This is a genomic window from Streptomyces showdoensis, assembly GCF_039535475.1.
Taxonomy (GTDB): domain Bacteria; phylum Actinomycetota; class Actinomycetes; order Streptomycetales; family Streptomycetaceae; genus Streptomyces; species Streptomyces showdoensis.
In genome coordinates, this window is sequence record NZ_BAAAXG010000002.1 from 342,867 (window position 1) to 395,574 (window position 52,708).

The following is a 52,708-nucleotide window of genomic DNA, read 5'->3' on the forward strand; positions in this document are numbered from 1 at the left end:
TGGCGCTGGGGCAGCCTGCGCCTCGCCACCGGTGCGGAGGACGTGGAACCGCTCCTCGCCGCCACGCTCCGGGCGCACCTGGGCCCGGCCGGGGGCGCCCGATGAGCCGCACCGCCGTCGCCGTCCCGCCCGTCACCGCGACCCGGCACCGGGTCATCGCCCTGACCTGCAGCGTCGTCGGAGCCGCCGTCGTCGCCCTCGACGGGACCGTGCTGACCGTCGCCCAGCCCGTCCTCCAGCGCGACCTCGGCGCCGGCCTCGGAGAGGTGCAGTGGACCAGCACCGGCTACCTCGTGGCCGTCGCCAGTCTGCTGGTGTTCGCCGGCCGGCTCGGCGACCGGTACGGGCACCGCCGGGTCTTCGCGGTGGGCTGCCTCGGCTTCGCCGCGGCCTCCGCCGGGATAGCCGCCGCCCCCGGGATCGGCACGGTGATCGCCCTCCGGGTCGTCCAGGGGATCGCCGGCGCCCTGCTTCAGCCCGCCACGCTCGGCATGCTGCGGGCCGCCTATCCGCCCGACCGCCTGGGCATGCCGGTCGCCCTGCGCACCAGCGCCATCGGTCTCGCCGCCGCGACCGGGCCGCTCCTCGGCGGCGCGCTGGTCGGCGCGTACGGCTGGCGTGCCGTCTTCCTGATCGGCGTGGCCCCCACGGCGGCGCTCGCCCTCCTCTGCCTGGCCGTACCCGAACGGCGCGAGGCCCCGCCGGCCGCCGGTGCCCCCGGCCGCCCCGGACCAGGAGCCCTGGACCTCCCCGGCGCCGCCCTCCTCGGCCTCGCCCTCGCCTGCCTGGTCCACGGGCTCGTCACCGGCACCCCGGTCGCCCTCGCCGCCGCCGCGCTCGCCGCCCTCCTCCTCGTACGCCACGAACGGCGCGCCCCGCACCCCCTGCTGCCGCCGGCCCTGCTGCGGCCCGGGCCCGTCACCGCCGGGCTCGGGACGCTGCTCGCCTTGTCCGCCGCGTTCTCCGGCACCCTCTTCGCCGCCACCTACCTCTTCCAGGACACCCTCGGCCTCGACCCGCTGGACACCGCCCTGCGGATGGTCCCGCTCGCCGCGCTCCTGGTGCTGGGGGCCCCGGTCAGCGCCCTGCTCCACCGCCGCTTCGGGGCCAGGGCCACGGCCACCGGGGGAGCCCTGCTCACCGCGCTCGGCGTGCTGCTGCTCGGCCTGCCGGGCGCGGCGGAACGGGCCCTGTCCGCCGGGGGCTGCGCGGCCCTGATCGGGGCCGGATTCGGGGCCGTGATGGTGACCGCGACCTCCGTCGTCGTGCACCGGGCGCCGCCCGAGCACGCCGGGGTGGCCGGCGGGCTCCAGCAGACCGCGATGAACACGGGACCCGTCCTCGGCGTCGTCCTCGCCTCGCTGCTGCTCGCCTCCGGCACCGCCCTGCCCGCGCTCGCCGCCGTCGCCGTCCTCGCCGTACCCGCCGCGCTCGCGCTGCCCGGACCGCGCCGGGACGCTGACACGCCACCGGCGACGTAACGCCCGGGTCCGGCCCCGCCCCGTACGTACGATCAGTCAATGCCCACAGGTGGTCACCGTCTCACCACGCCCAAGGGGACGCGCACCCAGTTCACCATCGGTCTCGCGCTGCCCCTGCTGGCCCTCGCGCTCGTGGTGGTCGTCGACCTCGTCACCTCGCAGGGGCAGCACTTCGACCGGCTGCTCGTCATCGGCCCCGCGCTCGCCGCCGTCACCTGGAACGTGCGCGGGACCGTCGCCATCGGCCTGCTCGCGATGGTGCTGCGGCTGGCCCTCGCCCTGGCGCAGGGCGATCCCGCGCAGGACATCCTCGCGGCCGAGGCCGTGCTGGCCGCCGTCATCGCCGCCGCCGTCTGGGTCAGCCGGGTCCGCGCCCGCTACGAGCAGGACATGCGGGAGGTCACGGCCGTCGCCGAGGTCGTCCAGCGGGTGCTGCTGCGCCCGCTGGCCCCCCGGCTCGGCCGGGTCGAACTGCACCTGCTGTACCTCGCCGCCGCCGCGAAGGCCCGGATCGGCGGCGACTTCTACGAGGCGGTACGGGTCCCCGGCGCCGTCCGCGTCATGCTCGGCGACGTCCAGGGCAAGGGCCTCGGTGCCGTGGAGAGCGCCTCCGTGCTGCTCGGCTCCTACCGCGGCGCCGTCACCGACGCGCCCGACCTCCCGGCCCTCGCCGACCGGCTCGAAGAGGGCCTGGAGCGGTACGGCACCTGGGACCCCGAATCCGACGTCACCGAGCGCTTCGCCACCGTCCTGCTCCTCGAACTCCCCGACGACGAGGACGTCGTCCGCCTGCTGAGCCTCGGCCACCCGGCCCCGCTCCTCCAGCACGGGGGACGGGTGCGGCCCGTCGAGCTGACCGACCCGTCGTTGCCCGTCAACCTGGCCGGGCTGTGCACCTCCCGGCACCGCGTGGAGCAGGCGCCGTTCGGACCGGGGGACCGGCTGCTGCTGTTCACCGACGGGGTCAGCGAGACCCGGGACAAGGCGGGCGTGTTCTACCCGCTGGAGGACCGGCTCCGCGGCTGGGCGGACGTGCCGGCCGACCGGGTCCTGCCGCTGCTCCAGGACGACCTCGCCGCCTACGGCGCGGACGGCCTCGACGACGACGTGGCCGCGCTGCTCCTCGTCCGGCCGCCGGAACCGGCCGCCGGGCCCCCCGCGGCCGGCGCGGCGGCGCAGGGGTAGCGGGCGGGACCCGGACGCCGGGGAGGGGCCGGGTGCGGTGCGCCCGGCCCCTCCCCGGTCACCTCCTGGACCCCGGCCCCCGGTCAGGCGCGGCCGTGGAAGTCGTAGCCCGCGTCGTCGATGGTCGTGGAGATCAGCGCGTCATCCGGCTCGGCGCTGGTGTTGACGGTGACCAGGCCGGTGGAGATCTCCACGCTCACGGTGTCGACGCCGTCCAGTCCGCGCAGGGCCTCGGAGACGATCGCCTTGCAGTGACCGCTGTTGACACCGGAAACCTTGTACGTGGTGGAGAAAGCGGACATGGGAACCTCCTGAGCGTGTGCGCGTGATACCCCCAAGGGGTATTCCGTTGATCCATTTCTACCCCCAGGGGGTATCCCGCGCAAGGAGGGTTCCGGCCGTCGGGCTCAGGCCAGGGGCGGCAGCTCGAGGTGCTCCCGCAGCGTCGTCCCCGTGTACGCCGTGCGGTACGCCCCGCGCTCCTGGAGCTCCGGGACCAGCAGGTCCACGATGTCGTCCAGGCCGTCCGGGATCAGGTACGGCGAGATGTTGAAGCCGTCCAGGGCCCCGTGCCGCACCCAGCGGGCGAACTTCTCGGCGAGTCCGGCGGCCGTGCCGACGTGACCCCGCTGGGGACCGAGCTCGATCACCGTCTCCCGCAGCGACCAGCCGTTGGCCTCCGCCCTGGCCCGCCATTCGGCCACCACGCCCCGCGGGTCCGCGATCCGCGCCGAGCCGAACGCGCCCGTGTTCTCCTCGACGACCGGGTCCTCCGCGGGCAGCGGCCCGTCCGCGTCGCGCTCCGAGAGGTCCAGGTTCCACAGCCGGCTCGCGACGGCCAGGGCCGTCGCCGGGGTGACCTGCTCCAGGCGCACCCAGCGGGCCTTCTCCTCCGCCTCCTTCTCGGTCGCGCCGATGACGATCTCCGTGGCGGGCAGGATGCGCAGCGCGTCCTCCGGACGTCCCGCCGCGCGCAGCCGTCGCCGGATGTCCTCGGCGAAGCCGAGCGCGTCGTCGAAGTCCCGCCCGTGCGCGGAGAAGATGACGTCCGCGTTGCGCGCCGCGAAGTCCCGGCCGTCCGGCGAGTCGCCCGCCTGGAAGATCACTGGATGCCCCTGGGCGCTGCGCGGCAGCGCCGGCACCAGGTCGACGTCGAACTGCGCCCCCGCAGCCCGCACCCGGCCTATCGTGCCCGGCACCGACCAGCTGCGGGCCTCGACCGAGTCGGTGACGGCGCCCTCCGCCCAGCCGTCCCAGATCGCGCGGGCAACCTTGAGGAACTCCTCGGCGCGCGTGTACCGGTCGGCGTGGTCGAGGAAGCCGCCGCGCCGGAAGTTGGCGCCGGTCCAGGCGTTGTCCGTGGTCACGACGTTCCAGCCGGCGCGGCCCCCGGAGAGCAGGTCGAGGCTCGCGAGCCGGTGGGCCAGGTCGCCCGGCTCGTTGAAGGTCGTGTTGGAGGTGGAGACCAGGCCGATCCGGTGGGTGACGGCCGCGAGCGCGGCGAGCTGGGCGAGGGAGTCGGGCCGCCCGGCGACGTCCAGGTCGTGGATGTGCCCGTCGGTCTCGCGCAGCCGCAGCCCGTCGCCGAGGAAGAAGGCGTCGAACAGGCCGCGTTCGGCGGTCTGGGCGACCTTCCGGAAGGAGGCCGGGTCGATCTGGGAGCCGCTGGCGGGGTCGGACCAGATGGTCCAGTGGTTGACGCCCTGGAAGAAGACGCCGAAGTGCAGCCGGGCGTCGGGACGGGGGACGTCGTGCGGGTCGGTGCCGGTCATCGGTTCCCCTCCCGGGTGGTGGCGGGCGTGGTGGCGGAGGCGGCGGTCGCGGAGGCGGAGGCCGTGGTGGCGAAGCGGCTCTCGGGCCGGGGGAGTCCGAGGGTGGTGCGCAGGGTGGTGCCCGGCAGCGGCCGCGCGGCGATCCGGCGTACGAACAGCTCGGGGAGCACCAGCCGGGAGAGCACCGCCAGGTCCTCGTCGAGCACCAGCGGGTGCAGCCGCACCCCGTCGACCACGGCGCTCAGCTCCTCCAGCAGATCGGCCAGCCCCTGCGCGGAGCCGGTGTACCGCAGCCGGCCGGGCGGCCGGCCCGCGCCCTCGTCCCAGGCGGCGAAGCGGTCCAGGTCCGCGATCCGCTCGGCGGCCGTCTCGCCCGGGGTGTCCAGGGCGACCTCCAGCTCGGCGAACGCCAGCGGCGCCCCGGAGGCGGCCGCGGCCTCGCCGAGGACCGCGGGCGAGGAGCCCTCGACCAGGGCCACGTCCACGAGCCCGGGCGGGACGAGCCCGGCGGGCGCCAGGACCACCGGCCTGCCCTGCGGGGGACGCGGCACGATCGCCGGGCCCTTCACGCTGTACGTCTCGCCCTCGAAGTCGACGTAGTGCAGCCGCTCGCGGTCGAGGTAGCGGCTCGTGGCGACGGACCGGATGACGGCGTCGTCCTCCCACGAGTCCCACAGGTCACGCGCCACCTGGAGTCCGTCCAGCGCCTCGCGGCGCAGCGCCGGCTCGCCCTCCACCCGGGGCCGTCCCCAGGCGCGGGCGGCCTCGGCGCTCTCCTCCACCCCGAGCACCCAGCCGGCCCGGCCGACCGAGACGTGGTCGAGCGAGGCGATCCGGGTCGAGACGTGGAACGGTTCGGCGTAGGTCGTCGCGAGGACCGGCGCCACGCCGATCACGCTGGTGGACGCGGCGATGAACGCGGCCCGTTCCACCGCCCCGATCCGCCCCGCGGGTCCGCCGACGGCGGCCGAGGCGGGCGGCAGGACGGAGTCGTCGAGGGTGACCAGGGTGAAGCCGGCGTTCTCGGCGACGGCCGCCACCTGGGCGGTCCGGCGCGGCGTCAGCAGCTCTCCGGGGGCGTGGGCGGCGCGGCGCCACGCGGCGGGATGGGCACCGTCGCCGTCGATCTCGACGGCCAGGTGCAGGGCAGGGTGAGGCATGGGGGTCCTTCCGGAACGACACGGCGAAACGCGACGGCGCGCCGCCCGGAGCCGTGACGGCACGGCGGGCGCCGGCCCGGGACCGCGCGCGGGCGCGGTGCCGGGGTGGGATTCAGCGGTGTGCGGAAGGACAGATGGCGGAGGCGGTGCGGCAGAAGTCGACATGCCGCCGGCAGCTCAGCAGAGCCCCCGCCCACACGACACCACGACCGCGACGCGGCGCGGCGAGGGGTGCGGGCACGGGAGCCTCCAGGGTCCGGAAGGGAACGCCCCAGCTTAGGCAGGCACGGTTCCGGGATGTCAAGGCGGTTCTGACTGGCGGACGTTCGGGCGGATCCGCTGGTCGGCCCGCCTGCCGCCGCGACCGCCCGGGCAGCGCGGGAGCGGGCGTGGGGGCGGGGGTAGCGGCGGTGGGGGGCGGGGGGAGCGGCGGGCTACGCCCGGTACGCCGTGTTCGCCGCCGCCCAGTCCGCGAGCGCGCGGGCGCATTCGGCGACCGACTCGCGCCAGCTGCGGGCCGCGCCCTCGCCCGCCTCGTCGCTGACGTGCTTCACCAGCCGGACCGGGACCCCGGCGAGGCAGGCTGCGGTGGCCAGGGCGTACCCCTCCATGTCCACCAGGGCGGCCCGGGCCGCGAGCCGCTCCCGCGCGGCCTCGTCCGAGATGAACGCGTCACCGGTCGCGAGGACGACGTCGCCGCCGGCCGGCAGGCTGAGCGGCTCCCCGTAGGTCTCGCCGGTGAGGGTGGCGAGCAGCGCGCCGTCCAGGTCGTGCTGGATGACCGTGCCGACGACGTGGGTGCCGGTCATGCCGGGGCGCAGCGCGCCCGCCGTGCCCAGGTTGACGACCTCGGAGGGGCGCGGCCCGCGGGCGAGCACGGTGGAGAGCGCCGTCGCCGCGTTGACCTTGCCCATGCCCGTGAGCAGGATCGGCAGATCCGTGTCCAGGTACTGCGCCTCCTCCTTGACCGCGAGGACGAGCAGGGGACGGCCGGCCGTGATCTCACCCGAGAGTTCCATGCCGCTCACGCTACCCGCTGCGGCCGACCGGGTGGTGCTCAGACCGGGAGCAGCCGGCCGATGAGCTCCCCGAGCTGCCGCGCGTCACGGCAGGGCCGCATGTCGACGATCTCCGCGTAGGTGTGGGCGACCGAGTCGCCGGTCGACCACAGGGAGCGCTGCTCGGGGTTGAGCCAGTACACCCGGCGGGCCCGGGAGGCGATCAGTTCGAGCGCCGGGAGCCGGGGGTCGCTGTGGTTGGTCCGGGCGTCCCCGAGCACGAACACGACGGTACGCGGGCCCAGTGCGTCCGCGTAGCGCTCGGTGAACTCGTCGAGTGCCGTCCCGTAGTCGCTCTGCCCGTGCCAGCCGGTGACGGTCGCCTCCGCGAGGATCCGCGCGCCGAGCCCGGCCGGGTCCGCCCGGTCCCGGGCCACCAGGTCCGTCACCTCGTCGGTCCGGTTGACGAAGGCGAAGACCCGGACCCGGCTGAACTGGTCGTGCAGCGCCTGCACCAACAGCATCGTGAAGTGGGCGAAGCCCGCGACGGAACCCGAGACGTCGCACAGCAGCACCAGTTCGGGCCGTCCGGGCCGTCGCCGCCGCAGCACCGGGCGCATCGGCACGCCGCCGGTGGACAGCGAGCGGCGCAGGGTGCGGCGCAGGTCGATCTCGCCCCGCGCGGCCCGGCGGCGGCGCGCCGCGAGCCGGGTCGCGAGCAGCCGGGCCAGCGGCCGCACCGTACGCCGCAGCTCGTCGAGCTGGTCCCGCCCGGCGAGGAGGAAGTCGATCCGGTCGGGCGTGGTGCCGACCGCCCGGCGGGCCACCCGGTCCCGGCCCTGGCGCTCGGCCACCCGGCGGCGCGCCTCGGTCCGCACCCGGTCGCGGAAGTCCTCGATGCGCTTGCGGATCTCGTCGTCGGTCAGCCGGTCGGCGAACTCCGGCTCCCCCGCGTCGCCCTCGCGGAGCATCGCCCGGATCCGGGCGAGCAGCGTCTCGGGCCGCAGCCGGGAGAGCGTCTGGTACGAGGACCAGCCGTCCGACCCGGGGGAGGAGCCGTATCCGCCGAGCCCGCCCACCGCCTCGCCGGCCAGCCGGTTCAGCGCCGCGTCGTCGCCCGTGGCGAGCGCGGCGGCGAGCCGTTCGCGCAGCTGCTCGCGCAGGCGGGCGGGATCGGCGGCCTCGGCGGCCTCGGCCGGAGGGCGGGCCGCGCCGCCGTCGGCCGGGTCGCCGTCCGCACGTTCGCCGTCCCGCCGCCCGCCGTCCTCCGCCCCGGCCTCTCCGGGCAGGGCCTCGACGAGCGGGAAGTACAGGTCGAAGACCCGGTCGAACACGGGCCGCCGGTCCTCGCCGTGCAGCAGCGTCGCCGCGAGCGCGGCCCGCATCCGCTCCCGGTCCTCGAAGCCGACCGCCTCGAGCGCGAGGCCCGCGTCGACGGTCTCGCCGGTGCCGATCCCGAAGCCGTGCGCCCGCAGCGCCCGCACCAGGCCGGTGACCCGGTCGGCGGCGGTCACAGCGTGTCCAGGTCCAGCTTGGCCGCCGCCTTCAGGATGTCCTCCTGGTGCTTGAGGATCACGCCGAGGCTGCTGCGCACGACCTCGTCGGACACGGCGTCCGCGCCGAGCGCGAGCAGGGTGCGGGCCCAGTCGACGGTCTCGGCCACGGAGGGCGCCTTGCGCAGGTCCATCGCGCGCAGCGCGCCCACCACGCGGACCACCGAGGAGGTGAGGGCCTCGTCGATGCCGGGCACCTTGCTCCGCACGATCCGCCGCTCCAACTCCTCCTCGGGGAAGCCGATGTGGAGGAAGAGGCAGCGGCGCCGCAGGGCCTCGGAGAGCTCGCGGCTCGCGTTGGAGGTGAGCACGACGAAGGGGCGGCGGGTGGCGGAGACGGTGCCGAGCTCGGGGACGGTGATCTGGAAGTCGCTCAGCACCTCCAGGAGCAGCCCCTCGACCTCGACGTCGGCCTTGTCGGTCTCGTCGATCAGCAGCACGGTCGGCTCCTCGGAGCGGATCGCGGTGAGCAGCGGGCGGGGCAGCAGGAACTCCTCGCCGAAGATGTCGGTGCGGGTCTCGTCCCAGCTCTCGCCGCGGCCGGCGGTGATCCGCAGCAGCTGCTTGGCGTGGTTCCACTCGTAGAGGGCGCGGGACTCGTCGACGCCCTCGTAGCACTGGAGCCGCACCAGATTCGCTCCGGCGACCTCGGCGACCGCCTTGGCGAGCTCGGTCTTGCCGACTCCGGCGGGCCCCTCGACGAGCAGCGGCTTGCCGAGCCGGTCGGCGAGGAAGACGGTGGTGGCGACGGCGGGCGAGGCCAGGTAGCCGGTGGCGGCGAGCCGCTCGGCGACCTCGTCGACGGAGTGGAAGTACCCGGTCGTCATAGCTGTTCCCCCGAGATGCACAGGTGAGTTACCGGCCAGTAGTGGCAGCGTACCCGCCCGGGGCCGCCGACCGCCCGGAGTCGGACGCCCCGCTCCACGGAGGGTGACCCGGCGCTGGTCCGGGGGGTGCCGCGCGCGCGGCGGGCGGGCCGCTGGTGGAATGGGGGTGAGGGGAACGGCGGTGGAGGTGCGGTGGCGGAGCGAGCTGGGGAGCGGGCCTGGCCGGAGGGGGAGTACGAGGCCGTCCTCGCCCGGCTCGACGCCATGGAGCACGCGGCGGCCGAGATCGGCACCGCGCTCGACGAGCGGACCGTCTGCGCCGAGCTGGCCGGTTTCCTGGTCCGCCGGGTAGCCGACGCGGTGGCCGTCGACCTCGGGTCGCCGGACGGCGCCCCGCCCCTGCGGGCGGCGACGGCCGGTGACACCGCCCTCCTGGACGGATCGCCCGCGCCCGCGGTGCTCCTGCTGCCGATGCTCGCGCGCGACGGGGAGGACCTGGGGCGGGTCCGGGTGGCCAGGACCGGTCGTGCCTTCACCGCGCACGAGAGCGCGGTCGTCGCCCACGCCGTACGGCTCGCTGCCCTCCACCTCGGCCACGCCCGCCGGCTGGCCGCCACCGAGGCCACCGCGCTGCATCTGCAGCGCGCCCTGGTCGCCGAGCCGGGCCGGCCCCACCCCAACCTGGAGATCGCCGGGCGCTACCTCCCGGCCGGGCCGCGCACCCTCGTCGGCGGCGACTGGTTCGAGACGGTCCGGCTCCACTTCGGGCGCAGCCTGCTCGTGGTCGGCGACGTCATGGGGCACGGCCTGGACGCCGCCGTCGACATGAACGCCTACCGGACCGCGCTGCGCGAGGTGGCCGCCACCGACCTGCCCCCGCACCGGGTGCTGCGCCAACTGGACGCCGTCGTCGCCGAGGACGAGGGCCGCCGTCCCGCCACCTGCCTGCTGATCCAGGTCGATCCGGCCCGCTCCACCGCGACCTTCGCCAGCGCGGGCCACCTCCCGCCGGTCGTCTTCGCCGCCGACGGCTCGGCCGAACTGGTGGACCTCCCGGTGGGCCCGCCGCTCGGCACCGGCCTCGGCGGCTACGAACCCGCCGTCCGCACCCTCGCCCCGGCCGACACCCTGCTGCTGTTCACCGACGGGCTGGTCGAGCGGCGCGGGGAGGACATCGACCACTCCCTGGCCCGCCTCGCCGCGCTGAGGCTACCGGCGGGTTCCGGCCCCGAGGCGGTCGTCGACGACGTGCTGCGCCGACTCGACGCGCACACCGCGGAGGACGACGTCGCGGTGCTCGCGGCCCGGGTCCGCGAACGCCCCGCGCCCTGACCCGAGTCGGCGGTTTCAAGCCTCGGCGGGATTCTTTCCGCAAGGCGCTTGTGCACGCCCCCGGGGAGGGGCACGCTCCTCGTATGAACACAGCCAGGCACGCCAGTGAACGCCTGATGAGCTGGCCCTCGCTGATCGCCGACCGCGCGCCGTGCGGTGCCGAGCTCGGACTGCGCACCGCGACGCAGGAGATCGTGCACTTCCACGGCGAACACGAGGCCGATGTCCACCTCACCCGCGCCATGATCGCCCGGCTGCGCCCGGCCCTCCTCGGGTCGAGCGCGCTGAGACTGCGGGCCGGCTCGGGCTGGGTGACGGTCCGTCTGGACATGGGCTCGGACATCGACCTGCTGGCCACCCTGGTGAGCGCCGCTCTCCAGGCGACCGGCGCGCCCTATCCCGCCCACGACCCGGCCCCGGACCACTGCACGCGCACCCGCATCCGCTGCTGACGGACGGTCCGGGTTTCCTAGCCCATCGGGAAGATCATGCAGGTGCTGGTCGCATGGCCGAGCAGCCGGTCCTGGGAGTCGTACAGGCCCGCCTCCGCGAGCGCCGTGCGCCGGCCCTGGCTCAGCACCGTGCCGATCGCGCGCACCTTGCCCGTGCCCAGGGTGATCGGCCGCAGGAAACGGGTCGACAGGTCCAGCGAGGTGTACGCCATGCCCTGGGGGAGCGTGGAGTGCACCGCGCAGCCGGCCGCGGAGTCGAGCAGCGTCGCGTAGACCCCGCCGTGCACGCTGCCGATGGGGTTGTAGTGCTCCTCGCCCGGCTCGAAGCTGAACACCGCCCGCCCGTGCTCGACCTCCTCCAGGCCGAAGCCCAGCAGCGCGCCGATCGGCGCTCCGGGGAGACGGCCCGCGGCGATCTCGCGCAGGAACTCCAGCCCCGCCATCGTGCCCGCGGCACCCGCGGTGGCCGCCGCGTCCTGCCAGTGCACCGTCCGTGACCGCTCCATCGCGCTTCCCTCCGCCGGGGCCCGGCCGTGCTCCGGCGTGCCCGTGATCCGAGAACTGACTTCGAAGATCGAAGCTAGAGGGGGTGTCGGCTGACTGTCAACATCGCAGCCAGCTGTCTACAGTGGGGCGATGCAGTACCTGGAGATGGACACCGAGAACTGCCCGGTCCGGCGCGCCCTCGACCTGGTGGGCGAGAAGTGGTCCCTGCTCATCCTGCGGGACGCCTTCAACGGAGTGCGCCGCTACGACGACTTCCGCCGCCACCTCGGACTCTCCGAGGCCGTCCTCGCCGACCGGCTCCGCAAGCTGGTCGCCGCCGGCATCCTGCGCGCCGAGCCCTACCGCGAACCCGGGGCCCGCACCCGCTCCCAGTACCGCCTCACCTCCAAGGGACGGGACCTCTGGCCCGTCCTGCTCGCCCTCAAGCAGTGGGGCGACAGCCACGCCGGCGACCCCGCGGGCACCCCGCTCGACATCCGCCACGCCGACTGCGGCGCCCCCGTGCGCGTCGAGGTCGTCTGCGCCGACGAGGACCACACGACCCTCACCCCGTACCAGGTGACCGTCCGCCCCGGCCCCGCCGCCCGCCCCCGGCGCGACTGACCCGCCCCGGAACCCGCCCGCCCCCCGCCCTCCACCCGATCGGCGGCATGCCGGGCGGGTTCCACCGGTCGACGGGGTACTCGACGAGACATGCCCCCGAATTCCGGTGCGCCGCACGACGGTGCCCCCGCCGAGCACGGCCACTGGTTCCACCGGCTGCACGAACGCCTCCTCACCTCTCCGGTCGGACTCGCCTGGAACCGCGGGCGGGCGATGGAACTCATGCACCGCGCCATGGGGTTCGCGGCACTCAGCCTGCTCACCCTCGTCCCGCTCCTCATCGTCGTGGCCGCCGCCGACCTCGCCAGCGGCCAGGGCTTCGCCCGCTGGCTCATCCAGGGCCTGGGCGTCTCCCAGGTCTCCCAGGAGGAGGTCGAGCTGCTCTTCGGCCAGCCGGGGCAGGCCCTCCAGCGCACCACCGCCTTCGGCCTCGCCGCCCTCGCCGCCTTCGGGGTGACCTTCGGCTCCGCCGTCCAGACCGGCTACGAACGCGTCTGGGACCTGCCCACCGCCCGCTGGCACACCATGTGGCGCCACGTCGTCTGGCTCGCCGTCCTCGTCGCCGCCCTGCTCCTCTTCGTCGCCAACCCGGCTCCCGAGGAGTCCCCCGCCGGCGTCACCGTCCTCGTCGCCCTCGGCGACCTCGTGGGCACCTTCCTCTTCTTCTGGTGGTCCCAGCGCCTTCTCCTCTGCGGCCGGATCCGCTGGCGCGCCCTGCTGCCCGGCGCCGTCCTGACCGCCCTTGGCCTCCTCGGCCTGCGGATCTTCTCCCAGTTCGTCTTCTCCCCGCTCATCGCCTCCAACGCCGTCACCTACGGCCAGTTCGGCACCGTCCTCGTCCTGCAGTCCTGGCTCGTCGGCGTCGGCTTCGTCGTGTACGGAGGCGCCCTCGTCGGCCGCCTCGTCCACGAACACCTCGTCCTGCGCCGCCTGCGCCGCGCGGCGCGAGCCCGGATCCGCCCCGGGCCCCGGCGCAGCCGGTGATCACACGATCCGGTGATGCCTTCGCGCGGCGCCCGGCGGGGCCTCCCGGACCGCTTGGATGGGAGCCGATCCCATCCCCCTGCTCCGTCGAGAGAGAGCCGCCCATGGCGAACACCTGGCTGCCGCCCGCCGAGTACATCGCGACGCTGCCGAGAGCGACCGCGTACGCATGCCTCTACTTCACCGACACCCAGGGCCGCCCCTTCCAGCTGCGCGCCACCTACGAGACCGGGCTGTGGCAGTGGCCCGGCGGGAACATGGACCCCGGGGAGACCCCCTGGGAGACGGCCGTGCGGGAGTGCCGGGAGGAGACCGGGCTGGTCCACGAGGGGGAACCGCGGCTTCTGGGCACCCACTTCACCTCCGACCGGGGCGACCACTGGCCGGCCAACCACATCGGCTTCATCTTCGACGGCGGCGAGCTGACCGACGCGCAGATCGCCGCCGTCGTCCTCGACCCCGAGGAGCACAGCGAGTACCGGCTGCGCACGCTCGCCGAGTGGGAGCGGGAGATGCCCCCGGGGAACTTCCGGCGGCTCGCCGAGATCGACCGGGCCCGCCGGACGGGCACGACCGTGTACGTGGAGGCGGCCGAGGAGCTCTGACGGGCCGGGCCCCGACGACGGGGGCGGGGCCGTCGCACGCGACGGTCCCGCCCCGGGGCGGAGGGAGGGGGCTCACCTCGGGCAGTGAGCGGGAGGGTGGGCGACGTCGAGCACGAAGCGCTCCGGCGAGTGCAGGGTGAAGGACGTGTACGCGGGCTTGGTGTCGAAGGCCGCTCCGATGGTCACCACGCCCTCGAAGTCGCCGGTGAGGGCGACGCCCTTGAGGGCGGGGAGCCGGATCGTGGTGAGCCGGGGTCCCTTGTACACGGACCGTCCGGACTGGTCGTGGGCGGTGGCGGGCGAGAGGGCGATCTCCAGGAAGAACCTTCCCGGGAGCGGGACCCGGTGGCCCGAGCCGTCGTAGCGCAGCACCTTCACCGGCCGGACGCTCACCGGAGGCAGGCTGCCCCGGACGTCGACGACCAGCCGGTCGAAGGTGGGGTGGCCGCCCCAGCGGACGTCGACGACCCGGGCCGTGGCCGGAGGGCGCGTCGAGGGGGCGGGGGCGGCCCCGGCGTCCGCCGGGACCGTGGCGCCGGTCCCGGCGGCGAGGAGGATGCCCGCGGCCGTGGCCGCGAGGGTCTGGCGGTGGTGGAACATGGCGTCCCCCGGACTTCTTCTGTGACTGCATGGGGACAGTGGTGTCACTGGGAAGGACATTCACCCCAGCCGTATGGTTCCGTCCGATTTGCGAATTTCCGGACTTGATTCACTATGCGCACGAGAATCCACGCGGCGGCCGTAACCTCGGCGCCCTTCCGCAGTTGCACAGCCCATGAAGAAGCGCAGCATGCTCGCCATCGCCTCCCTCGCCGCCGGTGTCGTCACCGCCCTCGTCTCGCCGGCCCCGCACGCCGACGCCGCGGAGCACGGCCCCGGCGACGCCGTCACCGGTCTCCTGCAGGAGGACCAGATCCTCCAGGGCGACCAGGAGATCGACTCGCTCCTGGACGACACCGTCCAGGCCGGCGACGGCGTGGCGCAGGCCCCGGAGGCCGGCGGCCTCCTCTGACGGGCCCGGCCCCGCCACTCGGGCGGGGGTGGCCCGTGCGCGAGGAGTGCCGGGGGAATGACAGGATGTCCTCATGAGCGAGAACGTTTACTTCGACATCACCATCAACGACGAGCCGGCCGGCCGGATCGTCTTCAAGCTGTTCGACGACGTCGTCCCCAAGACGGCGCGCAACTTCCGCGAGCTGGCCACCGGCGAGCACGGCTTCGGCTACGCGGGCTCCCCGTTCCACCGCGTCATCCCCGCCTTCATGCTCCAGGGCGGTGACTTCACCAACGGCAACGGCACCGGTGGCAAGAGCATCTACGGCGAGAAGTTCGCCGACGAGAACTTCACCCTCAAGCACGACCGCCCGTTCCTGCTCTCGATGGCGAACGCCGGCCGCAACACCAACGGCTCGCAGTTCTTCATCACCACCATCGTGACCGACTGGCTGGACGGCAAGCACGTCGTCTTCGGCGAGGTCGTCGAGGGCACCGAGCTCGTCAAGAAGATCGAGTCCCTCGGCTCCCAGACCGGCGCCACCCGCGGCACCATCAAGGTCGCCGAGTCCGGCATCGTCAAGGCCTGACCCGACCGCACGGCCCACGCCGAGCGGTCCACCGACCCGCCCCCGCGCCACTCCGGCCGGGGGCGGTCGCGCGTGGCACGTGACCTGCGCGTCCTTTTCGGGATGCGCCGGGCCGCCGCGACAGGTAGGTTCGAGCCCAGCACGGTCCGCGGCACACGCCGCGTCGACCCCACGCCGTACCGGGAGGTGAGCCCCAGATGCGCGAGCAGTACCCCGCACGGGCCCTCCCCGCCGCCGCGTCACGCTGACCCGCGCCGGGAGCGCCCGCACCGTCGAGCACCCCCAGCGAAGGAACCATGACTGTCACCCCCTTCCGGATCTCCGTGTCCGAGGACGTCCTGCGCGATCTGCGCGCCCGACTCACCCGCACGCTCTTCACCGAGCCGTCCGACTCCGCCTACTGGGCCGCCGGTACCGACCCCGGCTGGCTGCGCGAGCTCGTCGCCCACTGGGCCGACGGCTTCGACTGGGCCAAGGCCGAGGACCAGCTCAACGCCTTCCCGCAGTTCCGCGCCGACATCGCCGGCCGGGCCGTGCACTTCGTGCACCTGCGGGCCAGGCGCGGCACCGCCCCCGACGGGCCCGCCCCGCTGCCGCTGATCCTGAGCCACGGCTGGCCGAGCAGCTTCGTCGAGCTGCTGCCGCTCGCCGAACGGCTCGCCGACCCGGGCGCGCACGGCGGCGACCCCGCCGACGCCGTGGACGTCGTGATCCCGTCCCTGCCGGGCTTCCTCTACTCGGACCTGCCCGACGGCCCGTTCACCCGCAGGGGCGTCGCCGAGACCTGGCACACCCTGATGACCGAGGTCCTCGGCTACGAGCGCTACGGCGCCTTCGGCGGCGACATCGGGGGCGGTGTCACCCAGTGGCTCGGCGCCCTGCACCCCGAGGCGGTGGTGGGCGTGCACATCACCTCCGCCGTCGTCTCCGCGGACTTCGACGCCCAGCCGCCGACCGCCCGTGAAAGCGCCTACCTGGAGGCCCTCGACGCCTACGACCGGGAGGACGGGGGCTACAGCGAGATCATGTGCACCCGCCCCGACACCCTCGCGGCCGCCCTGCGTGACTCGCCGGCGGGGCTGCTCGCCTGGATCTCCGACAAGTACCGCGACTGGAGCGACTGCGGCGGCGACCTGGAGACGCGCTGGGACCGCCACACCCTGCTGACCGTCGTCACCCTCTACTGGGCCACCGGCACGATCGGCTCCTCGTTCCGGCAGTACTACGACTACCACCGCCACAACCGGGCCGTGTCGCCCGTCCGGGTCCCGGCGGCCGTCACGCTCAGCCACGAACCCGCCTACGCGGACTACCCCCGTAGCCTCGCCGAGCGGGTCTTCCACGACCTGAGGCACTGGAGCACCCCGGGCCGGGGCGGCCACTTCATGGCGTACGAGGAACCCGACCAGGTCGCCGGCGAACTGCGCACGTTCTTCCGCCCCCTGCGCTGACGTCCCGCCACCGGCCGCCCTCGGCCGGGGTCTCTCAGCCGAGACCGTGACCGAGGGCGAGGGCCCGCGCCAGGGCCCGGGCGAAGCCGTCCGGGTTGTCGATCATCATGTTGTGACCCGCCGCCGGGACCTCGATCACGGGTATGCCCAGGCCCGCGACCCGCTCGGCGTCGGCGTCCGGCAGGCTGAGCTCGCCCACCAGGTAGGCCTTGGGGCGCGGGAGAGCGGCGAGCAGCTCGCCCGGCGCCGGGACCGAACTCTCCACCAGCGCCACCGCGCTTCGGTGCACGGCGCGCGGGTCCGCCAGCCGGAGCCGTGCCGCGTAGTCCGCCCGGTCCGTCGCCGCCACCATCGCGGCGAAGCCCTCGCGGACGAAGGACTCCTCGTCCTGCGCGGCGACGGGGGAGGAGAACGCGCCCCCGCCCGGGTACAGGTTGGGCTCGGCCACCACCAGACGGTCCACCAGGTCCGGGCGGGACGCGGCCAGATGGACGGCGACGGCTCCGCCCATCGAGTGCCCGACCAGCTCGACGCCGGTCAGCCCCTCGTGGTCGAGGATCCGGGCGACGGCCGCCGCCTGCGACTCCATGCGGTAGTCGAAGGCGTCCGGCCGGTCGCTCAGCCCGTACCCCAGCAGGTCCACCAGGAGGGAGCGGCGGCCGGCGAGCGCCGGATGGGCGGCGATGTGCGCGAAGTCGGAGCCGCCCGTGCACCCGAGGCCGTGGACGAAGACCCGCGCCGGACCGTCGCCGGGCAGGTCGATCCAGCGCACGTGCCCCCCGCGCCTCCGTCAGAAACAGCTCCCGCATGGCCCCTCGCCTCTCGTCCCGCCTCGCCGAACCGGCTCCCCACCGGCACCGATCACCCTACGAGGCACCACTGACAACGGCCCGATGCCGACGCTCCGATGCCGACGCCCCGAGACAGCGGCCCCATGGGTGCCGCCTCCCCGCGACGGCTCCCGGCTCCCCACCGGCGACGGCCTCACGCGAAGGCGAAGGCGTTCCGCTCCGCCCAGGCTGAGAACGGGCGCCCGGGGCGGCCGAGCACCCGCTCCACGTCCGGGCTCACCCGCCGCTCCTCGGCGTGCGGCTCGCCCATGACGGCCAGCATCCCGTCCACGGCCACCGCCGGCAGGAACCGCACCAGCTCCGCGCGCGCCTCCGCCCGCGACCGCTCCACGAACCGCACCGGCTCGCCCACCGCGCCCGCCAGCGCCGCCGCCTGTTCGCGCGGGGTGACGGCCGCCGGACCCGTCAGCACGTACGTACGCCCGTGGTGGGAGCCGGAGCGCAGCGCGGCCGCGGCCACGTCGGCGATGTCGGCAGGGTCGACGACCGGCAGGGCCACGTCGGCGAAGGGCGCGGCGACGGTGCGCGAGGTCCGCACCGGCTCGGCCCACAGGAAGGCGTTGGAGGCGAAGCCGGAGGGACGCAGGACGGTCCACTCCAGGCCGGACCCGCGCACCGCCGCCTCGAACTCCCGCAGCGGACCGTGCGACTCCGACTCCGGGCGGGTGCCGAGGAGCTGCGAGGACTGCAGGACGATCCTGCGCACGCCCGCGGCCACCGCCGCGGCCACGATCGCGTGCGGACGCAGCTCCTGGCCGACCCCGGCGATCAGCAGGTACACCGCCTCGGCGCCGTCGAACGCGGCCTCCAGCTCCTCCGGGCGCCCCAGGTCGGCCGTCCGGTGCCGCACCCCGGCCGGCAGCGGGCCCTCGGGAGTGCGCCGGCTCACCGCCGTGACGTCCTCTCCCGCGGCGGCCAGCGCCTCCACCAGCGCGCGGCCGACGTTCCCGGTGGCTCCGGTGACGACGATCATGATCTGTTCCTTCCGAAGGGTGACACGAGCCGACCGGGCGGAGCGGGGAGGCCCCGCCGCGGTCCTGAGACTCATCCTGGAAGGTGAAGTGGCCATCCTCCGGCCACTTCAGCCGGCCGGTTCTCCGACCGGTACTCCGACCGGTTCTCCGGCTGGAGTTCAGCTCTCGTCGCCGTAGCGGCGCTCGAACTTCGCGATCCGGCCCTCGCTGTCCACGGTCCGCGCCTTGCCCGTGTAGAACGGGTGGCTCTCGGAGGAGATCTCGACGTCCACCACGGGGTACGTGTTGCCGTCGTCCCACTCGATGGTCTGGTCGCTGCTCGCGGTGGAACGGGTCAGAAAGGCGAACCCGGCGGAACGGTCCCGGAAGACCACGGGCCCGTACTCCGGCTGCTTGTCCTGCTGCACATGTCCTCCTCGGACGGCCTGGCACGCTTCCCCCGGTGCGCCCAGCCTCCCCGCGCGGGGCCCGCACGACCAGCGCCGCACGCCCGACCGGGTGACGGCCGCCTTCGAGCCGTCAGCCGTCGTGCCCGTGCCCGTGGGTCCCCCAGCGGGCCGCCAGGAGCAGGGCGATGTCGTCCGGCCGGTCCGCGGACTGGCGGGCCTCGCGGATCAGGCGGTCGGCCGTGTCCGCGAGCGGGGCCGTGCCCGTCGAGGCGAAGGTGCGGCGCAGGCGCTCGATGCCCTCGTCGATGTCGGTGCCCGGGCGCTCCACCAGGCCGTCCGTGAACAGCGCCAGGACCTCGCCCGGGTCGAGGCGCAGCCGCGTCACGGGATAGGTGGCGGTGCTGTCCACTCCGAGCACCACACCGCCCGCGAGCTCCACCACCGAGGTGGTGCCGTCGGCCCGCCGCAGCAGCGGCTGCGGATGACCGGCCCGCACCGCCTGCATCGCGCCGGTCTCCGCGTCGAGCACCACGTAGCAGCAGCTCGCGAACTGGCCCGGGTCCAGGTCGATGAGGAGCCGGTTGGTGCCCCGCACCACGTCCTGCGGCCGGTGGCCGCCCAGGGCGAACGCCCGTACCGCGCTGCGCAGCTGCCCCATCGTGGCGGCGGCGGCCACCCCGTGGCCCTGCACGTCGCCGATGACCAGGGCCAGCAGCCCGTGGCCCGTCTCGATCACGTCGTACCAGTCGCCGCCCACGTCCATGCCCTCGGTGCCCGGGAGGTAGCGGCCGACGGTGTCCACGCCCTCGTGCACCGGCAGCCGGTGGGGGAGCAGGGCGTCCTGCAGCCCCCGGGCGAGCGCCGACTCCGAGTCGTAGCGCTGGGCCCGTTCGAGGGCCTGGGCGATCAGCCCCGCCAGGGCCGTGAGCACCGTCCGCTCCTCGGCGGTGAAACCCCGGGGCCGGTCGAAGCCGAGGATGCACGAACCCACCGGCCGTCCCGAGGCGATCAGCGGCAGGAAGGCCCGGGCACCCGAGTGCGCGTCCAGCGGCAGCCCCGGATAGGCGGCGCCCAGCTGCGACATCGACTCGAAGAACAGCGGGCGGCCCGTCGTCAGCGTCTCCACCCCGGGCATCCGCGCGTCCAGCCGCACGCCGTCGAAGGGCTCCAGGAACCCCGGTGGGAAGCCCGTCTCCCAGGCCAGGTAGAGGTGGCGCTCGCTCAGCAGGTAGATCGCCAGCTGCCGGCCGCCGAAGGCCGGCAGCAGCTCCTCTGTGACCACCGCCGACACCTGGCGGGCCGTCACCGCCTCCGACAGCGCGATGGCCAGCGCCACCGGACGGTAGAGGGCCTCCGCCCGCCCCTCGGGGGACGCGAGCCCGTCGGCGTCCTCGTCCACCTCGGCGCCCGCCGGGCGGTGCGCCGGATCGCTCTCCGGGACCAGGACCATCGTCACCCCGTCGTGCCCCGGGTAGAGCGAGACCGACAGCCATTCGCCGTGCCCCGGGTGGGCCAGGAAGTGCGTCGCCTGGTCCGAGAGCAGCGCCCCGCGCAGCTGCTCCTCGTGGTACGGGTGCGAGAACCAGGGCAGGGCCTCCCACAGCGGCCGCCCGGCCAGGGCGTGGCGCGGCATGCCGAGCAGGGCCTCCGTGCGGTCGTTCAGGTAGGTGATCCGGCCGAGGCGGTCGATGGCCAGGATCGCGCGGGGCAGCCGGTCGGTCGCGTCCGAACCGACGAGCCCGGTTCCCAGGTCGACCAGCGAGCCGGTCAGGATCTTCCCGCCGGTGCCGCCCTCCACCGGGCGGGCGGTCACCTCCAGCAGGTGCAGTCCGCCGTCCGGGCCCTTCAGCCGGATCCTGCGCGCCGCCGGGCCGCCCGAACCGGCCGCCTGCCGGGCCAGCGCCCAGAGCGCGTAGGAGTCCTCGGGCATGAGGCGGGAGGTCAGCCGGTCGACGGTCCAGGGGAACGGGGTGGTCTCGCCCAGGATGGCCCGCAGCCCCGTGTCGGCCGTGACCGTCCCGGTGTCCAGGTTCCAGTCGAAGTAGCCGATCCGCACCGGCGGCGAGGTCCGGGTCGGCAGCTGCACGCAGACCGGCTCCCCGCGCCACTCCACCTTCGTCCCCTCCGCGTCGAGGGCCGCCAGGTCCGCCCCCAGCCGCCGCGCCTCGTGGAGGATCCGGCCCCGGTCCCTGGCGGCCACCGGCACGCCCGGTGTCGGCGCCCGCAGCACCACCAGGACGCCGTACCGCTCCCGGCCGCCGACGACCGGCGCGTACATCGAGGCGAAGGGGAAGGGCAGGCTCGCCACCAGCTGCGGGAAGAGCCGCATGGCCTCCTCCACGTCCCCCAGGTGCACGGGCTGCCCGGAGCGGTGGGCCTCCGCCACCGGGAAGGGCCGGTTCACATGCATCCGCCACCACGGGCGGAACAGCGGCCCCGGCAGTCCCGCCAGCATCGCGAGCCGCAGCAGCCCCGGCGTCCCCGACTGCAGGTAGACCCCGCCGGCGTACCCCCCGACCGCCTCCACCGCCCGCAGCGCCGCCTCCGTGAGGACCAGCGCCAGGGCGTCGGGCACCGGCCCGTCGACGCCGGCACCCCGGGACGGGGGGCCGGACTCGGCCGACGGGGCGGGACCGGCCGCGCCGTACGACGTCACACAGCAAGGATGCTCCGGCCCGGACGGCCCACGCATCCGGAGGTACGAACGTGTGAACCGCCCGCCGGACCCATTGACCCCGTTCACCGGGGCTCGCCACACTCGGTCCTCGGCTGCCGCGGCGGGCGCGCAGCCCCACCACCTCGTGACCAGGGGGCCTGATGACCGGCCGGGTTCTTCCGTACGACGTACACGGCAGCGGTCCGCACCGCGCGCTCGTGCTGCACAACTGGTTCGGCGACCGCACCAGCTTCGCCCCGCTGCGGGCCGAGCTGGACGACGGCACCGGCTCCTACGCCTTCCTCGACTGCCGCGGTTACGGGGAGGCGATCGACGCCGACGGTACGTACACGATGGAGGAGGTCGCGGCGGACGCCCTCGCGGTCGCCGACGACCTCGGCTGGGACTCCTTCTCCGTCATCGGCCACTCCATGGGCGGCAAGGCGGCCCAGCTGATGCTGCTCGACGCGCCCGGACGGGTGCGCTCGATCATCGGGATCTCCCCGGTCTCCGCGGCCGGCTTCCCGCTCGACCCGGAGACCTGGGAGCTCTTCGCCGGGGCCGCCGAGAACCACGGCAACCGCCGGGCGATCATCGACAACACCACCGGCGGCCGCTACGGCGACGAGTGGCTCGGCGGCCTGGTCGACCGTTCCGTGCGGCGCTCCTCGGCGACCGCCTTCCGCGCCTACCTCGACTCCTGGTCCCGCACCGACTTCCACGAGCGGGTCCGCGACAACCCGGCGCCCGTCCTGCTCGTCGTCGGCGCCCACGACCCGGCGCTCGGCAAGGAGGCGATGGAGGCCACCTGGCTGCGCTGGTACCCCAACGCCCGGCTGGAGGTGCTGCCCGACGCCGGTCACTACGCCCCCGAGGAGGCCCCGAAGGCCCTCGCCGACGCCATCGAGGCCTTCCTGGCGGCCTGACGGGGCGCGGGCCGCCGCCTTCCGGGGGACCATGGGGTCGTACGACGGACGCGGCGCGGGCGGCTCGGAGGCGGACGTGACCCTGATGTTCCTGACGGCGGCGGTGGCCGCCGCGGCCCTGGTCTGCCGGCTGGCCGTGCTGGAGCTGCGCAACCCCGGCACCGCCCGCCGCGCCCTCGCCTTCACCCGGGACCGGCGCGCGCTGTCCGCGGGCCTCGTGGCGGCCCTGCTGCTCGCCGGGCCGGGCTGGCGGGCCGCCGGTCCCGGCGCCCTGGCCTGGGCGGTGCTCGTGGGCGTGCTGGTGGCGGCGCTCTCCGGGAACGGGAAGGGCCCCGCCCTCCGCGCTCGCACGCGGGGGACGGGGCCCGAGGGCTCCCGGGATCAGGAGTAGTAGCCGAAGAGGTCGGCGATGACGTGCACGTTTCCGGCGTTCGGACGGAAGTCGATCTTTCCGTTGACGACGGGAACGGTCACCAGGTTGGCCACCGTCTGACCGGCGGTCCAGTTGATGTTGGACGCGTTGGGCAGCGCGGTGCCGTCCGGCCAGACCGTCAGGAAGCCGCCCGAGGTGGGGGCCGTGACGGTGACGTTGAGCACGACCGCCTTGGCGTTCGCGAGGGTGTGGCCGTCGTTCAGGTTCAGGACCTGGGTGACGCCGCCCTTCATCGGGGTGGCCGAGGCCGCGCCCAGGGCGTACCGGGTGTCGAGGAGACGCGCCGGACCGGCCGAGTGGAAGGAGGCACCCTCCGCGCCGGCCGTGTAGTAGCCGAAGACGTCCGCGATGAAGTGCACGGAGCCGAGGCCGGCGTTGTACAGGTTCACCGTGCCGTCCGGGCCGATCGGCAGGACGACCATGTTCGGCCGGGTCTGGCCGGTCAGCCAGTTGATGTTGGACGCGGTCGGACGGGTCGCGCCGCCCGGGTACGCGATGAGGTGACCGGTCGACTTCGGCGCGGTCGCCGTCACGTTGAGCACCACCGCGGTGGCGCCGGTGGCGGGGACGCCGCCGCTGCCCGCGACCGTCAGGGAGACGGTGCCCTTGCCGTCGACCGGCGTGTTGCCGGTGCGGCCGATGCCGTAGCGGGTGTCGAGGATGCGGGCCGGGCCTGTCGGCAGGTAGGTGCCGCCGCCGGTCGCGGTGGAGAAGTAGCCCGAGACGTCCGCGATGAAGTGCGTCGTGCCGCTGCCGGAGTTGAACAGGGAGACCGTGCCGTCCTTGCCGACCGGGACGGTCACCAGGTTCGGGACGATCTGGCCCTTCAGCCAGTTCATGTTCGACGAGGACGGGCGGGTGGTGCCGCTCGGGTACGCGATGAGGAAGCCGGGCGCGGTGGGCGAGACGGCGGTGACGTTCATGACCACGGAGGTCACGCCGGTCGCCGGGACGCCGGCCACGCCGGCCACCTTCAGCTTGACCGTGCCGTTCGCGGCGACCGGCGTGGTGCCGGCGCGGCCGATCCCGTAGCGCGTGTCGAGGACACGGGCCGGGGTCAGCGCGTTGAACGTGGCGGCCGGGGAGGGCGCGACGGCCTTGCACAGGCCGGCCACGATCTCGCGCCCGTTCGGCGCGCCGAGGCCGGTGGCGAGGTCGTAGCCGGCGCCGGCCTTGTACAGGCCGCTGTAGTTACCCGACTGGGTCACGTTGTTGTGGCCGGTGGTGACGTCCTTGAAAGCGCTCGACGGCAGCTTGTAGAGCGCCGGGTGGACGTAGCCGACGGCACCGTTGGCCTGGCAGGCGAGGTCCTGGTTGGCCTGGCCGATGAGCGCGGCCCACACCGGGGCGGCGCCGCTGGTGCCGCCGATGATGTTCCAGTACTGGCCGGCGCCGTAGGCGACCGGGTAGCCCGTGTAGTAGTCGGCGAGACCGGCCACGTCGGGGACCTGACGGCAGGTGCCCGACGCCGTGTTGCAGGCGTTGGTGTAGCCCGCGCCGGTGACACCGGACTGGAAGCCGTCGGCGGGGACGGTGTAGCGGCGGGAGACGCCACCGCCCGAGCCGACCCAGGTGGTCTGCTTGGTGATCGAGTCCCGCATCGTGGTGCCGCCGACGCTCAGGACGTACGGCGAGGAGGACGGGAAGTCGACCGCGAGCTGGTTCTGGTTCGGCACGCCCGAGGTCGGGTTGCCGTTGTCGTCCGGGACGAAGCAACCGGTCGATCCGCTGTCGCCGGAGGCGACGACGATCGTCTGGCCCTGGGCGGCGGCCTGCTGGAAGATCAGGTTCTCGGCGTCCTGAGCCGAGGTCGGCGTGTTCAGCTCGCACAGGCCCCAGCTCACCGAGACGACCTTGGCGCGGTTCTCGTTGACGATCTGGCGGTAGACGGCCGTCCCGTCGTTCCAGGTGTTCTTGCCCTGGTAGACGAGGATCTTGGACTGGGGCGCCTGACCGATGATGGTCTGGACGTCCAGCGCCGTCTCCAGGCCGACACCGCCGGTGGCGGCGCCGCTCGGGCCGCCGTTGACCCGGACCGGCGTGACCGGCACCTTGGTGCGGAAGCAGCGCTGGAACTCGGCGTTGTCGCGCGGGTCGTAGTTCTCCAGCGAGTAGACGGCGATGGTGCTGCCGCTCTGCACGTTCGGCTGGTTCGCCATGTTGTACTGCGCGGCCAGCGAGCGCGGTGCCCAGTAGTCCTTGGTGTCGTACTGCGCCGGGATGTTGCCGACCGCCGTCGCGAAGAGCGTCGAGACGTCGCCGCACATGGCCGGGGTCGTCCCGGTCAGGCGCGGCTGGGGGCCCGTCTGGGCGGTGTCGGCGGTTTCGGCGGACTTCTTGCGGGGCTTGCCCTTCGCGCCGGTGTGCAGCGGCTTGTACGCGCCCAGCGTGCTCAGACCGACGACCGTGCGCACCTCGTCCGCGACCCGGCCGTCGAGGGCGGGCGCGGTGGTGTTGACCAGGCCGGTCGTGCCGTCCGTCAGGCGGTAGCCGTCGAACTCGGTGCTGAACGCCTTGCCCGCCCCGGCGACGGTCGTCGTCACCGGCAGCGTGAGGCCGTCGGCCTCCAGCGCGCCGACGGTCAGGCCCTTCGCCTCCAGCTCGGCGCGCACGCGCTCGACCGTCGCCGGCTCGGCTCCGAAGACCTTCGCGAACTCGCCCGTACCGAGGTACTGGCGGTAGCGCGGGGATCCGGGCGTCGAGACCTCGGCGACGAAGCGCTTGAGCGCGGCCGGGTCGCGGGGCTCCAGGACGACGCTCAGTTCGAGCGACTTGCCGGGGGCCGGGTCGGCCGTGCGGACGGCGCCCTGCGGGACCTTCGGCGCGCCGCCGACCCGCTGCGGGCCCGGGTCGTCCGCGACCGGCGCCGCGACGGCGGTGGCCGGGACGACGGCCGTGGCGACGGCCAGGGCGGCCACCGCGGCCGCACCCCATCTGAATGCCTTCTCACGGGCGGTTCGGCCCATGCACACGCTCCCTTTCACGATCCGCGCCGCGCGGCCGCGCGGGCAGGGAGCAGCCCGGGAAGGAGAGATGGCAAGGCGGTTCTCCGGGCGCGGCGCGCTGACGCGGCGGCCCGATATGCGTGAAATCCCCCCGGTGCGGTCCCCGCGCCCGTACAGGCGGCAGAGCGTCGACCAGAAGTGAAGATGTATCAGCCCCGTACTCGCGTTCGGTGCGGCGGGGTGCGGTTCTTTACCGGACCGTGATCATGGAGGCGGTTTCCGGCCGTAAGTTACCCGGCGGTTTCTCGTGACTTCCCAAGAAAGCGCCAGTAGAACGTGTTCCCATTCGCTCCAGAGTGAGGAACATCACGTGAGTGATACAACCGTTCCGGCCTCCCCTTCCGGAGGCATCTCCCGGCGCCGGTTCGTCAGTGGAACCGGTTCCATTCTCGGTGGTCTCGCCCTCGCCGGGCAGGTCGCCGCCGCGAGTGCCGCCACACCGGCCAGCGCCGCCGAGGTCGCGTCCGCGACCACGTCCATCCCGTCCGGCGCCCGCGTTCCCGTCCTCGTCGTCGGCACCGGATACGGCGGTTCCGTCGCCGCGCTGAGACTCGCGCTCGCCGGGGTCGACGTCCACATGGTCGAAATGGGGATGGCCTGGGACACGGCCGGACCCGACGGAAACATCTTCGCCAACACCACCAAGCCGGACTACCGTTCCTTCTGGCTGCGCACCCGCACCAAGCAGCCCCTCAGCAACTTCCTGGGCTTCCCGCTCGACAAGGACGTGCCCTGTTACACCGGCATCCTGGACGCCGAGGACTTCGCCGGCATCACCGTCTACCAGGGCCGCGGCGTCGGCGGCGGCTCGCTCGTCAACGGCGGCATGGCCGTCACCCCGCGCCGGGAGCTCTTCCCGGGCATCCTCCCCACCGTCGACCCGGCCGAGATGTACGGCACCTACTACCCGCGCGCCAACGCCGGACTCGGCGTGACCGAGGTGGACCGGTCGTGGTGGGAGAGCGCCGACTGCTACCAGTACGCGCGTGTCGGCCGCAAGCACGCCGAACGCTCCGGCTTCCCCTTCGTGTTCGTGCCCAACGTCTACGACTGGGACTACATGAAGCAGGAGGCCATCGGCACCGTCCCCAAGTCGGCGCTGACCGGCGAGGTCATCTACGGCAACAACCACGGCAAGAAGAGCCTCCAGAAGTCCTATCTGGCCCGGGCCGCCGAGACCGGCCGGGTCTGCATCTCCCCGCTGCACAAGGTCACCACCGTGACCCCCGCGGCCGGCGGCGGCTACACCGTCGTCATGGACCGGCTCGACAACTCCGGCGCCACCGTCGAGACCAAGACCGTCACCGCCGACCGGGTGTTCTTCGCCGCCGGCAGCGTCGGCACCAGCAAGCTGCTCACCAAGCTCAAGGCGACCGGCGCCCTGCCCGCCCTGAACGACCGGATCGGCAAGAACTGGGGCGACAACGGCAACGTCATGTGCGGCCGCGCCAACCACATGTGGGACGCCACGGGGAAGCTCCAGTCCTCGATGCCCACGGCCGGCATCGACAACTGGGACGCCGGCGGCGCCTTCGCCGAGGTCGCGCCCCTGCCCACCGGGATCGAGACCTACGCCTCGTTCTACCTCTCCATCACCAAGACCCCGCACCGCGCCGAGTTCAGCTGGAACGCGGCCACCGGTCGCGTCGACCTCAACTGGGACCGGGCCTGGAAGCAGACCTCCATCGACGCGGCGAAGACCATCTTCGACAAGATCAACGCCAAGGAGGGGACGATCTACCGGACCGACCTCTTCGGCGCGTACAAGATCTGGGGCGACCACCTGACGTACCACCCGCTCGGCGGCGCCGTCCTCGGCGAGGCCACCGACAACCACGGCCGTCTCCGCGGCTACGACGGCCTGTACGTCATCGACGGCGCGCTCATCCCGGGGAGCACCACCGTCAACCCCTTCGTCACCATCACCGCGCTCGCCGAACGCAACATCGAGAAGATCATCGCCACCGACCTGTGACGGGGCCGGACGCGAGGGGGCCGGCCGGGCGCAGTGCCCGGCCGGCCCCCTCGGCGTTCAGTGGGTCGGCAGCACGCAGACCGTGTCGAGGCCCAGCACCCGGTTGAGCCGGCCGAAGGCCAGCCACGAGCCCAGGCTCATCGTCAGCTCGACGATCTCCACCTGGCTGTACGCCCCGGTCATCCGCTCCCAGAACTCCTCGTCCAGCTGGTGGTGGTCCAGCGCGTACCGCTCCGCGTACTCCGCGGCGAGCCGGGTGCGCTCGTCGAAGGCGTCCGTCGTCCGCCAGGCCAGCACCGCCTCGGGGAAGTCGTCCTCGACCTTCTCCCCGTCCCGGTCGGTCCGCCAGTCCAGACAGAACCGGCACCCGTTGATCTGCGCGATCCGCAGCCGCGCCGCCTCGAACTCGCGCAGCCCGAGCGTCGTATGGGCGTACACCGACAGCGAGAAGTTCGCCGCCGCCATCCCGATCCCGGGCACCATGTCGCCCCACACGTACCCGATCGGCTCCTGCCCCTCGGGGATGTCGATGATCACCGCACTCTCCTTCCCAGCTTCCCGACCGCCGGCCTCAGCGGCACGTCCAGTGCGTCGTACAGACCCGGCTCGGCCGCCACGAGCCAGTCGATCGCCCCCACCAGCCGGCCCACGGCGGTGGCGTTCCCGCCCGCGGACCGGTTCTCGCCCTCGTCCGTCGCCTCGACCGTGACCTCGATCCGCGGCCGGCCCTCGACGATCACCCGGTGCGCCCCCGAACCGTCCGGCGGCACCGGCCAGTCCGGCGCGCAGTCCGGGTGGATCCGGGTCACGTGCTCGATCACCAGCCGCGGTTCGCCGTCGACGATCCCCTGCACCTCGAAGCGCACCGCGCCCTGGGTGCCGGCCGCGAACTCGCCCATCGTCCGGGTGCGCACCGTCGCCTCCAGGGGGCGCCGTTGGAGCGTCTCGCGGATCTCGTCGAGCTCGACCCCGAGCGCGCGGGCCATCAGCCGCAGCTGGCCGCCCCACACCATCGTGGGCACCGAGGGCAACAGCATCGGCGGCTCGTAGTCCATGGGCTGTCCCATGCCGACGAGGTAGCGGACGGACTCCTCCTGCTCGTACGTCGAGTAGTCGAAGATCTCCTGGCAGCGGATCGCCTCCACCGTGCTGCCGAGCCCGCTGACCAGCAGCGGCAGCACGTCGTTGCCCCAGCCCGGGTCGACGCCGGAGGCGAACAGCGAGCCGCCGCCCTCCTTCACCGCCGCCAGGACCGGATCGCGGAACTCGTCGGGTGCCCCCCGCTGGTCGTACAGCGGGTACAGCGCGGGCGTCACGACCACCGCGCCCGCCCGCACCGCCCGTACGACATCGGCGAGCGCCTCGTCGGGGCGCATGTCACCGGAGGCCGCGTACACCACGGCGCCCGGTGCCTGCGCGAGGACCGCCTCGACGTCGTCCCGGGCCGTGACGCCCAGGTCGTGCCCGAGCCCGGCGAGCCGGCCGGCGTCACGGCCGACCTTGTCCGGGTTGGCGACGAGGACGGCCGAGAGTTCGAGCTCCGGATGGGCCACGACGGCACGGATGGCCGCCCGCCCGACATTTCCGGTTCCCCACACCACCGTCGGAATCATGCGCGGAGGGTAGCGCCGGGGATGCGAGGTTCCCAGAGCCGTGACACCGCTTTGCTGACGGTCTTTCAGATATGGGGGCCGGGGCGGGGGACGCCGCGGTTCAGTGACCGCCCCCTCGGCGCTCGGCGTACTCCCGGGGGTCCTGCTCGGCGAGCCGCCGCAGCGCCGCCGCGGCCCGTTCGCGCGGGTCGGTGCCGTCGTCCGGGAGCCGCCAGACGAAGGGGGGCGGCTCGTCCCGCCCGTCCGCCGCCCCGGCCGGGCTCCCGGGCGCGGAGCGGAACCACAGCGCCGTCGTGTACGGGTCGCGCGTGTCGAGCCCCACGCGGAGCAGCCGCGCGCCCCAGCGGGCCGGCAGCTCCGGGTCCCGGCGCAGCCCCGCGGCGAGCAGCCGTGCCGTCTCCCGGGCCGGCCACGACCAGCCGTCCTCGCGGACCGCGCGGGCGAGCTCGGCGTCGTACGCGGCGGCGTCGAAGCGGTACGCGGGCAGCGGCGGCGGGACCGCGCCGCCGGGCAGGCGGTCCGGGCGCCGCCAGTCGCGCCACACCACCTCGTCGCCCTCCCGGACCACGGTCACGTGGAGCGCCCCGCAGCAGCCCTCGGTGCACCAGGCCTCCGCGAGCCGCACCTCCCGGGGCTCTCCGGTCGCGACCAGGTCGCCCGAGTCGAGCAGGTGCTCGGGCGCGTGGCCCGGGCCCCGCCCGAACGCCTCGGGCACGAGCGGCCGTCCGTCGATCAGGAAGCGGGTCTCGACCGGCCTCCGTTCGACGGGATCGGCCGCGACCACCTCGATGCGCAGCCGGGGCGGCGCGGGCCGTGCGGCGAACAGGCGCCCCGTCGCGTCGCGCAGCCACGCCGCCCGGTGCCGGGCCCCGGGCGGCGCCGCGGCGTCGGCCCGGTCCGGGAGGGCGGCCCACCCGGGCGAGGTGAGCAGCGCCCCGAGCGCGTCCAGGAGTTGCTCGCGCTGTCCTTCCCGCCAGGGGAGGAGGTGGGAGGGGCCGCTGTCCAGGTCCAGGGCGAGCGAGAGCAGCACCGCCGCGCGCTCGACCGTCGGGGGCAGCCCGCAGCTCCGCCGCACGACGGCCTCGTACACCTCCGCGGCGTCCCGGTGGTGGAGGATCTCGGAGCGGTCGGCGCGTGGGTCGGCCATCCGGACGAGCAGCCGCCCCGCCTGGAGGAGCAGCCGGGGGTCGGTGCGGTCGCGGCGCAGGAGTCCGGCCAGGTCGGCGGCCTCGGCGATGAGGCGGGCCCGCCCCGGACCCGCGTCCGTGAGGCCCAGCGGCTCGGCGATCACCGCGGCCGCGGCTGCGCGGGCGTCGCCGGAGCCCAGCGCGGCCACGAGTTCCGCCGTCACGGGGCCCTGGGTCCGGCAGGCGAGCCGGAGCAGGGCGGCGGCCCGCGGGTCGAGCCGCTCCAGCGCGAGCACCGCGGGCCGGGTGAGCCCGCGCAGCAGGCCCAGGTCCCGCACGTACGGGACGTCCGCGGGCTCCCCGAGCCGCGCGAGCAGCGCGAGGCCGACGCGGACGGAGGTCAGGTCGTGGCCCGTGCGGACCAGATGGCGGCCGAGCGCGCGTGCGGCGGGCTCGTCGGGCAGGGGCAGTTCGGCGACGGCGGAGACCATCATCCGGCTGGTGACGGGCAGTCGGTCCAGTCGGCGCCGGATCGCTCGGGCGGCGGCGACGTGGCCGGTGCCGGGCGGGGCGAGGAGCGGTCCCACGGCTTCCTGGACGGCGGTGAAGGCCTCGTGGTACCGCAGGGTGGCGCCCTCGGGCGGGGGAGTGCGCGGGGGGACGGCGTCGTCCGGGGGCTCGTAGCCGCCTTCGGGGAGGCGCCCGTCCGGCTCGGCGTCGAGCCTGTCGCGGACGTAGGAGTGGAGGGAGCGCCGGGACGGCGGGGCGTGCCGGAAGGTGAGCGCTCGGCGCTCGGCCGGGGCGCTCACCGGGCGGAGGTGTACTCGATTCCGTCGATCATGCCCCGATGCTGCCCCGGCCGCGGCGATCCGTCCAGCGGATTACGGGGCGGGCGTCGGGTCCTCGGCCAGCCGCAGCGTCACGAACGGCACCGTGTCGCCCGGCAGGACGTACCGTTCCGTCTCCACGAAGCCCCGGGCCAGCGCGAAGCGGAGCCCCTCCGTGTTGCTCGCCAGCACCACCGTCTCCACGCCCTCGTCGCTCAGCGTCCGGGCGTGCGCGAGGCCGTGCTCGTACAGCGCCGTCCCGTACCCGCGGCCACGGAAACCGGGCAGCACGCGGGCGATGACCGTGGCGGCCGGGGTCTCCTCGTCGGGCGGCCGCACGGTGGAGCAGCCGACGGCGACGCCGTCCGCGTAGGCGACGTCGAGCCGGTTGCGGCCCGCGCGCTCGCGGACGTCCTCGGGGGAGAGCGGGGCGGTGGGGATGATCCTGTTGTGGATCAGCCGCCAGTCCTCCAGGAGGCCCGCGCCGGTCGTGGCGCCGGAGGGGGCCACCGCCCCGGCCGTCCCGATGCGGACCGTCTCGATACGAAGATCGTTCATGGCCGCAGGAAACCGTCCGGGATCCGTCCCGTCAACTCCTTTGCCCCGTCCCCCGGACGGGTGAGGAGGGCAGGGCGCGCGACAGGTCCGCGGCCGGCCGGGTACGGATCCCCGCATTGCCCCGACCCTCGGAGGTGGCCGGACCATGCCCGTCCGCAAGGGCACCGCAACGGTGCTGACCTGTGCCCTGTCCGCGGCCCTGGTGCTGACCGGCTGCACCGCCGGCCGCTCCCCGGCCCCGCCGCCGTCCGCCGCCCGGGACCGGCACGACGGCCGGGACGCGGGAGCGGTTCCCGACGGGGCGAACCGCGCGCCGCGGGAACGCCAGCGGCCGCCGCGCGCGCCCGAACGCATCGCTGGCATCGGCCCCGTGACGCAGGCCCGCATCCCCGACGGCACTACCCAGGTGCTCGTGGCGAGCGGCGACGCGGCCGACGGCAACGTGGTCACCGCCGTGCTCCACGAGCGGGACCCGGCCGGGCACTGGCACCCGGTCGCAGGGCCCTGGGCCGGCCACAACGCCCTGCGCGGCTGGACGGACGCCCATCAGGCGGGCGACCTGCGCTCGCCGACCGGGGTCTACCGGATCGGCGACGCGGGCGGCCGCCTCCCCGACCCGGGCGCGCGGGTCCCGTACGACCAGGACGAGGAGTTCGAGGTCTCGGGCACCGGCTTCCTCGGGGAGCCCCTGGAGGGTTCCTTCGACTACGTCGTGGCGATCGACTACAACCGCGTCGCGGGGACGACCCCGCTGAACAAGGAACGCCCGCTGGGGCCCGAGCGGGGCGGCGGCGTCTGGATCCACGTCGACCACGGCGGCCCCACCCAGGCCTGTGTCTCCCTGCCCCGCGAGAACATGGCGGAGCTGCTGCGCGCCCTCGACCCGGCACGCGAGCCCGTGGTCGTGATGGGCCCGCGGGACGAGATCGCCCGCTGAGCCCGTGCGGGGGCGGGCCCCGTACGACGTGGACGGGGGTCCGTGCGGGGGTGCCCTGGTGCGGCGGCGACGCGACCGCGCCGGGGCCGAACCCCGTACGACGGCCCCTCAGACCCCGGGCGCGGGCCTCACCCTGATGCCGTGGCGCTCCAGGAGCGCCGCCGTGACCCCGTCGCCCGGCACGAGCTCGCCGGTGAACGTCCCGTCGTACACCCGGCCGCGGCCGCAGGAGGGGCTGCGCGGCATCAGCAGCGCTTCGGTGCAGCCCGTCGCCCTGGCCCGGGCCAGGGCGCGTCGGGCCCCGGCGACGAACTCGGCGGTCACGTCCGTGCCTTCGTCGTCCACGACCTTCGCCGTGCCGTCCAGGACCGCGTGCCCGTCGCCGCCGACCGTCTCGGCGGGCCGCCGCGGGGTCGGCAGCCCGCCGGCGCCCTCCGGGCAGAACGGGACCGCCGCGCGGCCCGCGAGCGCCGCGTCGAGCGCGGCCGAGGGCTTGTCGCGCCCGTCGTAGCGGCACGGCACGCCCCGCAGGCAGGCGCTGACCAGTACGGATTCCATCCGGCCAGGCTACTGGGGCGGTTCGGCGGTCAGGACCCGCCGGCCCGCAGCGAGGCCGTGTGGGAGCGGACCTGCTCCGGAGTGAGGTAGACGTCCGTGTACTCGAAGTCCCGCAGCGTGCCCGACTTCGAGGCCAGGAAGCCGGTGCGGACGAAGTCGTCGCCGGCCACCGCGTTCAGCAGCCAGTTGGTCATCACCCTGGTCTTCGCCACGTTGGTGCGCAGCGCCGCCCAGTGGTAGGCGCGGGCCACCGCCTGGGCCGGCATGCCGTGCAGCTCGACGCCGAGCGGCTTGGACACGCCGTCGAGGCCGCCCAGGTCGACCACCAGCCCGAGGTCCTTGTGGACGTACGGGCGGGTCGGCTCGCCCCGCAGCGTCGCGACCAGGTTGTCCGCGACCGCCTTGCCCTGGCGCATCGCGTGCTGGGCCGTGGGCGGGCAGATCGCGCCGCCCTCGCCCTTGGCGAGGTCCGGCACCGCGGCCGCGTCGCCCAGCGCCCACACGCCGTCCAGGCCGGGCACCGCCATGTCCGAGCCGACCACCAGCCGGCCGCGCAGCGTCTCGGCGCCGAGCGTGCCGATGAGCGGGCTGGCGGCCACGCCGGCCGTCCAGATCAGGGTGCGGCAGGGCAGCACCCGGCCGTCGGTGAGGGTCACGTTCTCGTCGTCCACGGAGGCGACCGAGACGCCGAGGGAGACCTCGATGCCGCGCTTGCGCAGGATCTCGAGGGCGGCCCCGCCCAGCTTCGGGCCGAGTTCGGGCATGAGCGTGGGCGCGATGTCGACCAGGTGCCACTTGATGAGCCGGGGGTCCAGGCGCGGATAGCGCTTGACGGCGTTGCGGGTGAGCAGTTGGAGGCAGGCCGCCGTCTCCGTCCCCGCGTAGCCGCCGCCGACCACCACGAACTGCAGCCGCGCCGTCCGTTCGGCCTCGTCCTGGCTGGCGTCGGCGAGGTCGAGCTGGGCGATCACGTGGTCGCGGATGTACGCCGCCTCGGCGAGCGTCTTCATGCCCCGGGCGTGCTCGGCGAGACCGGGGATGTCGAAGGTGCGGGTGACGCTGCCCGGGGCGAGGACCAGGTGGTCGTACGGCTCGGTCTCCAGCTCGCCCGAGATGGTGCGCACCACGCAGACCTTGGCGGCGGTGTCCACGCCGACCGCGCCGCCCGGGATGATCCGGGTGCGGTGCCGCTCGCTGCGCCGCAGCGAGAGGGCCACCGACTGCGGGGTCAGCACGCCGGAGGCGACCTGCGGCAGCAGCGGCAGGTACAGCTGGTAGGAGAAGGGAGACAGGAGCGAGATCGCCGCCTCCCGTCCGGTCAGCCGCCGTTCCAGGCGCCGCACGCACCCGACCCCTGCGAAACCGGCGCCCACCACGAGGATTCTCGGTCGAGACACGGTGTCAGCCCGCCCTTCCACGTTCCTGGCCGTCGACGGCCCTTGAAGGCTGACTAACCGTGCACATCATCGGGAAATCATTCATATCCGCTGAATGGGGGAGGAATGCGGTGAGTACCGGGCGCGGCCGGGCACCGGGGTGCGGCCCGCCCGGGGCTGTGGCTGAGTGGGACCATGTGGCAGTTCTTCGCGGACAACCCCTGGTTCACCCTCTTCGTCGTCATCGCCGCCGGCTCGCTCTTCGGCATGGTCCGCTTCGGACCGGTGAAGCTCGGAGCGGCCGGGGTGCTGTTCGTCGGGCTGCTGCTGGGCGCCCTCGACCCGGACATCGGACCCGCCGTCCCCGCCGGGCTCGCCGTCTTCGGCCTCGCCCTGTACGTGTACACGGTCGGCCTGGAGGCCGGTCCCGCCTTCTTCCGCGAGCTGCGCCCCCAGCTCGGCGTGATGATCGGCGCGATCGCCGCCCTCGTCGTCACCGCCGTCGTGGTCGGCCTGCTCGGCAACAAGGTCTTCGGGATCCCCGGCACCTACCTGGCCGGCGGCTACGCCGGCATCGGCACCACCACCCCCGGCCTCGCCGCCGCCCAGGCCTCCTCCGACCAGCCCACCGAACCGGCCACCGGCTACGCCATCGGCTACCCGCTCGCCGTCGTCCTGACGATCCTCTTCGTCTCGGCCATCGCGGCCGTCCGCTCCTGGCCGGCCCGCCGCGACCCCGGCACCGGACTGCCCGACCGGCTCGTCACCCGCACCGTGACGGTCGACCGCGCCCGGACGTGGGGCGAGGTCCCCGGTGTGGCCGAAGGGCAGCTGCTGGCCAGCGTCCACCAGCCCGTCGGCGGGGCCCCGCGGGTGGCCGGCGGCCTCGACGTCCTGGCCCCCGGCGACCGGGTGGTCCTGGTCGGCGGTCCCGAGGCCGTCGCGGACGGCATCAAGGCGCTCGGCCGGGAGGACGCGGAACACCTGCTCGACCGGCGCGACACCGTCGACTACCGCCGCATCCTGCTCACCAACCCCGATCTCGCCGGGCGGACCGTCGGCGAGCTCGCGCTGTCCGACCGGTACGGAGCCATGGCCACCCGGGTCCGCCGCGGCGACCAGGACCTCCTCGCCCACGACGACCTGCTGCTCCAGCTCGACGACCGGGTCCGGGTCGTCATGCCCCGGGCCCGTACCGCCGAGGTCACCGGCTACCTCGGCGACACCGAGGCCAAGGTGAGCGAGGTCAGCGCCGTCAGCATGGGCCTGGGGCTCGCCGCCGGCTTCCTCATCGGCATCCCGAAGTTCACCGTCGGCTCCACGACCCTCTCCCTCGGCACCGCGGCCGGCCCCCTCGTCATGGCGATGGTCCTCGGCCGCCTGCGCCGCACGGGCCCGCTGGTCTGGGTGCTGCCCACCCGCGCCAACCTGACCCTGCGCCAGATCGGTCTCCTCGTCTTCCTGGCCTGCGTCGGCCTCACCTCCGGATACGCGTTCCGGCGCGAGGCCTTCTCCCTCTTCGGCTTGAAGCTGCTGCTCGTGCTCCTGGTGAGCGCCGTCCTGAGCTACGCCCTGATGGTCCTGGTGGCCCGGCTGCTGGGCCAGAGCCGCCCCCGCACGATGGGCCTGCTGGCCGGCTACGTGGGAAACCCCGCCATCACGGCGTACGCGAACAGCAGGGTCTCCGACAGCCGGGTGAACACCGGATACGCGACGCTCTTCGCCCTCGCCATCCTGGTGAAGATCGTCTGCATCCAGCTCATCGTCGGGCTCTGACCGCCGGGCCCCGGCCATGCGGCCGGAGCCCGCCGGGCCCGTCAGCCGCTGACGCTGGGCGCCCCCGTCTCGATGTGACCGGTGTACCGGCGCGACCAGGTGCCGTCGAGGTCGGCGAGGATCGTGAAGTCGTACCAGCCGTTGCTGTACGCCACGGCGTTGAAGTAGTCCTCGCGGGAGGAGTTCGCCGGGACCGTGTAGGTCCAGGGGCCGTCCGTCCGGTAGGCGTTGGGGCGGACGGTGAAGGTGACGGCGGAGGACGAGGAGTTGGTCATCCTGAACCAGATCGCCGTCTTGCCGGTGCCGGGCTCCGTCGCGAACCGGGCCGCCACCTCGATGTCCTTGCCCGCCTTGGACGCGTCGCCGATGAAGCGGCGCAGGAAGCGGTTGGGGCCCATCATCGAGATGTCGTACTTCCCCGAACCCGAACCGAGCCCGATGTTGAAGTAGTCGCTCGACGTGCCGCCCGGGTCGACCGTGTACTGCCAGGCGGCGGTGTCGCGGTACTGGTGCGGGTGGATCGAGAAGTGCGCGGGGCGGCGGGCCTCGGTGCCCTGGTTGCTCATGGAGAACCAGGCGAGGATCTTCCCGGCGGCGCCGAACTCGAAGCGGTCGAGGTTGCCGTTCACCTGGTACGGCACGGCGCGCGCGGGACGCGTGCCCGGCTCCTGCGGCGGCAGGGCGTTGTCCTGGGGGACCGGGTTGGGCAGCGGGCCGCAGGTGGACTGGCCGATGACCTTGGCGGTGGAGGGCAGGTTGGCCGGGAGGCCGTACACCGGGCGGGCGAAGTCGAAGACACCGGTCAGGTCGCCCACCACCTTCCGCCGCCAGGCGCTGATGTTGGGGCAGGTGGCGGGGGTGCCGAGCGCCGCCGTCCAGGTCTCCATGAAGCGCAGCACGGAGGTGTGGTCGAAGACCTCGGAGCTGACCCAGCCGCCACGGGTCCACGGGGACATGACAATCATCGGGACGCGGAAGCCGAGACCGACCGGTATCCCGTCGATGTACTCGCCGGGAGTCCCGGGCGGCGCGACCGGCGGCGGCACGTGGTCGAAGAAGCCGTCGTTCTCGTCGTAGTTGAGGAAGAGCACGGTCGAGTCGAAGACCTCGGGGTTCGCGGAGAGGGCGCGGTACACCAGGTCCACGAAGTGGGCGCCGTCGCCGGGCGGGGCGTAGGGGTGCTCGGAGAACGCCTCGTTGGCCACCACCCAGGAGACCTGCGGCAGGGTGCCCGCGACGACGTCCGCGCGGATCGCGGCGGCGATGTCGTCCGGGGTCGAGCCGGTGACCTTGGGGACCGAGCCCATGCCCCGGTCGTACAGCGGGTCGCCGGGCTTGGCGTCGGTGAACCTCTTGAAGTACGCGAGACCGTTGTCGCCGTAGTTGTCCTGCGCGTTCTGGTAGACCTTCCAGCTCATCCCGGCGCGCTGGAGGGCCTCCGCGTACGTCTCCCAGGTCAGCCCGGACTCGTCGCCGCCGTCCTTGCTGGAGGCGTCGACCTTGCCGCTCCACAGGAAGGTGCGGTTGGGGCCGGTGGCGCTCAGCGTCGAGCAGAAATAGGCGTCGCAGATGGTGTACGCGTCGGCGAGCGCGTAGTGGAAGGGGATGTCGCCGCGGTCCAGGTGGCCCAGGGTGCGGGTGTTGCCCACGCCCGTGACCCAGTTGTCCATCCGGCCCTTGTTCCAGGCGGCGTGCTGCGAGCTCCAGCTGTGCGGGAGGTCGCCGTTGCACTGGGCCAGGGTCTCGCCGTCGACGCCGCCGGCCGGGGGAGTGGAGCTGAGCTTCCACGGGTACTGCCGGCCGCCCCAGTTGGGCTGGTTGAACGTACCCCAGCCGCCGGGGATGTTCCCGGCGGCCTTGTCGCCGAAGCCCCGTACGCCGCGCAGCCGCCCGAAGTAGTGGTCGAAGCTGCGGTTCTCCTGCATGAGGATCACCACGTGCTTCACGTCGGTGATGGTGCCGGTGGCCCCGGCCGCGGCGGCCGACACGGCCTCCCCGGCGGCGGCCGCGGCCGGCCCGGCCGGCAACGCGGCCCCGGCGGCGAGCCCCGCCCCGATCCCGACGAATCCTCTGCGGCTGATGGGAAGCATGCCCCGCCCCTCACGTCACATGGCTGCCCCGGTGGCACGCCGAGGACAGGATGGGGGACCGAGGCCCAAAGGTATACGGCCGTGCAGTAATCGATTGGTTAACTTATGGAAGACGCTGAGGTGTTGGGGTGAACGGCACAGATGATTGGTCCGGATTCAAACCAATGCGTTGCGGTGGGAGAATGAGGGCACGGGACGCACCCGGATCCGGACCACCATGGAGGTGGATCATGGGCGAGGCACGCGAGGTCATGGACCGTTTCACCGAGGCGGTGACCCATGGGGACCTGGCGGCGATCTCCGGCCTCCTCGCCGAGGACGCCGTCGCCCTCACCCCCGACGGGGGCGAGATGACGGGGCGCGACACGATCGTCGAGTACTGGCGCTCGATGACCACGTCGATCCCCGATGCGACGTTCACCTACCGGAACCGCTTCGAGATCGGCGACACCGCGATCGACGAGGGCATCTACACCGGCAAGAACACGGGCCCCATCCCGCTCCCCGACGGCGAGACGCTGCCGGCGACGGGCCGGACCGTCAACATCCGAGGGATCGACCTGGCGCAGGTGAGGGACGGCCGGATCCGGAGCTACCGGCTCTACTTCGACCAGACGGAGTTCCTGGACCAGCTCGGACTGCTGCCGGAGGGCTGAGCCGGGCCGGGCCCGGGGCCGCCACCGGACCGCTCCGGGGCCCGGGCCCGGGGCGCGGCGGCACGGTGCCGGTCCCGTGGTCCACAATCGTCGGCATGACGGAGACGAGCGCGGACACCGGCGGCACCGACCCCTACCTGTGGCTGGAGGAGGTCGACGGCGAGCGGGCCCTGGACTGGGTGCGCGAGCGGAACGCCGAGACGCGCGCCGAGCTCGCGGGCGGCGACGGCTTCGACGCCCTCGTCGCCGAGCTGCGCGAGGTCCTCGACGCGCCCGACCGGATCCCCTACACCCGCCGCCGCGGCCCGTACCTCTACAACTTCTGGCAGGGTGCCGAACACCCCCGGGGCGTGTGGCGCCGCACCACCCTGGAGGAGTACCGCACCGACGCGCCCGACTGGGACGTCCTGCTCGACCTCGACGCGCTGGCCGCCGCCGAGGGCGAGGACTGGACCTGGGCCGGGGCGCAGGTGCTGCGCCCCGCCTTCCGGCGCGCCCTCGTGAGCCTCGCCCGCGGCGGCGGCGACGCCGTCGTCGTGCGGGAGTACGACCTGGCCGAGCGGGCATTCGTCGAGGACGGCTTCCGGCTGCCCGAGGCCAAGACCGACATCGGCTGGATCGACGAGGACCACGTCTTCGTCGGCACCGACCACGGCCCCGGCTCCATGACGGCCTCCGGCTACCCGCGCACCGTGCGCCGCTGGCGCCGCGGCACCCCGCTCGACGCGGCCGAGCCCGTCCACGAGGGAGCCGAGTCCGACCTCGCCGTCTCCGCCTGGCACGACCCCACCGAGGGCTTCGAGCGCGACTTCGTCGCCCGCTACCGGGACTTCTGGAACCAGGAGACCCACCTCCTCACCGAGGGGGGCGAGCTGCGCCGCATCGAGGTCCCCGACGACGCCGAGAGCTCCGTGCACCGCGAGTGGCTCCTGGTCACCCCCAAGGCGCCCTGGCTCGGACAGCCCGCCGGCTCCCTGCTCGCCTTCCGCTTCGACGCCTTCCTCGCCGGACGGCGCGAGCCCGAGGTCCTGTTCACCCCCGACGCGCGCACCGCCCTCGCCGGCCACTCCTGGACCCGCAACCACCTCGTCGTGGAGACCCTCCAGGACGTCGCCAGCCGGATGCACGTCCTCACCCCGCCCACCGGCCCGGGGGACTGGAAGCGCCGGGAACTCGCCGACATCCCGCCGCTGGCCTCCGCCGCCGTCACCGACACGGACCCCGACTCCGGCGACGAGTACTTCCTCTCCCTCACCGGCCACCTCGTCCCGCCCTCCCTGCACCGGGGCGAGATCGGCGGCCCGGACGAGCGGATCAAGCAGGTCCCCGCGCGCTTCGACGCGACCGGCCTCGACGCCCGGCAGTACTTCGCCACCTCCGCCGACGGCACCCGCGTCCCGTACACCGTCGTCGGCCGCCACGGGGCGCTCCCCGGCCCCACCCTGCTCACCGGCTACGGCGGCTTCGAGATCGCCCTGACCCCCTCGTACGACACCGTGCGCGGGCGCGCCTGGCTCGCCCGCGGCGGCACGTACGTGGTCGCCGGCATCCGCGGGGGCGGCGAGTACGGCCCGCGCTGGCACCGCAGCGCGCTCAAGGCCGACCGGCCCCGCGCCTACGAGGACTTCGAGGCCGTCGCCCGTGACCTCGTCGCGCGCGGCGTCACCAGCCCCGAGCGGCTCGGCATCACCGGCGGCAGCAACGGCGGCCTGCTCATGGGCGCGATGCTGGTCCGCAGCCCCGAACTGTTCGGCGCGATCGTCGGCCACGTCCCGCTGCTCGACATGCTGCGCTTCCACCGGCTCCTCGCCGGGGCCAGCTGGATCGCGGAGTACGGCGACCCCGACGACCCGGCCGACCGGCCGCACCTCGCGGAGCTCTCGCCCTACCACCGGCTCGAAGCCGGACGGCCCTACCCGCCGGTGCTGCTCACCACCTCGACCCGCGACGACCGGGTCCACCCGGGGCACGCCCGCAAGGCCGCCGCCCGGCTGCGCGAGCTCGGGCACCGGGTGCTGTTGCACGAGACGCTGGTCGGCGGCCACGCGGGCGCGACCGACCACGAGCAGACCGCCTACAACAGCGCCCTGGAGCACACCTTCCTGTGGCGGACGCTCGGCTCCTGAGAGTGGCGCGGGCCCGGAGCCGCGCACGGACCCGGACGGACGCCGTTCTGCAGGCCGCGTGGTTCCGCGCGGCGGCCCGGGAGGATCCGGGGGCGCGTGGGTCCGCGAGGCGCCCGGGGGAGGTACCGGGAGAGCGCCCAGGAGGTCTCCGGCGGCGTCAGCCCTCGCGGCGCGCCAGCAGACAGCACCGCCTGGTCTCCGCCTCGTGCGGGTACGGACCCCGCTCCAGCTCGGCCTCGATGCGGAAGCCGGCCCCGCGCAGCGCCTCGGCCACGTCGGCCGGCCGGAGGAAGTGGAAGTCGACGTCCACGTCGTGACCCCACCACTCGGTCAGGGTCCGCACCTCGGAGCCGATGTGGAAGGAGACCAGGAGCAGGCCGCCGGGCCGCAGCGTCCGGCGGATCTCGGCGAGGGCGGGGCCCAGCTCGCCGGGTGCGAGGTGGATCAGCGAGTAGAGCGCGACGGCCGCGTCGAACTCGCCGTCGCGGGCCGGCAGCCGCAGCAGGTCGCCCTCGCGGAACTCGACCCCGGGGTGCCGCTCGCGGCCGAGGGCGACCATGGCGGGGGACAGGTCCACGCCCACCACGCCGCCGGTACGGCCGTGCCCGGCGATCCAGGCGGCGACGTGACCGGGCCCGCAGCCCAGGTCGGCGATCACCGCGCCGTCGCCCGCCTGCTCGACGACCGCGCCCAGCAGCGCCCGGTCGAGCGGCTTGCCGTCGAGTTCGTCGCCGATCCGCGCGAGGTACTCGCCCGCCACGGTGTCGTAGCTGCGCCGCACCCGCTCGTGCCCCGGGCGCCCCGCCCCCGTCGCCCTGCCCGCATCCGTCATCGTCCGGCCCCCTCCGTCGTACGGTCCGCTGTGGGTCGCTACTGCATCGGGTGCTGCATGGGCTGCTGCTGCATCGGCTGCTGCACGGCCTGCGGGAGCTGCGGGAGCTGCTGCATGGGCTGCGGCTGCATCGGCTGCTGCATGGGTCCGCGCGCCGGGGCCATCCCGGCCGGCGGCATCTGGATCACCCGGCTGAGGTCGCGGAGCACCTCCTCGGCGGTCCGGCGCACGTCACCGGGCACGTCCCCCTGCTCGCGTATCAGCTCGGAGTAGATGGGGGCGGTGGTGTCCGCGTGATTCATCGGGTTCGCATCCTCGGTGTTCTGGGGCGTTCGGGCGTGCTGGGGTGTCGTACGGGGCGGTGCGCGTGTGGCCGGCCCGCCGGGGCCGGGGCTCCGACGGCGGTCACAGGACGGCGAGTCTACGGGGCCGCGTCCCCGCCCCGGGGTACGGGTTCACGCCTCGGGCGTGAACCCGGCCCTCTTGTACGTCCGCATGAGCAGCGCCGTCTCCGTGGACGTGACCCCGTCGACGCGGCCCAGGACCCGGGCCGCGAAGTCGTGGACGTCCCGGACGTCCCGGTGGCTGGAGTAGCCCAGCAGGTTCGTCGTGCCCGAGGTGACCACCAGGTGGCGGACGGCCGGTTCGCGGGCCAGCAGCCGGATCGCCGGGTCGAGCGCCCGGTAGGGCAGCCCGAGCCGGAACCGGGCCTCGACCGGGTACCCGAGCACGGCCGGATCCGCCCGCAGCCGCAGGTGCAGCACGTGCGAGTCCATCAGGCGGGCCAGCCGGCGCCGGGCCGTCGTCTCGCCCGCCCGCAGCTCCCGCGCGAGCCGCGTGGTCGACATCCGGGCGTCCCGGCGCAGCAGCTCCACCAGCCGCCGGTCCAGCTCGTCGAGGACCGGGGGCTCCGGCAGCGCCCGGCCCTCCATCGCGTGCCGCCGCACCTCGGTCGGCGCGTCGGCGTAGGGCGCCCAGTCGCTCGCCGTGAGCAGCAGCCGCAGCACCAGCGCCGAGTGGAGGTCCACCACGCCGTCCAGACGGCCCACGCCCGAGTCGAGCAGGGTGAGCAGCGCCCCGTGATCGGGGAGGTTCACCTCGGCGAAGACGTCCAGCGCCCCGGTGGCGACCTCCACGGACCGGACCTCGTCCAGCGCGGCGAGCGCGAGCGCGACCTCGTGCACCCGGCCCGGGGCGCACCGCACGGCCAGCTCGGCCGTGACGCCCTCGTGGAGGTACTCGGGGACCAGGGCCGCGACGAAGGCGACCCGCCCGCTCGCCGTCATGCGCTCCAGACGGCGCGCCACCGTCCGCTCGTGCACCCCCACGGCCGCCGCGACGTCCGCGAACGCGGCCCTCGGGGAGCGGTGCAGGACCCGCAGGACGGCGTGGTCCAGCCCGTCCAGGACCAGCGGGGGTCCCGCCGCCGTTCTGTCCGCCATCACGGTTCCCTCATCGCTTCCTCGTCGTCGGCGGGTGCGCGCCGCGCGCTTCCGGCGGAGCTCCGACCGTCCGCCCGAACCCGTACCGGGAAGGGCCTCCGTGCCCGATTCCGCCACCGGACCCCGCCCCGCTGCCGCAATCGTCCGTGTTGACCTTCAAGTCTTGCCGGAAGTGGGGCCCGCTCGCCACATTGTGGTGCGCGTTCCTCCGCGCTTTCCGCAGTCTCCAGAGTGGCCCCTTCCGCTTCCCCCCTGCCGATCCCCGCGGCTCTCCCGGACAGGTTGTACGTATGACCCTCTCCTCAGGCAGCACCCGCACCACCCCCGTCCACAGACGCCCCGGCCCCCGCCCGACGCCCACCGGGGTGGTCATCGCCTCGGTCGCCCTCGTCGAGCTCTCCAGCGGCGTCACCCAGGGGTTCCTCTCGCCGCTCCTCAAGGGACTGACCGAGACGCTCGGGGTCACCGCCGCCGACCTCAACTGGATCAGCATCGCCAACCTCCTGGCCAGCGTCGCCTTCACCCCCGTGCTCTCCCGCATGGGCGACCTCCACGGCCACCGCCGCATGCTGCGCTGGAACCTCGTCCTGGTGATCCTCGGCTCGGTCCTCGTCGGACTCAGCCGCTCCTTCCCGGTCCTGCTCGCCGGGCAGATCCTGCAGGGCGCCATCGCCGGGTTCTTCCCGCTCCTCGTCGGCATCCTGCGCAACCGCGCCGGAGCCGGCGGCGACGCCGAGAGCCGCCGGGGCATCAGCTACATGGTCGCCGCGCTCGTCGGCGGACTCACCCTCGGCCTCCTCGCCAGCGGCTTCGTCGCCGCCTCGGTCGACAGCCCCACCGCCGCCCTCTGGGTCCCCGCCGTCGGCGCCACCCTCGCCCTCGTCGCCACCTGGCCCTTCCTGCCCGAGTCCGCCGACCGGCCCGGCGGCTCCGTCGACTGGGCGGGCGGACTGCTGCTCTGCGCCGGGCTCGTCGCCCTGATGCTCGCGCTCGGCCTCGGCGGCACCCCCGGCTGGGAGTGGACCTCCGCACGCACCCTCGGCACCCTCGTGGCGGGCGTGCTCGTCACCGCCCTGTGGGTCCTGGTCGAACTGCGCACGGACGAGCCGATGATCGACGTGCGGATGTTCCGGCACCGCAACGTGGTCGTCGTCTCCGTCACCACCCTCACCTTCAGCTTCTGCATGCTCGGCCTGCAGATCGCCCACCCCGTCTTCCTCGGCACCTCCCGCGCCGAGACCGGCTACGGCTTCGGCCTCGGGCCGGTCGCCATCGGCCTCGCGATGCTCCCCAACCTGCTCTCCCTCGCCGCCGGAGCGCTCGCCGCCCCCGCCGTCGCCGCCCGCCTCTCCGACCGCCGCACCCTCGTCGGGGGCTCGCTCCTGATGGCCGCCGGCTACGGGCTCGACCTCCTCGCGCACGGCACCGCCGCGCCCTTCCTGCTCGGCACCGCCCTGGCCGGCTTCGGCACCGGGCTGCTCCAGCACTCCACCCGCACCCTCGCCGTCGAGTCCGTCCCGCACGAGCGCACCTCCGTCGGCTCCGGCATCAACGAGCTCCTCATCAACGTCGGCGGCTCGCTCGGCGCCGCCGCCGTCCTGACCGTCTTCGCCGCCCGCACCCCCGCCGGGCACACCCTGCCCGAACTCGGCGCCTACACCACCTCCTGGACCGTGTGCGCGGGCGTCTCCCTCGCGGGCGCCGCCGCCGCGCTCCTGCTCCGTGACCCCGCCCCCCGCCCCGCCGCCAAGGACCTCCGATGAGCACCGCCACCCCCGCCCCGACGACCGAACGGCTCCGCGAGCACGCCCGCCGCACCCTGGCCGGCCGCCAGGACGCCGTCCTCGGCCTCAGCCACGCGCTGCACGCCGACCCCGAACTCGCCTACGAGGAACACCGCGCGGCCCGCCGCATCGCCGACCTCGCCGAGGGCGCCGGCTTCGACGTGACCCGCGAGGCGTACGGGCTGCCCACCGCCTTCCGCGCCACCGCCGGCAGCGGCGACCTGGTCATCGGCATCTGCGCCGAGTACGACGCCCTCCCCGGCATCGGCCACGCCTGCGGCCACAACGTCAACGGGGCGGCCGCCGTCTCCGCGGCCCTCGCCCTCGCCCCGCTCGCCGACGAGCTCGGCATCACCGTCGCCCTGCTCGGCACCCCCGCCGAGGAGGCCGGCGGCGGCAAGGTCGACCTGCTGAACGCGGGAGCCTTCGACGACGTCGCCGCCGCGATGATGGTGCACGCCGCGCCGCAGGACGCCGTCGGCATGAGCTCGCTCGCCATCAGCAGCCTCGACGTCTCCTACACCGGCGTCACCGCGCACGCCGCCGCCATGCCGCACCGCGGCGTGAACGCCGCCGACGCCCTGATGATCGCCCAGGTCGCCATCGCGGCCCACCGCCAGCAGATGATCCCCGGCGCCGTCGTCTCGGGCGTCGTCACCTCCGCGGGCGAGGCCGCCAACGTCATCCCCGGCCGGGCCACCGCCTCCTACGACTGCCGTGCCGGCAGCAGCGAGGAACTCGCCGGGCTCAAGGCCAGGATCCGGGCCTGCTTCGAGGCCGGCGCGCTCGCCACCGGTGCCGAACTCGCCCTGGAGACCGTCGGCCACGACTACGCCGACCTGCGCCAGGACCTGGCCATGGGCGAGGCCTACCGCGCCGCGGCCCAGGCCCTCGGCCGCACCGTCCCGGCCTCCGACCCGGGCCTGCGCGGCGGCTCCACCGACATGGGCAACGTGTCCCACCTCGTACCGACCATCCACCCGATGATCGGCTACGACTGCGGCGACGCGATCATGCACAACCCGGAGTTCACCCGCTACGGCACCACCCCAGCGGCCGACCGCGCCGTCCTCGACGGCGGCCTCGCCATGGCCTGGACGGCGATCACGCTCGCGACCGACGCGGCCCAGCGCCGCCGGCTGCTCGCGGACGTGGCCGGCAGGCGCCGCTAAAACGGCTCGTCAGGGCCGTTGCCGACGGACGAGAATGGGCCTCCTTGAAACCGGGAGGGAACCCATGAGCCAGGCGTACCTGACTCTCGACGCGCTGCTGCCCGCGCAGGAGCTGGCGGCAGCCGTCGAAGCCGGGCATGTGACCCGCAAGTCGCACCCCGAGCTGCCGCTGTCGATCTACACGTACACGCGGGTCTGTCAGTACGAAGGCGTCTGGAACGAGGTCACCGTCCGCTGCCGGGGCCTCGTCGCCGACGACACCACCGGCCGGATCGTCGCCCTCCCCCTGCCCAAGTTCTTCAACGTCTCCGAACACGAGAGCGGCCGCCCCTACGCGCCCGCGCTGCCCGACGAGCCGTTCGAGGTGTACGAGAAGGTCGACGGCAGCCTCGGCGTCGTCTTCCACTACGAGGGCCGCTGGCGGGTCGCCTCCAAGGGCTCCTTCATCAGCACCCAGGCCACCTGGGCGCAGCGCCGCCTCGACGCCGCCGACACCACGGCGCTGGTGCCGGGCGTCACGTACCTCGCCGAGATCCTCTACCCGCAGAACCGCATCGTCGTCGACTACGGCGACCGCCGGGACCTCGTCCTGCTCGCCGCGTTCGGACCGGACGGCACCGAGCTCGCCCTCGCCGAGGCCGCGGCCGCGTGGAGCGGCGTCGGGTCCGTCGTCACGGTCCACCCGCCCATGCCGCTCGACGCCCTCGTCAAGCTGACGGAGTCGAGCACGCTGCCCGACGGCGCGCCCGCGACCGGCACCGACGCCGAGGGCTTCGTGCTGCGCTTCGCCTCCGGCATCCGCGCCAAGGCGAAGATCGCCGAGTACGTCCGCCTCCACAAGGTCCTCACCGGCGTCACCGAGCGCGACATCTGGCGCGGCCACGGCATCCAGCGCTTCGCCGGCACCTCCGCCAAGCGCCTCGCCCAGGGCCTCGGCCTGTCCATGGCCGAGCTCGGCGGCGTCCGCAGCGACGGCGGACGTCCGCTGGACGCCCTGCTGGAGCAGGTGCCCGACGAGTTCGACGCCTGGGTGCGGTCCGTGATCCGGCGCCTGGAGGACGCCTACACCGCGCGCGAGCGCGCCATCGACCAGGCGTACGCTGAGCTGGCCCCGCTCTCCGGGGACCGGGGCGCGTTCGCCCGGGCGGTCAAGGAGCTGCCCGACCCGAGCCTGCGCTCCGCCATGTTCCTGCGTCTCGACGGGCGTCCCACCGAGCTGTTCACCTGGCGGTCGCTGCGTCCCGAGAACGCCGACCCGTTCACCACCGACGAGGAGAACTGACCGTGCCCGTGGTCCACGTCATGACCGGACTGCCCGCCTCCGGCAAGACCACCGCCGCCCGCGCCCTGCAGGAGCGGTCCGAGGGCCGGATGCGCCGCGTCAACCTCGACGACCTGCGCACCATGCTCGACGTGCCGGGCGGCGACCGCCGCTCGCACGCCCACGAACAGACCGTCCTCGGCATCCAGGACATGGCCGTCCGCGCCGCCGTCGACGACGGCTTCGACGTGGTCGTCGACAACACCCACCTCACCCCGCACATCCCCAAGCGCCTCAAGGCCGCCGTCGCGGGCCGCGAAGCCACCTTCGTCGTGCACGACTTCACCGACGTGCCCGTCGACGAGTGCGTCCGCCGCGACGCCGCCCGCGAGCGGCCCGTCGGCGAGGAGATCATCCGCATCCTGGCCGACAAGCACACCAAGGCCAGGCGCGGCGGCTGGCGGCTCACCGACGACTGGCTCAACGACCGGCCCGCCGTCACCCCGTACGTCCCCGACCCCGCCCTGCCCTCGGCCGTCCTGTGCGACATCGACGGCACCCTGGCGCTGCGCGGCGACCGCGGACCGTACGACTTCAGCCGCTGTGACCTCGACCTGCTCAACGTCTCGGTCCGCGAGGCCCTGCGCGCCTTCCAGAGCTCCCACCAGGACCGGATCGTGCTGCTCTCCGGCCGCAGCGAGGACCACCGGGCGATGACGGAGGCCTGGCTGGAGCGCCACGAGGTGCCCTACGACGAGCTGTGGATGCGCGCCTCCGACGACGGCCGCTCCGACGACCTCGTCAAGGCCGAGCTCTTCGACGCGCACGTACGCCACCGCTACGCGGTCCGCGTCTCGCTGGACGACCGGGACCGGGTCGTCGCCGTCTGGCGCCGGATGGGCCTGCCCACCTGGCAGGTCAACTACGGCAACTTCTGACCCGCGCCCTCCGTGCGGCCGCCTCGGTCACGCTCCCGGTCCCGGTCTCGCGGCCCGGGCCGGATGCGACCCGGGCCGGATGCCGCACCGGCCCCCGCCGTCCTAGGGTGGCGGGGGCCCACCACGGCTCATGACCGTCCGACCGAGGAGATGTAACCGCGCATGATCCGCCGCACCGACGAGGTCGAAGACCTCATGCACCGCTTCCCGCACGTCCCCAGGGAGGCGGTGATCAAGGAGGACCTGCTGCGCGGCGGCATCGCCTTCGACGAGTCGGCCCTCACGGACAGCGCCAACGAGGCGTCCGGTGAGGTCAAGCCCAAGTCGTACTTCATCTTCTCCTTCGACCACCGCACCCTCCCGGAGCTCGGCGAGGCCGCCCTGCGCCGGCCGCCGGAGGAGATCGTCCTCACCGGCGGCCCGTACGAGCTGCGCCGCACCGTCGTGTCCGTCCGCGTCAACCCGTCCTCGCCGTACCGCGTCGCCGCGGGCGAGGACGGGATGCTCGGGCTCTACCTGGACGGGCGCCGGATCGCCGACGTCGGCCTGCCGCCCATGCCGGAGTACTACCGGCACACCCTCTCCAGCGGGAAGTCCGTGATGGAGGTGGCCCCCACGATCCAGTGGGGCTACCTGATCTACCTCACCGTCTTCCGCGTCTGCCAGTACTTCGGCGCCAAGGAGGAGTGCCAGTACTGCGACATCAACCACAACTGGCGCCAGCACAAGGCCGCCGGACGCCCCTACACCGGCGTCAAGGACGTGGAGGAGGTGCTGGAGGCGCTGGCCATCATCGACAAGTACGACACGACCGGCGCCTCCACCGCCTACACCCTGACCGGCGGCGCGGTCACCTCGCGGGTCGGTGGCAAGGACGAGGCGGACTTCTACGGCCAGTACGCGCAGGCCATCGAGGAGCGCTTCCCCGGCCGCTGGATCGGCAAGGTCGTCGCCCAGGCCCTGCCCAAGGCCGACGTCCAGCGCTTCAAGGACTACGGCATCCAGATCTACCACCCCAACTACGAGGTGTGGGACAAGCGCCTGTTCGAGCTGTACTGCCCCGGCAAGGAGCGCTACGTCGGCCGCGACGAGTGGCACCGCCGCATCCTGGACTCCGCGGAGGTCTTCGGGCCGCGCAACGTCATCCCCAACTTCGTGGCGGGCGTCGAGATGGCCGAGCCCTTCGGCTTCACCACCGTCGACGAGGCCATCGCCTCCACCACGGAGGGCCTGGAGTACTTCATGTCGCGCGGCATCACGCCCCGCTTCACCACCTGGTGCCCCGAGCCCACCACCCCGCTCGGCAAGGCCAATCCGGAGGGCGCCCCGCTGGAGTACCACATCCGGCTCCTGGAGGCCTACCGCGCGACCATGGAGGCCAACGGCCTCAGCTCGCCGCCCGGTTACGGCCCCGCGGGCCCCGGCCGCGCGGTCTTCTCGGTGAGCTCCTTCATGGACAGCCTCCCCGCCGAGGACTGAGCGCCACCGGAGCACGACGCCCGGACCCGGCCGCCGAGAGCGGCCGGTCCGGGTGTCCCCCGGCGCCTTGTGAAATTTCTTGCAGGATCTTGCAGGGCTTCCCCGGGCGCTGTTTGACTGCGCGCATGAGCAGCGACAGCCCCAGTGATGCCGAGACCGACATCGACGTCCTCGTCCTCGGCGGTGCCGGCGTCGACACCATCGTGTACGTCCCCGAACTGCCCCTGCCCTTCGCCGACAGCCACATGATCCGGCCCGGGATCGAGACCCGCGCCGGACAGACCGGCGACTTCGTCGCCCTCGGGCTGCACCGGCTGGGGTTGCGGACCCACCACCTCGACCTGGTCGGCGCCGACCCCGAGGGCGAGCTCGTCCGCCGCTTCCACCGGGACCAGGGCATCCCGCTCACCGAGGTGCCCCACCCCGCGGGGACCAAGCGGGCCGTCAACCTCGTCGGGCCCGACGGCCGCCGGCTCTCCCTGTACGACGCCACCCGGGGGCACGACGACGACCGGCTGCCCCCGGAGACCGTGAAGGCGCTCGCCGCCCGCAGCGGGCACGCCCACGTCTCGATCACCCAGCCCTGCGCCCACGCCCTGCCCGCGCTGCGCGACGCCGGGGTGACGCTCTCGACCGACCTGCACGACTGGGACGGCAGCTCCCCCTACCACGAGCCCTTCGCCCACGGGGCCGACGTGGTCTTCCTCTCCGCCGTCGCCCTGGACGACCCCGAACGCACCATGCGCGGCATCGCCGCCCACGGCCGCGCGTCCGTCGTCGTCGCCACCGCGGGTGCCGACGGCGCCTACCTCCTGGACGGCGCCGGGAGCCAGCTCGTCCATGTGCCCGCCGTCACCCCGCCCGCCCCCGTCGTCGACAGCAACGGCGCCGGCGACGCCTTCGCGGCGGGCTTCCTGGCCGCCTGGCTCTCGGGGGCGCCCGTGCGGGAGTGCGCGCTGCACGGCTCCGTGGCCGGGGCGTACGCCTGCACCGTGCCCGCGACCCGTACCGACGCCATCGGGCGGGACGCGCTCCGGGCGGAGGTGGCACGGCTGAGCGCCGCGGCCGGTGGTCACTGAGCCGTCGGGGGACATGTCAGGATCGGAGGATGACAGAGAAGATCATCGCGGCGTGTGACGGCGCCTCCAAGGGCAATCCCGGACCCGCCGCCTGGGCCTGGGTCATCGGTGCGGGGGACGGCGAGATCGCGCACTGGGAGGCCGGACCGCTCGGCACGGCGACCAACAACGTGGCCGAACTCACCGCCCTGCTCAGGCTCTTGGAGCACATGGACCCCGCCGTGCCCGCCGAGGTGCGGATGGACTCGCAGTACGCGATGAAGGCCGTCACCACCTGGCTGCCGGGCTGGCGCCGCAAGGGCTGGAAGACCTCGGCCGGCACCCCGGTCGCCAACAAGGACCTCGTGGTGCGCATCGACGAGCTGCTCGCCGACCGGCGCGTCGAGTTCGTGTACACCCCCGCCCACCAGGTCGACGGCGACCCCCTGAACGACGCCGCCGACCGCGCCGCCAGCCACACCGCCCGCACCCAGGAACCGGCCGGCTCCGCCGCCGGCTCGCCGCTTCCGCCGCCGGAGCCCGGTTCCAGCCGCCCGGCGGCCGCCAAGCGTGTCCCGAAGGCGGCCGGAGCGACGTCCCGAGGACCCCGGAAGGCGGGCTCCTCGGGCGCTCCCACGCTCAAGGCCCGGTTCCCCGGACGGTGCCGCTGCGGCAAGCCCTACGGCAAGGGGGAGACGATCACCAAGAACTCCGACGGCTGGGGGCATCCGACCTGCACGGACGCCGCTTCCTAGGGCCCCTCGGGAGGGGCCTTGGACCATGTGAGGGATCGGGGTGAACCGGACATTCACCCAGCCGTGCGCTCGGGTTCGTGTGGGGTTCTGTTCAGGAGGCGCTGGGGGCTGCATACTGTCCTCCTCGCACCGGTGACGAACCGTTTCATTGCCCGTTTTGCCCATCCGGCGAAGTGGTCGGCATCCGGCGCGAACCTCACCCCGTCATTCCCGCCGTGATCCGGCGTGGGATGTCCCCTGCCCGTGAAAGACCCGAGGTTCCGTGCCAGTACCTGTAGTCCTTGCCGGGCGCACCGTGCGCCTGGAGCCGCTGGCCATGCGCCACGCCGAGGGCATCGCCTGGGCGGGCGCACTGGATCGTGCGGCCTATGCCTACACCGCCGTGCCCCACGGCCTTGACGCCTCCTGCGACTACATCGCCCGCGCGCTCGCCGATCAGGCGGCGGGCCGGGCGTTGCCCTTCGCCCTGGTCAATCCCCGCAACGGCCGGGTCCTGGGATCCACCCGATTCCTGGAACTCGACTACTGGCGCGGACCCCTCGTGTGGCCGCCGACCACCGGCACGCCCCACGGCGACCCGCTGACGGCCGTGCCCGACGCGGTGGAGATCGGCAACACCTGGATCTCCACCGAGGCCCGCG

At 74.1% G+C, this 52,708-nt stretch carries 49 protein-coding genes (1 of these 49 running past the window's edge); 26 read left to right on the top strand and 23 right to left on the bottom strand.

What is annotated here, in order from left to right; all coding sequences use genetic code 11:
• The 3 genes in view from ABD981_RS01580 to ABD981_RS01590 are tightly spaced (at most 39 nt apart) and all read left to right on the top strand, a layout consistent with a single transcriptional unit that may run on beyond the window.
• Positions 1 to 105 carry the 3' portion of a TetR/AcrR family transcriptional regulator gene (locus tag ABD981_RS01580; RefSeq protein ID WP_123954861.1) on the top strand. It extends 627 nt beyond the left edge of the window, so 105 of the gene's 732 nt are visible here — the last part of the coding sequence; its start codon lies beyond the left edge, outside the window; the stop codon is at positions 103 to 105.
• Positions 102 to 1,481, top strand: a complete 1,380-nt coding sequence (locus tag ABD981_RS01585) for an MFS transporter (RefSeq protein WP_046910029.1) — start codon at positions 102 to 104, stop codon at positions 1,479 to 1,481. Before ABD981_RS01580 ends, ABD981_RS01585 begins: the two co-directional genes overlap by 4 nt.
• 39 nt (positions 1,482 to 1,520) lie before the next feature.
• Positions 1,521 to 2,666 (top strand): PP2C family protein-serine/threonine phosphatase, encoded by a 1,146-nt coding sequence (locus ABD981_RS01590; RefSeq protein WP_046910030.1) that lies wholly within the window; start codon positions 1,521 to 1,523, stop codon positions 2,664 to 2,666.
• A gap of 83 nt (positions 2,667 to 2,749) precedes the next feature.
• Here ABD981_RS01590 and ABD981_RS01595 read toward each other — a convergent pair whose 3' ends face one another.
• From ABD981_RS01595 to ABD981_RS01620, 6 genes are all read right to left on the bottom strand, one after another.
• Positions 2,750 to 2,968: a heavy-metal-associated domain-containing protein gene (locus tag ABD981_RS01595; RefSeq protein WP_046910031.1), complete on the bottom strand. Its 219-nt coding sequence runs from the start codon at positions 2,966 to 2,968 to the stop codon at positions 2,750 to 2,752.
• Positions 2,969 to 3,073: 105 nt separating this feature from the next.
• Positions 3,074 to 4,438, bottom strand: coding sequence for an NtaA/DmoA family FMN-dependent monooxygenase (locus ABD981_RS01600; RefSeq protein ID WP_046910032.1), 1,365 nt, complete (start codon positions 4,436 to 4,438; stop codon positions 3,074 to 3,076).
• Positions 4,435 to 5,598 (bottom strand): LLM class flavin-dependent oxidoreductase, encoded by a 1,164-nt coding sequence (locus ABD981_RS01605; protein ID WP_046910033.1) that lies wholly within the window; start codon positions 5,596 to 5,598, stop codon positions 4,435 to 4,437. The genes ABD981_RS01600 and ABD981_RS01605 overlap by 4 nt, the downstream gene beginning before the upstream one ends.
• A 434-nt stretch (positions 5,599 to 6,032) precedes the next feature.
• Positions 6,033 to 6,617, bottom strand: a complete 585-nt coding sequence (locus ABD981_RS01610; protein ID WP_240495365.1) for a nucleosidase — start codon at positions 6,615 to 6,617, stop codon at positions 6,033 to 6,035.
• A 38-nt stretch (positions 6,618 to 6,655) separates the two neighbouring features.
• A complete protein-coding gene (locus tag ABD981_RS01615; protein WP_046910035.1) occupies positions 6,656 to 8,110 on the bottom strand; it encodes a vWA domain-containing protein in 1,455 nt (484 codons plus the stop codon).
• A complete protein-coding gene (locus ABD981_RS01620; protein WP_046910036.1) occupies positions 8,107 to 8,976 on the bottom strand; it encodes an AAA family ATPase in 870 nt (289 codons plus the stop codon). The genes ABD981_RS01615 and ABD981_RS01620 overlap by 4 nt, the downstream gene beginning before the upstream one ends.
• Positions 8,977 to 9,168: 192 nt before the next feature.
• Between ABD981_RS01620 and ABD981_RS01625 the strand changes: the two genes are divergently transcribed.
• A complete protein-coding gene (locus ABD981_RS01625) occupies positions 9,169 to 10,308 on the top strand; it encodes a PP2C family protein-serine/threonine phosphatase (RefSeq protein ID WP_046910037.1) in 1,140 nt (379 codons plus the stop codon).
• An 83-nt stretch (positions 10,309 to 10,391) separates the two neighbouring features.
• Complete coding sequence (locus ABD981_RS01630) at positions 10,392 to 10,760, top strand: luciferase domain-containing protein (RefSeq protein ID WP_046910038.1); 369 nt, start codon at positions 10,392 to 10,394, stop codon at positions 10,758 to 10,760.
• 17 nt (positions 10,761 to 10,777) lie between these two features.
• Here ABD981_RS01630 and ABD981_RS01635 read toward each other — a convergent pair whose 3' ends face one another.
• Entirely contained in the window at positions 10,778 to 11,266 is a 489-nt protein-coding gene (locus tag ABD981_RS01635; protein WP_046910039.1) for a PaaI family thioesterase, read from the bottom strand.
• A 130-nt stretch (positions 11,267 to 11,396) separates the two neighbouring features.
• Here ABD981_RS01635 and ABD981_RS01640 point away from each other — a divergent pair, with 130 nt between their 5' ends.
• The 3 genes from ABD981_RS01640 to ABD981_RS01650 all read left to right on the top strand — a co-directional run bounded on the left by ABD981_RS01640 (position 11,397) and on the right by ABD981_RS01650 (position 13,459).
• On the top strand, positions 11,397 to 11,870 hold the full coding sequence (locus ABD981_RS01640; RefSeq protein ID WP_046910040.1) for a winged helix-turn-helix transcriptional regulator: 474 nt from the start codon (positions 11,397 to 11,399) through the stop codon (positions 11,868 to 11,870).
• 90 nt (positions 11,871 to 11,960) lie between these two features.
• Entirely contained in the window at positions 11,961 to 12,854 is an 894-nt protein-coding gene (locus tag ABD981_RS01645) for a YhjD/YihY/BrkB family envelope integrity protein (RefSeq protein WP_046910041.1), read from the top strand.
• Positions 12,855 to 12,958: 104 nt separating this feature from the next.
• A complete protein-coding gene (locus ABD981_RS01650) occupies positions 12,959 to 13,459 on the top strand; it encodes an NUDIX domain-containing protein (protein ID WP_046910042.1) in 501 nt (166 codons plus the stop codon).
• Positions 13,460 to 13,531: 72 nt separating this feature from the next.
• Here the strand turns inward: ABD981_RS01650 and ABD981_RS01655 are convergent, their stop codons facing one another.
• Entirely contained in the window at positions 13,532 to 14,059 is a 528-nt protein-coding gene (locus ABD981_RS01655; protein WP_046910043.1) for an AMIN-like domain-containing (lipo)protein, read from the bottom strand.
• A 175-nt stretch (positions 14,060 to 14,234) separates the two neighbouring features.
• Here ABD981_RS01655 and ABD981_RS01660 point away from each other — a divergent pair, with 175 nt between their 5' ends.
• The 3 genes from ABD981_RS01660 to ABD981_RS01670 all read left to right on the top strand — a co-directional run bounded on the left by ABD981_RS01660 (position 14,235) and on the right by ABD981_RS01670 (position 16,493).
• Positions 14,235 to 14,471, top strand: a complete 237-nt coding sequence (locus tag ABD981_RS01660) for a hypothetical protein (protein WP_240495366.1) — start codon at positions 14,235 to 14,237, stop codon at positions 14,469 to 14,471.
• A gap of 73 nt (positions 14,472 to 14,544) precedes the next feature.
• The gene (locus tag ABD981_RS01665) at positions 14,545 to 15,042 is read left to right on the top strand and encodes a peptidylprolyl isomerase (RefSeq protein ID WP_046910045.1); all 498 of its coding nucleotides are present in this window, start codon (positions 14,545 to 14,547) and stop codon (positions 15,040 to 15,042) included.
• 296 nt (positions 15,043 to 15,338) lie between these two features.
• Positions 15,339 to 16,493, top strand: a complete 1,155-nt coding sequence (locus ABD981_RS01670) for an epoxide hydrolase family protein (protein ID WP_046910046.1) — start codon at positions 15,339 to 15,341, stop codon at positions 16,491 to 16,493.
• A 34-nt stretch (positions 16,494 to 16,527) separates the two neighbouring features.
• On the opposite strand, the gene ABD981_RS01675 is transcribed toward ABD981_RS01670, so the two are convergent.
• From ABD981_RS01675 to ABD981_RS01690, 4 genes are all read right to left on the bottom strand, one after another.
• The gene (locus ABD981_RS01675) at positions 16,528 to 17,265 is read right to left on the bottom strand and encodes an alpha/beta fold hydrolase (RefSeq protein WP_345527509.1); all 738 of its coding nucleotides are present in this window, start codon (positions 17,263 to 17,265) and stop codon (positions 16,528 to 16,530) included.
• A 212-nt stretch (positions 17,266 to 17,477) separates the two neighbouring features.
• Positions 17,478 to 18,317: an NAD(P)H-binding protein gene (locus ABD981_RS01680; protein WP_046910048.1), complete on the bottom strand. Its 840-nt coding sequence runs from the start codon at positions 18,315 to 18,317 to the stop codon at positions 17,478 to 17,480.
• A gap of 159 nt (positions 18,318 to 18,476) precedes the next feature.
• Positions 18,477 to 18,725 carry a type B 50S ribosomal protein L31 gene (locus tag ABD981_RS01685; protein WP_046910049.1) on the bottom strand — a complete coding sequence of 83 codons (249 nt, stop codon included), beginning with the start codon at positions 18,723 to 18,725 and terminating at the stop codon, positions 18,477 to 18,479.
• Positions 18,726 to 18,837: 112 nt separating this feature from the next.
• Entirely contained in the window at positions 18,838 to 21,363 is a 2,526-nt protein-coding gene (locus ABD981_RS01690) for a SpoIIE family protein phosphatase (RefSeq protein ID WP_046910050.1), read from the bottom strand.
• Positions 21,364 to 21,524: 161 nt separating this feature from the next.
• Between ABD981_RS01690 and ABD981_RS01695 the strand changes: the two genes are divergently transcribed.
• Together ABD981_RS01695 and ABD981_RS01700 are read left to right on the top strand one after the other, a co-directional pair.
• Positions 21,525 to 22,289, top strand: coding sequence for an alpha/beta fold hydrolase (locus ABD981_RS01695; protein ID WP_046910051.1), 765 nt, complete (start codon positions 21,525 to 21,527; stop codon positions 22,287 to 22,289).
• Positions 22,290 to 22,320: 31 nt separating this feature from the next.
• A complete protein-coding gene (locus ABD981_RS01700) occupies positions 22,321 to 22,680 on the top strand; it encodes a hypothetical protein (protein ID WP_205628251.1) in 360 nt (119 codons plus the stop codon).
• On the opposite strand, the gene ABD981_RS01705 is transcribed toward ABD981_RS01700, so the two are convergent.
• Complete coding sequence (locus ABD981_RS01705) at positions 22,671 to 25,688, bottom strand: protease pro-enzyme activation domain-containing protein (protein ID WP_131723911.1); 3,018 nt, start codon at positions 25,686 to 25,688, stop codon at positions 22,671 to 22,673. The genes ABD981_RS01700 and ABD981_RS01705 overlap by 10 nt on opposite strands.
• 349 nt (positions 25,689 to 26,037) lie before the next feature.
• Here ABD981_RS01705 and ABD981_RS01710 point away from each other — a divergent pair, with 349 nt between their 5' ends.
• Positions 26,038 to 27,702, top strand: coding sequence for a GMC oxidoreductase (locus ABD981_RS01710; protein ID WP_046910052.1), 1,665 nt, complete (start codon positions 26,038 to 26,040; stop codon positions 27,700 to 27,702).
• A 57-nt stretch (positions 27,703 to 27,759) separates the two neighbouring features.
• Here the strand turns inward: ABD981_RS01710 and ABD981_RS01715 are convergent, their stop codons facing one another.
• From ABD981_RS01715 to ABD981_RS01730, 4 genes are all read right to left on the bottom strand, one after another.
• The gene (locus ABD981_RS01715) at positions 27,760 to 28,239 is read right to left on the bottom strand and encodes a carboxymuconolactone decarboxylase family protein (RefSeq protein ID WP_046910053.1); all 480 of its coding nucleotides are present in this window, start codon (positions 28,237 to 28,239) and stop codon (positions 27,760 to 27,762) included.
• Positions 28,236 to 29,315 (bottom strand): NAD(P)H-dependent amine dehydrogenase family protein, encoded by a 1,080-nt coding sequence (locus tag ABD981_RS01720; protein ID WP_046910054.1) that lies wholly within the window; start codon positions 29,313 to 29,315, stop codon positions 28,236 to 28,238. Before ABD981_RS01720 ends, ABD981_RS01715 begins: the two co-directional genes overlap by 4 nt.
• A 100-nt stretch (positions 29,316 to 29,415) precedes the next feature.
• Positions 29,416 to 31,251, bottom strand: a complete 1,836-nt coding sequence (locus ABD981_RS01725) for a hypothetical protein (RefSeq protein ID WP_240495367.1) — start codon at positions 31,249 to 31,251, stop codon at positions 29,416 to 29,418.
• A 72-nt stretch (positions 31,252 to 31,323) separates the two neighbouring features.
• On the bottom strand, positions 31,324 to 31,827 hold the full coding sequence (locus ABD981_RS01730) for a GNAT family N-acetyltransferase (RefSeq protein ID WP_123954865.1): 504 nt from the start codon (positions 31,825 to 31,827) through the stop codon (positions 31,324 to 31,326).
• 145 nt (positions 31,828 to 31,972) lie between these two features.
• On the opposite strand from ABD981_RS01730, the gene ABD981_RS01735 reads away from it, so the two are divergent.
• Complete coding sequence (locus tag ABD981_RS01735) at positions 31,973 to 32,764, top strand: L,D-transpeptidase family protein (protein WP_046910055.1); 792 nt, start codon at positions 31,973 to 31,975, stop codon at positions 32,762 to 32,764.
• A gap of 108 nt (positions 32,765 to 32,872) precedes the next feature.
• On the opposite strand, the gene ABD981_RS01740 is transcribed toward ABD981_RS01735, so the two are convergent.
• Both ABD981_RS01740 and ABD981_RS01745 read right to left on the bottom strand, forming a co-directional pair.
• On the bottom strand, positions 32,873 to 33,322 hold the full coding sequence (locus ABD981_RS01740) for a 2-thiouracil desulfurase family protein (RefSeq protein ID WP_046910056.1): 450 nt from the start codon (positions 33,320 to 33,322) through the stop codon (positions 32,873 to 32,875).
• Between the two features lie 29 nt (positions 33,323 to 33,351).
• The gene (locus ABD981_RS01745) at positions 33,352 to 34,719 is read right to left on the bottom strand and encodes an NAD(P)/FAD-dependent oxidoreductase (RefSeq protein ID WP_046910057.1); all 1,368 of its coding nucleotides are present in this window, start codon (positions 34,717 to 34,719) and stop codon (positions 33,352 to 33,354) included.
• Positions 34,720 to 34,893: 174 nt separating this feature from the next.
• Between ABD981_RS01745 and ABD981_RS01750 the strand changes: the two genes are divergently transcribed.
• Positions 34,894 to 36,474 carry an aspartate:alanine exchanger family transporter gene (locus ABD981_RS01750; protein WP_046910058.1) on the top strand — a complete coding sequence of 527 codons (1,581 nt, stop codon included), beginning with the start codon at positions 34,894 to 34,896 and terminating at the stop codon, positions 36,472 to 36,474.
• A 41-nt stretch (positions 36,475 to 36,515) separates the two neighbouring features.
• Here the strand turns inward: ABD981_RS01750 and ABD981_RS01755 are convergent, their stop codons facing one another.
• Positions 36,516 to 38,564 carry a phosphocholine-specific phospholipase C gene (locus ABD981_RS01755; RefSeq protein ID WP_046910059.1) on the bottom strand — a complete coding sequence of 683 codons (2,049 nt, stop codon included), beginning with the start codon at positions 38,562 to 38,564 and terminating at the stop codon, positions 36,516 to 36,518.
• A gap of 230 nt (positions 38,565 to 38,794) precedes the next feature.
• Here ABD981_RS01755 and ABD981_RS01760 point away from each other — a divergent pair, with 230 nt between their 5' ends.
• Together ABD981_RS01760 and ABD981_RS01765 are read left to right on the top strand one after the other, a co-directional pair.
• Positions 38,795 to 39,220 (top strand): ester cyclase, encoded by a 426-nt coding sequence (locus ABD981_RS01760; RefSeq protein ID WP_046910060.1) that lies wholly within the window; start codon positions 38,795 to 38,797, stop codon positions 39,218 to 39,220.
• Positions 39,221 to 39,315: 95 nt separating this feature from the next.
• Positions 39,316 to 41,346, top strand: a complete 2,031-nt coding sequence (locus tag ABD981_RS01765; RefSeq protein WP_046910061.1) for a prolyl oligopeptidase family serine peptidase — start codon at positions 39,316 to 39,318, stop codon at positions 41,344 to 41,346.
• 157 nt (positions 41,347 to 41,503) lie between these two features.
• Here the strand turns inward: ABD981_RS01765 and ABD981_RS01770 are convergent, their stop codons facing one another.
• The 3 genes from ABD981_RS01770 to ABD981_RS01780 form a co-directional block, all read right to left on the bottom strand.
• Positions 41,504 to 42,178, bottom strand: a complete 675-nt coding sequence (locus ABD981_RS01770; protein ID WP_046910062.1) for a class I SAM-dependent methyltransferase — start codon at positions 42,176 to 42,178, stop codon at positions 41,504 to 41,506.
• Positions 42,179 to 42,216: 38 nt separating this feature from the next.
• Complete coding sequence (locus ABD981_RS01775; RefSeq protein ID WP_046910063.1) at positions 42,217 to 42,480, bottom strand: hypothetical protein; 264 nt, start codon at positions 42,478 to 42,480, stop codon at positions 42,217 to 42,219.
• Between the two features lie 153 nt (positions 42,481 to 42,633).
• Positions 42,634 to 43,620 carry an Lrp/AsnC family transcriptional regulator gene (locus ABD981_RS01780; protein ID WP_123954866.1) on the bottom strand — a complete coding sequence of 329 codons (987 nt, stop codon included), beginning with the start codon at positions 43,618 to 43,620 and terminating at the stop codon, positions 42,634 to 42,636.
• 290 nt (positions 43,621 to 43,910) lie between these two features.
• Here ABD981_RS01780 and ABD981_RS01785 point away from each other — a divergent pair, with 290 nt between their 5' ends.
• The 8 genes from ABD981_RS01785 to ABD981_RS01820 form a co-directional block, all read left to right on the top strand.
• Positions 43,911 to 45,383, top strand: a complete 1,473-nt coding sequence (locus tag ABD981_RS01785) for an MFS transporter (RefSeq protein ID WP_123954867.1) — start codon at positions 43,911 to 43,913, stop codon at positions 45,381 to 45,383.
• A complete protein-coding gene (locus ABD981_RS01790; protein ID WP_046910064.1) occupies positions 45,380 to 46,576 on the top strand; it encodes an amidohydrolase in 1,197 nt (398 codons plus the stop codon). Before ABD981_RS01785 ends, ABD981_RS01790 begins: the two co-directional genes overlap by 4 nt.
• A 64-nt stretch (positions 46,577 to 46,640) precedes the next feature.
• The gene (locus tag ABD981_RS01795) at positions 46,641 to 47,858 is read left to right on the top strand and encodes an RNA ligase (RefSeq protein WP_046910065.1); all 1,218 of its coding nucleotides are present in this window, start codon (positions 46,641 to 46,643) and stop codon (positions 47,856 to 47,858) included.
• A gap of 2 nt (positions 47,859 to 47,860) precedes the next feature.
• Positions 47,861 to 48,775: a phosphatase domain-containing protein gene (locus ABD981_RS01800; protein WP_240495368.1), complete on the top strand. Its 915-nt coding sequence runs from the start codon at positions 47,861 to 47,863 to the stop codon at positions 48,773 to 48,775.
• A 162-nt stretch (positions 48,776 to 48,937) separates the two neighbouring features.
• On the top strand, positions 48,938 to 50,254 hold the full coding sequence (locus ABD981_RS01805) for a radical SAM protein (RefSeq protein ID WP_046910066.1): 1,317 nt from the start codon (positions 48,938 to 48,940) through the stop codon (positions 50,252 to 50,254).
• A 125-nt stretch (positions 50,255 to 50,379) separates the two neighbouring features.
• Positions 50,380 to 51,333 carry an adenosine kinase gene (locus ABD981_RS01810; protein WP_046910067.1) on the top strand — a complete coding sequence of 318 codons (954 nt, stop codon included), beginning with the start codon at positions 50,380 to 50,382 and terminating at the stop codon, positions 51,331 to 51,333.
• 29 nt (positions 51,334 to 51,362) lie between these two features.
• Positions 51,363 to 52,067, top strand: a complete 705-nt coding sequence (locus tag ABD981_RS01815) for a ribonuclease H family protein (RefSeq protein ID WP_046910068.1) — start codon at positions 51,363 to 51,365, stop codon at positions 52,065 to 52,067.
• A gap of 262 nt (positions 52,068 to 52,329) precedes the next feature.
• Positions 52,330 to 52,708 (top strand): GNAT family N-acetyltransferase (locus ABD981_RS01820; protein WP_425586393.1); only part of this gene is annotated, 379 nt, incomplete at its 3' end.

Excerpts from the sequence above, each read along its gene's own strand:
- ABD981_RS01585 (WP_046910029.1), top strand. The coding sequence starts at position 102 with ATGAGCCGCACCGCCGTCGCCGTCCCGCCCGTCACCGCGACCCGGCAC.
- ABD981_RS01590 (WP_046910030.1), top strand. The coding sequence starts at position 1,521 with ATGCCCACAGGTGGTCACCGTCTCACCACGCCCAAGGGGACGCGCACC.
- ABD981_RS01595 (WP_046910031.1), bottom strand. The coding sequence starts at position 2,968 with ATGTCCGCTTTCTCCACCACGTACAAGGTTTCCGGTGTCAACAGCGGT.
- ABD981_RS01600 (WP_046910032.1), bottom strand. The coding sequence starts at position 4,438 with ATGACCGGCACCGACCCGCACGACGTCCCCCGTCCCGACGCCCGGCTG.
- ABD981_RS01605 (WP_046910033.1), bottom strand. The coding sequence starts at position 5,598 with ATGCCTCACCCTGCCCTGCACCTGGCCGTCGAGATCGACGGCGACGGT.
- ABD981_RS01610 (WP_240495365.1), bottom strand. The coding sequence starts at position 6,617 with ATGGAACTCTCGGGTGAGATCACGGCCGGCCGTCCCCTGCTCGTCCTC.
- ABD981_RS01620 (WP_046910036.1), bottom strand. The coding sequence starts at position 8,976 with ATGACGACCGGGTACTTCCACTCCGTCGACGAGGTCGCCGAGCGGCTC.
- ABD981_RS01630 (WP_046910038.1), top strand. The coding sequence starts at position 10,392 with ATGAACACAGCCAGGCACGCCAGTGAACGCCTGATGAGCTGGCCCTCG.
- ABD981_RS01635 (WP_046910039.1), bottom strand. The coding sequence starts at position 11,266 with ATGGAGCGGTCACGGACGGTGCACTGGCAGGACGCGGCGGCCACCGCG.
- ABD981_RS01640 (WP_046910040.1), top strand. The coding sequence starts at position 11,397 with ATGCAGTACCTGGAGATGGACACCGAGAACTGCCCGGTCCGGCGCGCC.
- ABD981_RS01645 (WP_046910041.1), top strand. The coding sequence starts at position 11,961 with ATGCCCCCGAATTCCGGTGCGCCGCACGACGGTGCCCCCGCCGAGCAC.
- ABD981_RS01650 (WP_046910042.1), top strand. The coding sequence starts at position 12,959 with ATGGCGAACACCTGGCTGCCGCCCGCCGAGTACATCGCGACGCTGCCG.
- ABD981_RS01655 (WP_046910043.1), bottom strand. The coding sequence starts at position 14,059 with ATGTTCCACCACCGCCAGACCCTCGCGGCCACGGCCGCGGGCATCCTC.
- ABD981_RS01660 (WP_240495366.1), top strand. The coding sequence starts at position 14,235 with ATGAAGAAGCGCAGCATGCTCGCCATCGCCTCCCTCGCCGCCGGTGTC.
- ABD981_RS01665 (WP_046910045.1), top strand. The coding sequence starts at position 14,545 with ATGAGCGAGAACGTTTACTTCGACATCACCATCAACGACGAGCCGGCC.
- ABD981_RS01670 (WP_046910046.1), top strand. The coding sequence starts at position 15,339 with ATGACTGTCACCCCCTTCCGGATCTCCGTGTCCGAGGACGTCCTGCGC.
- ABD981_RS01680 (WP_046910048.1), bottom strand. The coding sequence starts at position 18,317 with ATGATCGTCGTCACCGGAGCCACCGGGAACGTCGGCCGCGCGCTGGTG.
- ABD981_RS01695 (WP_046910051.1), top strand. The coding sequence starts at position 21,525 with ATGACCGGCCGGGTTCTTCCGTACGACGTACACGGCAGCGGTCCGCAC.
- ABD981_RS01700 (WP_205628251.1), top strand. The coding sequence starts at position 22,321 with ATGGGGTCGTACGACGGACGCGGCGCGGGCGGCTCGGAGGCGGACGTG.
- ABD981_RS01705 (WP_131723911.1), bottom strand. The coding sequence starts at position 25,688 with ATGGGCCGAACCGCCCGTGAGAAGGCATTCAGATGGGGTGCGGCCGCG.
- ABD981_RS01720 (WP_046910054.1), bottom strand. The coding sequence starts at position 29,315 with ATGATTCCGACGGTGGTGTGGGGAACCGGAAATGTCGGGCGGGCGGCC.
- ABD981_RS01730 (WP_123954865.1), bottom strand. The coding sequence starts at position 31,827 with ATGAACGATCTTCGTATCGAGACGGTCCGCATCGGGACGGCCGGGGCG.
- ABD981_RS01735 (WP_046910055.1), top strand. The coding sequence starts at position 31,973 with ATGCCCGTCCGCAAGGGCACCGCAACGGTGCTGACCTGTGCCCTGTCC.
- ABD981_RS01740 (WP_046910056.1), bottom strand. The coding sequence starts at position 33,322 with ATGGAATCCGTACTGGTCAGCGCCTGCCTGCGGGGCGTGCCGTGCCGC.
- ABD981_RS01750 (WP_046910058.1), top strand. The coding sequence starts at position 34,894 with ATGTGGCAGTTCTTCGCGGACAACCCCTGGTTCACCCTCTTCGTCGTC.
- ABD981_RS01755 (WP_046910059.1), bottom strand. The coding sequence starts at position 38,564 with ATGCTTCCCATCAGCCGCAGAGGATTCGTCGGGATCGGGGCGGGGCTC.
- ABD981_RS01760 (WP_046910060.1), top strand. The coding sequence starts at position 38,795 with ATGGGCGAGGCACGCGAGGTCATGGACCGTTTCACCGAGGCGGTGACC.
- ABD981_RS01765 (WP_046910061.1), top strand. The coding sequence starts at position 39,316 with ATGACGGAGACGAGCGCGGACACCGGCGGCACCGACCCCTACCTGTGG.
- ABD981_RS01770 (WP_046910062.1), bottom strand. The coding sequence starts at position 42,178 with ATGACGGATGCGGGCAGGGCGACGGGGGCGGGGCGCCCGGGGCACGAG.
- ABD981_RS01775 (WP_046910063.1), bottom strand. The coding sequence starts at position 42,480 with ATGAATCACGCGGACACCACCGCCCCCATCTACTCCGAGCTGATACGC.
- ABD981_RS01780 (WP_123954866.1), bottom strand. The coding sequence starts at position 43,620 with ATGGCGGACAGAACGGCGGCGGGACCCCCGCTGGTCCTGGACGGGCTG.
- ABD981_RS01785 (WP_123954867.1), top strand. The coding sequence starts at position 43,911 with ATGACCCTCTCCTCAGGCAGCACCCGCACCACCCCCGTCCACAGACGC.
- ABD981_RS01790 (WP_046910064.1), top strand. The coding sequence starts at position 45,380 with ATGAGCACCGCCACCCCCGCCCCGACGACCGAACGGCTCCGCGAGCAC.
- ABD981_RS01795 (WP_046910065.1), top strand. The coding sequence starts at position 46,641 with ATGAGCCAGGCGTACCTGACTCTCGACGCGCTGCTGCCCGCGCAGGAG.
- ABD981_RS01805 (WP_046910066.1), top strand. The coding sequence starts at position 48,938 with ATGATCCGCCGCACCGACGAGGTCGAAGACCTCATGCACCGCTTCCCG.
- ABD981_RS01810 (WP_046910067.1), top strand. The coding sequence starts at position 50,380 with ATGAGCAGCGACAGCCCCAGTGATGCCGAGACCGACATCGACGTCCTC.
- ABD981_RS01815 (WP_046910068.1), top strand. The coding sequence starts at position 51,363 with ATGACAGAGAAGATCATCGCGGCGTGTGACGGCGCCTCCAAGGGCAAT.